Consider the following 52,691-nt stretch of genomic DNA (forward strand, 5'->3'; position numbering starts at 1 on the left):
TTCTCGGTTGGTGACGGTCTTGGTCTTTTCAAAGAAGATGTCCCGGCCAAGATTGTTGACCTTTCCCGCCTGTGTCGCGTGAAGCAAGCCCGCCTCTTGGCACACCTGACGAACCACCCCGGTTTTGAGGCCGAATTTGATGCTGATGTCGCGGAATGATGTAAACTCCCCGGAACCCAGCAAGCGGCGCAGGATTTGCTCCTGTGCGGTGTTCTGGCCGTCCAATGCTTCGATCTGGTCGGCCTGTTCTTCAACCTTGTTCTTCAAGGCTTCTATACGGCGCGTAGAAATTAGCATTGCGCGATGCAGAACTTCGTCTTCGGTCTCCGAGTTTGCAAGAGCCGCTTCAAGCTCCTGCCATCGGTCAACGATCCGCGCCGTGGCCTCGGGCGATAGCTGCGCCACCACGATCATGCTGGTGCGCTTGTCGCAGAGATAGACCTGAATGGTGTGCTTACGGCCATGTCCGGTCTCAATTTGATGTTCCTCAGTTTGAGGAAGATCAAAAACCCCCTTATCTGCAAGGGTTTTGATGGTGCGTTTCACGTTGTCGTGGCGCAGCTCCAACAGATCGGCAATCTCTTTGCTCGACATGGTGAGCGGTTCGCTGCCCACAAGAGCGATTGGGTTTGGGGTGTGGTCCGTGTGTGGTGTCATGCTCTTTCCTCTCTCAAGCGACCATCACTGACCCGGCGTACCGGGGCAGGAATTGTCATTCGGGGGTGGCGGCCGCCAGCTTTGCAGCCAGCCAAACAAGACCGATCCCGATCAGCTCCAAAATCCAGTCAAAGAGCGTCGGGGTCACGGCTTCTAGTGCCGCAACGGTGATGGCTGCACTAAGCAGCCCAGCCAACACCCGTTTCTTTATTCCGCCCATTAGATGAAGTTTTCGACGTTCTGGCCGACCGCATCACCGATCTTTTTCAGAACCTTCATTTCGTCGTCGCAAATGTCACCATCCGCCTCGGCAATATCCAGCGCGGTCAGGATGATGATTTCGCCATCGTCGGCGTCACCGGAAATGTCTTCGATTTCCTTCATAAGCTGGCGCTGACCAACACGACCACCACCGGCTGTGGTGAGCGCTGTGTTGATGTTCTTGTCGATGTCGCTTGGCGAGAATGCCCCGGCCAGAGCGGTGTTTGCTTTGACCGCTTTGACGGTTGCATCGACTTCCGCATCAGAAATATCGTTGTCAGCATTGGCGACCAGCGCCGCGGCTGCGCAGACAGCCTCAAGCAGATCGGTGCGACCCTGCAAGCGGTTGGATTTCTCTTCTAGTGCCTTCTTGGCTTTCTTGAAAAACATGGTTTCTCTCCATTCCATGTGGGTTTCTGGGTCTCTGCCCAATGCTGCCCCGGTTTTGCGCCGGGACAGTGAAAGGCAGAGCGCTTAGATCAGCTTCACGGGCGCGAACGGAATTTCGTCGTCAATATCGCGCGAACCGCCTTGGCCACCCGAACCATAGCTGCCGCCACCGCCGTTGCCGCCATAACCGCCGCCGCCGCCACGACCACCGTCAGAAGAACCGCCGCCGCCGCCACCGTAGCCGCGATCACCAGAGCCGCCGCCAGAGTTGCCGTTGCCACCGCCTTGACCGCCGCCAGAATTTCCGTAGCCGCCTCCGCCGTTATCTCCATAGCCAGAGCGGCCGTTTCCTCCGCCATTGCCGCCGTATCCGCCACCTTGTTCGCCGCCACGGCCCTGATTGTTTTCAGTTTTGACATGCTGGTATGGCCCCATGATCGTGCTGCCGCCCGCGAAGACGACAAGCTCTGTTGAATACTTGTCATTGCCGTTCTGATCCTGCCATTTGCGGGTCTCGGTCTTGCCTTGAAGGATGATGGTATGACCCTTGCGAAAGCGGTCGCAGATGTACTTGAGGGCCGCTTCTGAGCCGTTGATCACGACACTGTGCCACTCGGTTTTCTCTTTGCGCTCGCCTGACTGGCGGTCTTTCCAAGTCTCTTTGGTGGCGACGCGCAGATTGACCACGCCGCCACCATTGTTGAATGTCCGATGCTCGGGGTCGCGCCCCAAGATGCCTACGACGAATTGCAGGTTCATGCGTCCTCTCCCATCACCCGACGCACTTTGGCTTCAAGCTCATTGATTTCGGTCTGGAACTGGACGACCTGCGCCTCAATTTCAGCGATCATCGCCGGATCACGCGGGATGCGCCGGATGAATGCGCGCAAGTCAGGGTCTTTGATGCGAGGGTCGAAAACCTCATAGTCGCACCATGCGCGGCCAGTGCAGGCCATTTGCCACTGCATCTGCACAAGGTAATCTTCCTTGATTGAGCCGTCCGCGTCGAACATTTCGATGTATTCGATCATGGTCGAAGTCTCGGGGCACTTAATCTCGACCAAGCCATCCAGACCGGCAAAGCCGTCCGGTGATGCCCCCGCCTTGTCGATGTAGGGGTGATCGACAAACGGCGCATCTTCGACCGCGTTTCCTGTCCGCATTTCGTAGATCGCGCGGGCTTGCGGCTCCACGTCATTGCCCCACTTCATGTACTTGTTCTGGAAGAAATCTTTTGGCTCGCCAGTCAGGCGTTCCCCCAGAAGGTCGCGCATGTACTTGTCATAGTCGGCGGTCTTTTTGCCCGCCTTTGTCCGCTTGGTGATCTTGATCACAGCCGAAGCCGTGACCTTCCCGACGCGCGCCGCATACCATTCGTCACTGTGTTGCTGTTCGTTCTTCATGCTTCACCGCCTTTCTGGGCAACTTTCTTCTCAAGAAACGCAATGGCTTCGTCTGCCTGTTGCGGTGACAATTGAGGGATGGTTTCGACCTGATACGACCCAAGGAAGGCTTGCAGGCGTGTGCCTGTGTCGATCAGCATTTCAGTAATGTAATTGACCATATTGTCGGGCATTACCTGCGCCTCTTGGCCATAGTTCCCGTCGTCGTCCGATCCGGTTGACAGGTTGAACGCCATGCGAACCAAGGCGCGCTGCAAGTAGGTCAAGGTGGACATGACCGCCTGAGCGCCGTTCTTGTTCGAGTTACCCTTGGCCCCTGTGCCGTCGAGCGGCATTTTAAGCTGCGACACTTCTTTGTGACCGTGGCCAGACACATAGATGGACAACCCCTGCCATCCTTCGCCTGCATCCCAAGGCTGGAAGCTGACGTTCAGCCCGTGCTTTGAGATTGCAGGGACAAGCTGCGCCAAAATCTGGTCGATGTCGGCATACTTGGATTTGGTGTGGGCGTTGTCCTGATTTTTCAAGATCACACCGACCTCTGCGCGCGCCGCTGATTTCGCCGCGTCAAACGCTGTTTCGGCCTCTTTGGCCTGAACCTCTTTGTGCAGGGTCATGAAGCGCTCAAAGCGATCCATATCAACGGGCACCGATGGATCAGACAGGCGGGCGATCTGCGACCAGATCATATCGGATTGCTTTACCGGTGCGGGCAGGCCTGCGTCTGCGGCATGGGCTGCGGGTAGACCACCTTGCGACATGATTTCAGGCGCATTTGTGGTGACGGTTTCGGTCATAGACATTTTTTGATTTCTCCATGTTTGCCATAATCTTCACATTAGGCACGTCGTAAGTAAATTCAAAATAGAGTTAAGTCAACCCGTTCTGGCGATAAGGTTCACTTTGAATTGAGCGGCCTCTCGGACGCTTGGGTGCCGCCGCATTTCTGGTGGTATCTCAATCCAGAAGCGCTCCAAGCCCTTGCGAGTAACGATCTTATCGACGTTTTCGCATATTTCTTGAACAGCCGATGCTGGCGGCAGTTTGCCCTTCAAGCGCTCCTTCTCCGCGTTAATGGCCTGAGACTTTTTGTAACTATTTCCTAAGTTTTTCAGCCAAAAGTCGCGTAAATCCTCAACCGTTCTGCACTTGTGCATCAGGCGAATGATCGTTTTTTCTGCATGTGTCATGAAGCTCACCCCTTCAATAAAATGGGCGGCTCCGGGGGTGAACCGGAAGCCGCCTCTGAGAATGTGCTTCAACTCCGAGAAAGCGTCATTCCTTCTGTTGACAATCTTTATAAAACCAAAATAGGTTTAACAAGCCCAAAAAACAGGGCGCGGGTGAAAAACGAAATTTTAACTCCGAAAGACAAATGTCAAATACATCACATCCAGTAGATCACGTCCCAGCCTATGCGCGGGAAAAGAAGGCTCGGCCCTTCAAAACCGAAATTGATCTGATTGCCCGTCTGGCCGGAAAGGCAATTGATGCGGCCTCGATCAACTCAGGGAAGCGCTCAAGCGCGATTGGCCGTGTCGCCGCCAGCTTGACCCGCGCATACCTGACCCGCATGGCAGATGGCTTTGACGAGGCGTTCATATCCACCGGTCGCTTGGCAAGGTCGCTGCGCATTGGTCGGGCGACGGTTTGCCGCCAGATTTCCGCCCTCTGTCAGATTGGCGTTCACATCTACTCTGACAGCGCCCTTGGTGGCCGCGTGTCCAGTGTAAACGGATGGGTCGGGAAAGCCTGTGGCCGTGCGGTCGATCTGGACGCAGTTCGGGATCTTATTGAGCGCTACTTGCCGCACTCCGATCTGATGAAATTTATCAAGGCGTTTGAGGTGGTTAAGGGCGCATTTTTGGCCGACGATAAGTGTCTCACGAGTGAGCTTGGTGAGACACCAACTGTGTCAACAACGAAAACCAAACAAAAACCTTCACCAAGAGTTCGGATTTGGATGCCTACCAGACCAGTGAAAACGACTTCTGTTTCTCAAGTATCCACCATCCGTCAGAAAATCAGCCAAACGCCAAAGGTTTTCTCACGCTGGGTGGCAAATCCACACGTCAAATCAGGGAATGAGGTCGCGGCATGATCCACAACCTTCCAAACGAGCGTTGGAGCGCGGACGAAAAGCGCCACTTCGCCTTTTTGCACTCGCTCGGGCGCTGCGCGTTGACCAGACGCACCGATGGAATTGAGCTTGCCCACATCCGTATGTTCACTGGCATGGCTCTTAAACCGAATTGGCGTCACGTCCTGCCGTTGCATCACACCGTACACGCCGCGCAGGAGAGGGCAGGGGCCGATTGGTGGGGTGACGTGGGCTTTGAGCTTGATACGCCACAAGACCCGCGCCATTGGGCCGTTCTGCTGGCCTCATTCACCGTGAACCGTGATCGAGAAGGGGCAGAGGACGTGCTGATGCGGATGTTCCGACGCTCAAACAAATCAATGCTTCGTGAAATTATGATGGGGGCCAGGTGAATGACTGACCAAACTGAAAGCGATATTCCACACCTTCAATCTGAGGCGCTATTTTATGGCACTCGGTATTCGACATCCGGCGGAACAAAGCTGACCATGCAAATGCCGGATCGTGAGCTTGCAGACGCGCTCGACGCGCTGGGGGCGGGCAAGCGGTTCATGATGGTGCTGGTGCCGATCAACGACGAAGAGGAACCCGACGAGGACGCGATGCAGGCGCTCGAAGAGGGTAAGGCCCGGATCAAGCGCGCGGTCCTTCTGTGCGACGATAAGGCGTTCTGGGATTGGGCAGAGGAAATTCGCGGCGGTCGGCTTGTTCAGTCGAAAGATGAAGCCAAGGCCGCGCTGTGTGAGCTGCTGGCGATCAAGTCACGGGCAGAGATTAAGGGCGCAAAAGTCGGCGCCAATTTTCTGAGGCTCGAAGAGGATTTCAAGGTTTGGTGCGGTCGGCTTAAACGGCCAGAATAGAGAAAGGGGGCCGCTTGGCCCCCTAATCAATTTCTATCTCCGCGCAATCTTGGCAAAGGACGCGCACATTCCCGTTGCCAAGATCAACTCCATGCCACCCTGCGGCGTCTGTATGACCGGCGCAGTGGCATCTATCGCAAGTCGTCACAAACTCCGCACAATCGAAACAATCATCCGGGTTTCCTGAGCAACGCATGGTGAAAATTGCCTCGCATTGCGGTCCTTCTTCCTGCATCCCCCAAATCTCCCTCTCTAACATGGATCAAAACCCGATCTGACAGTTTTGATCCTTTTGATCCCCTTGACTTCATCCGCTGTTCACGCTGTGAAATTCGTCAAAAATTTTGGCGGCTTCATCAAGTTCTCGGCCCGCTTTGGTCAAGCATTCCTCTGCGGTTTCCCCCTCATAAAAGAACGGATAGCCGTCCTGCTTTGCGCGCCAGCCTTTCCCGTCTGGCGCGCGCTGAATTGTGAATACTGATCTGAGGCGGCTCATGCGTTGCGCCTTTCCCGGTAGATGCGGACCGACTTCTCAACGTCTTCCGGCTCCGGCTGAACATCGAACATGGCAAACTGCCAGATGTCGGAGGCCAGACGAACAATGTCCCAATCTTCCATTTCGGGCTGATTGGAAAACACGGTTTCCATAGCCGCCACCACTTCGTCGTAGCATTCCGGCGGCTCAATCCGTGCGCCTGCTATCAGTTCAAGCTGTTCTTTACTCACGGGTGGGTCTCCTGCGTTTTTCCGCAAGTCGCGCAATCGCCCATCGCCATAAGGCTTGGGGTGTAATGGACGCAGTGACCCTTTTCTGCGGCGTCCATCTTCGCCAGAACCTTATCGCCAAGGGTGACGTGCCGCGATCCGTGAACCACTTCCCTGACGATCCGGCGGGCAACGTTCATCGTGTGGGTGGTAGCGGCCAAAGCGGCCTCGTTTCTTTCCGCTTCTGGTCGGCAATCCCGCACTTCATCCACCGATAGGTTGATAAACCGCCCATCGTGAAACTCAGTGTGCGGCCTGATCCATACTTGCCCGTCAAAGAGGGACATATAGACCGTGCATGGCCGTCCTACCCACTCAAGGTCGTCATTCTGCGCCAGTACCATCCACGTACCGCCGTGGGTCATGTAGGCGGTCACGGTTGTTAGGTCGGCTTCCATGAGCGCGCCTTCATGAACCGGCGCGGCATTCTTTGGCACCCAATCGGTCATGATCGTGGCGTCGTCTGTGATGATCGTGTAAAGCCCGCCAGACTTGACGTGTTGCCAGATTTCGCTTTGATTATTCATCGGGTTTTCCTTCCAGTTCTGATATGCGCGCCCGGTGAATGTCCAAGCTATCCTCAAGCTCCTTGATCCGGGCCAATGCGTCGGCCAGCTCGCGCGGTTCTTTGTGGATTGCGCCGGGTGGGTCGCAGTTCTCCCATCCGGCGTAACCGTTCATCTTCTGCCATCGTCCGAGCTTTTTCCCGGTGTATCCCTTCCGGTATGGCGTCCATCGAACCGGATAGAATGAAAAGGCGTATCCCTCGGTGACTTCGGGCTTTGAAAACCAATTGTTGGGGTCGCTCATGCCGCCCACTCCGGCAAAATTGGTAAGCTGACCTTGCCGATGCGCTTGACCATCACGCCGCACAATTCGCGTTCTTCCGGTATGCGCTTCTCGGCTTCGTCCTTCGCCAAAAGCCACTTGTTCCCATGCCGAAAGCCCACGGGTTTGATGATGCCGGCCTTTCTCAGATTGGCAATGACTGCGGCCATTCTCGACTTCACGTCCGTTCTGCCAAGCGCCTCAAGCACCTCTTGCGTTGACTTCGGTGTCACCGGGGAAAGCTGGCTCGCAAACTCTTCCGGGGTGACGAGCGGCGCGCGTTTTGTCTCGGTCATAGCGGCAATCCTCCGTTGCTGAACAGTGAATAGGCCGCTGCAATCATGGGGATTGGCGGAACAACGAGACCCACAACAAAGTAGGTCACGCTTGTATTGAACAGGATCACAAGGCCATGCAGTTCAAGGTAAAGGAACGTGCCGAAAATCATCATCCCGGCGGCGGTCTTGAGCCACCATTTCGATTGTTCGCTCATGTTATAATCGCCTTCAAGTTTGCCACGTCTTCGGCTGCCAAGATCGTGTCGCCGTCTTGATCCGGTTCCATTTCGCAAATCTCGCGCACGGCGCGGGTCAATGCCTGATCCGATGTGATTAGGATCATGCCGGGGGAAACATCCAGCGCCCGTGAAAGCGCTGGAAGGTGAGGTGCAACCTCATGCCAAGGGGCTTGCTCAAGCTGGCTAATCCGGCCCCGTGACATATCCATTCGGGCCGCGACTTGATCTTGATTGATCCGCTTGGCTTTTCGAATGCCTCTGAGAAAATTGACGATCACTGAAACAACTCCACGGTAACGTGTGGCACTTCACCGTTCATGATTGCGTCAACGATCTTGGCGCGGGGTTTCCCGTCAATCGCCTTGAAGATTTCACCGCTGACAAATGCCTTGCGTTCGGCCAGCATCTTTTCGCGCTGCGCCTTCTGCTCGGCCTCTTCGCGCTCCTGCCGCTCGGCTTCCAGCTTGGCCTTTTCCTGCGCGGCCTTCATGGCTTCCGCGCGTTCGGCTTCGGCCTTTTGTTGTGCCGCGATGCGCTCACGTTCCCGATCTGCTGCGACCTTGGCCTCTTCCTCTGCCTTGACCTTTGCCGTGCGTTCGGCCTCTGCCTTTTGTTCCGCTGCGATGCGCTCACGCTCTGCCTGCGCGGCTTTCCGTTCGGCCTCTTCGCGTTCGCGCTGCGCCGCTTCCAGTTCGGCCTTGGCCTTGGCCAGTTCTGCCGCCTGTGCCTCGGTCGCCTTCGCGGTTTCCAGAGCTTGACCAAGCTGCTCAAGGGTCGATGCCTTCTTGGCGGTCGCCACGTCCTGTTGAGGGCCAAAATCTTCACCAATCTGGATGGCTTCAATCTCTGCAATCTTGGCGGTCAGGCTGTCTACATCGCGGTAGATCATGGCTGTTACCGGGTCCAAGGCAATGAGCGCATCTGAAACGCGGTCGGCGCGCTTGGCGTCTTCGGCCTCCCAATCGGTCAAGGGCTTGCGCACGGTGTCGCGGGTGGTGTCCAGCGTGTCGCGGACGGTCTTGCGGCATTTGTCCACTTTCGCGGTCTGCTTGCGCCATTCTTCGGTCAGGGCCTTGCCGCGCTTGTCCAAGCGTGTTTTGACCTTGGGAATGCTGGCTGCAATGCTGCGCAGTTCTTCACGATCTACGCGCTTGCCCATGTCCAAACCTTCGGCCTCTTTCTCTTTGGCCTCTTTCAGTTCTTTGAGCAAATCGGCCATGTCTTCGCCGCTGTCCATCGCCATATCCAGACGTTCATCAAGTGGCGGCTGGTTGTCTCCGATTGCTGGCGGTGGCGGGTGGCCTTCCTGCATTGCGACAACGTTGGACGGGGTTTGGCTCTTGCTGACTTCTAGGGTTTCCATGTGGGGTCTCCGTTAGCGGTGTGCGTTGTTGATGGTTGCGGGGCGGTCGATCCGGGCTTTCATTTCCGCCACTTTTTCGTAAACGCCCTCTGACGTGATGCCGATTGGCTGGTCACTGCCAGTCAGGCCGCGCTCAAGGCGAATTTCCAAAACCGCCATGTCTTCTTTGAGGCTCATATGACCGCCACCACCGGGCTTTGGCGGTGCCGGATGAATACCGGCAATGTCTCGACCACGGTCGGAACCTCTTGATACAGGTCTAAAATCTTATCGCAGGTGTCTTCGTCCAAAACCTCAGTGATGCAGGTTTCGCATGTGTTGGAATAATCCAGATCGTTGCCGGTGCCGTGCGGCTCAAATTCTGCGCGCACAAGGTCCAGCGTGATCATTTCCGCCGCTTGCTCTGCGGTTTCGGCCTCAACCGTGACAGAGCCATAGGCGCGGACGTATTGGGCGATGTTCACTTGAAACTTGGGCATATGGTCAGTCCTTTTTCTCGAAGTATTCGTAGGCGGTGATTGCGGCCCATGCGGCCAGCCAAATCAGGGAAAGGGTCGGGGTCATTCTGGCTCGACCTCTCGCAAATCAACGTCCAGTTTCCCGGCGCAATTCGCTCGGGCTGATATGACCCGGTTCGCGTGGCTTACCGCCTCGCGCATGTTCGGCGCGTCAAAGCGGATGCGCGCGGTTCCCTGTGATCCGTCGGGCGTGGCGTAGGTGGCTAAAGCTGAATAGGTCGGCATTCAAAGCTCCAATGCTTGTTGTTTTGGGGTGCTGCCCATGACCCATGTCCCGCCCTCAAGGGTGAAGCGGGGCCATTTGGTTTTGCAGTGGCTTGGTTTGTGGTCGGCGGGGTTGAACCCGTTGTCGGCCATGTATTTCAGGGCGTCGTGTATCTGGCCCCACTTGGCCGATTTGATGCGCTCTTGTTCTTCCGGCCCCCATTGGCTCCAAAGGTCGGGGCCATCGAATTGCAGCATGAAAGTCAGGTTGTTCATTCCCTGCGTGACCGCGCTTGACCACCACGGCTTGAGCTTGCCGCCACATCCGTTCCCATCCTTTGTCGGGGCGTCGATGTAGCGCTCAATCGCGGCCTCAATAGCCTCGCGTTCAAATGGCACGTTCGCGCCTGACCATGAGCGGAACCCTGTTTCGGTCCAGCCAAGTCCACCTTCCGGCGCTTGGGTGTAGGTCTGGAACCCGCCAGAAAACCCGCGCAAAACCGTGGCCTTGCAGCCGCGCACCTCAACGTCAATCGGGCCGGGTTCGTCGTCGTAAACCGTCACCTCGTAATCATCGCGGCCATAGGCTTTGATCTTGATCGTGGTGCGGGTTGGTTCGGTCCAAGCGGTTTTTTTTGCCACCGCCTCGATCGGGTCTTTCGCCTCTTCGATGTAATCAAAGATGGATTTTTGACCGATGCTTTCCAGATAGGCTATGCGCTTGGGCGTGGTGGTGTCGCCCTTGCGTAGCACAGGCAGGTCTGAGAATAGGCCGCTCATTGCATCACCACCAAATCGGGGCAATTGGCCTCTGCCAGTGCCTTTGCAATCGCCGGGGAAACCGAATTTCCGCACATGCGCGTCTGTTCAGTCTTGGTCAGCTTGCGGCCATCGTGACCACGGTCGATCTGATAGCTATCTGGGAAGCCTTGAGCGCGGAATTGTTCGCGCGGCGTTAAGAGCCTCATGCAAATGTCGGTGATTGCGTAGGTTTCGCCATCAATATCAACTGTCACCAGCCCAAAGCGCGCCTTGGCGGTCAGGGTGTGCAGTGGGTCGCTCATTGGTGCCGCGACGGATGTTCCATAATACTTGACCATGAACGCCGCGACCAATGCCGCGTGGTTGCCTTGCGCCGTGACGGTTGCGGCCGGATCGTGCAGAGACCGCGCACCACGGCCACCAGAGCCGCGCATGTTCATCATGTGAGCCGCAACAATCTGTTGCTGCGTTCCGCGTGTCGTGATGGTGGACAGTGGCGCGGATAGATCACGGCCAACAACGCCGCCATTGTGCTGCGCCATAAACCCGCTGATTGCTTCCAGCTTGGTTGCGACGATCTGGTTTTGATCCTTCGGGCTGGCGCATAGCGTGTGCATGGGCGCTGATGCGCTCCGGCTCCGTCCACCTTGTTGCGCGTGGCTCACGAAATAGGGCTCTTTGGCGTCCAGCACATAGCGCTTGATGCCCTTGGCAATGCGCGCCATCGTGTTGTCGGCCAGTGGTCGCTGGGCGTGAACGCCCATTGTCTCTTTGATGTGTGCCGTTGTGTCGAAAATTGACGGCATGGGGATAGACCAGTCGATGCAGCTACCGGCTGAAACCCAAGGTTTGAGTTTGCCAGTCTGGACGGCCTCTGACTTCGGGTCGCCGTGCGTCGGCTTTGGCCACACACAGGGCTTGCCATCACGCCGCGCGACCATGAACAAGCGCTTGCGGATCGTCGGTGCGCCATAGTCACACGCGGACAAGACACGAAACTCTTGGACATACCCGGCTTTGCGGAATGCCGCGCACCATGCGTCAAAGTCTTCCCACGTCCGAAACTCTTCGACGTTTTCGAGCAAGATCACATCGGGGGCAAGATCCCGGCCAAGGCGTTCAATCCAATGGACGCAAACCCAAGCCAAATCGCGGATATTTTTCGACACGGGCTTTGAGCCACGGGCGCGGGAAAAGTGGGTGCAATCGGGCGATGCCCACAACAGGCCGACCTTCTGGCCACGCTTGACCAAATCGCGCGGGTCAACCGCATAGACTGACGTGATTAGATGCTCGGTGCCGGGGTGGTTTGCCTCGTGCATGGAAAGCGCGGTTTCGCAGTGGTTGATTGCGAAGTCAGGTTCACGGCCAAGCGCTTGCGCAATACCAGTGGACGCGCCACCGCCACCAGCAAAGCTGTCAACGATCAACGGGGCGTGAATGGGCTGGGCGTCTTCGAATTGGTCAATGTCAAACAGGCTCATGGGCGTCACCAATCGTAAACTGGCAGGCCATCAATCTGGTCTGCGTCACGGTCAAAAAGGATGAATGCGGCGTCAGGGCAGCCCATGGCAGCATGGTCTATGCAGGCACGGATGCTGCCTAATCCGACGACGCTGCTACCAAAGCTGATGTTTCTGCTTATTAGGATTGACGGACCCATATCCCAAATGAGGTATGTTGGCTCAATAACGCCGCAAGACCGTTCTATAAGGCTATCCGACGCCCGATCCTCAAGCCATATTGCAGCGTCGCGCGTCAAATGAGCGGTGGACATAACGGCTATTTTTTGGGTTTCAATTGTCATGGGCTTACATCCAGTCTGTGCGATTGTTGGTCATTTGCGCGACGGTCGCGCAGGACAAATTTTTGAGGTTTTTTAGGGCCAGGTAGGCGCTATCGGCTTCGGCGCGGCTTTCGAACACGTCGAAATGGTCGGTTGCGGCTGGCGTATGGCCTTCGGGCTGCACCAGCTGATAGGCGACAAGGTGCCAGTCAGGCTTGGGCGCATTCATCCCCACACCTCTGCGAAGTCGCCTGACCAGTTCCACACGGTCACATCAATGAAGAGGTCAACGCCATTGCCCGCGCCTGCGTGACCGCGCTTGAACGTCCAAAAGCGGGCGGGTTCTTTGCCCTTGCGGGTCAGTTCGGCCATTTTGATTGAGCCACCGCAACCGCCCGAATACGATCCGCAACCGTCATGGTGGCCGATGTAATAGCTGCCGCGCATGTTCTTGGTGGTCTGCATATCGTCGCCGTTATAGGACGGGGTGCAGAAGCGGCGGCGGGTGCCGTTCTTGTCTTCGATAATGTCGCCAATGACGGGCTTTGCGATAGTGTCGCGGCGCTCTTGTGCCTGCTTCATCATCCGGGCGGTTTGTTCGTCCAAATGTGAATTGTCGGCTGGTGTCTTGATGGCTCCAACGTCAGTCAAATAGCGCTTGGCCATGATCCAACAGCCCTCTTGGGCGGGGTGCGAATATGGGCCGGTGTATTCGTGTTCAGGATAGAAGGAATGGGACAGTTTATAGCGCCAAGCGTCTGTATCTGGCTGGGCGTTTTCCTCTTTCCAGTAGTCTACCCAAGCGCCGGGGGCGGTAACGTGATCCTCTTCCGCTGATAGACGAACAGTGTCACGCCCATTGATTGTGAGAAGTTCGGCTTTGAGGTCGGTGTATTTCTTGGACAGTTCGGTAACTGCGTCGATGGTTTCGAGCTTCATGGCTTACGATCCCTTCACAGTATAGGAAAACAGGTCTGACGGTTGGCATTGAAGCGTGACCGCAATGGCCGCTTGCATCCGCATGTTCATGCCGCGCTTGTCGTTACAGGCACGGTTTACAACCGAGGGATGGACGCCAATGCGCCGCGCTAATTCGCTTTGTGACAGGTTGCGTTCGGCCAGAACGTCGGACAGTTTCGACGTGATGATGATGCGCTCAATAAGTGCGGTCTTCATGCCGCCACCTCTGCGCGCTTGGCTTTGCTGGCTGCGGTTTCGCGCAACGTGATGCACATGCCCTCACCAAAACCACGGCCTGTAAATTCGCGGCCCGCGATGGTGAAATAGTATTGGTGCATGTGGGTGCCGATGTGGCTGTGAACGCGCCACTTTGAGGACACGGTGCCGGGGCGTTGAGAGAGGGGCAGGCCAGTCCAGACTGATGCACGGCCAGTGCTATCCACATAGCAGGTGAATACTTCGGGCGTATCGTTCAACAGTTCGAATTGCTCCACACGCCCGCGCATATCGTTGTCACATGCTGCATAGGCTGGGTGCTTGGCTTCCTCTGCGGTCAGGTGATTGCGCACACGTTTGTCGCCGCCTTCGCTCATAACCTGTTCCGCGTAATTCTGCGCCATGATGCACAGTGCGCGCTCTTTGGCGTAGGTCGCTTGGTCGATTGTCTGAATAGCCATTTCGCTTGTCTCCATGTGGGTTTGATGGTGCGCCGGTCTTCACTCCGGCGCGGTTTTAGGCCGCTGCTTTTGGGGTCGCTGCGGTATCAATCAGGTGCATGATTTTGGTGAAGTCTGGGGCCATCGTGGTCAGTGCCATGACCGTGATTGCGTCCATGTTGTCGCGGATGATCTGGGCGTAGACTTCGCCGGTTTTGTTGTTCTGGCGCTTGAGGTCGCACACATGAATGAGGCCATTGTACGAGGACATAGGGAACGTGTTTTCCCATGCGCCACCTTTTACGACGCGGCAAATTGAGAGCTTGAGGCCACGGCGGCGCGCGTCTTTCATGTAATAAAGATGCACTTTCAGGAATGCTTGACCGCCGTTGCGGCTTTCCAGCGCGTCAATCAGTTCGGCGGGGATTTGAGCGGGTGCAAGCGGTTCGTAGTGGGTCAGATAGTCCATTGTGTTCTCCATGTGGGTTGTCGGGGTGTTCCCGTCGCTTGCCCCTCCTTTGACAGCGTGAGGGGCAAGAAAGAGGCTCACCATTCTACGTTGACAGGTTGGGCGACCTTGCGGACACGGCGCTCCGCGCGGCGACGTTTCGCGGCTGTGTGGGTGTCGTAGAACGATGGAAAATCTTGTTTGTGTTTCATGGCTTGGCCCTTTCTTCGTGGATTGCTGCGGCGATGTTTGCGCAGGCGTGTCTTCCTGCTGCGGTTTCCTTTTCGATGATTGCGCCGAGTTGGGATTGGGTTGCCTGTTGGCAGTAGGCGCGGAAGTCTGAAAAGTCTGAGTTGGTGTAGCTGCTATCGCTCATGGCTTGTTCGCCCCTCAGATTGTGAACAGGGCGATTGTTGCGCCGAGTAGGATGATGAATAGCGCGGCCCCTGACAGGCAGTTCATGGCGGTTTGAGTTGGGGTGACTTCGCGCAAGTGGTCGGTGATGATTTTGATCATGATCAGTTCCAGTAGATTGCGCGGCGTTCAGAGATAGCGGTGAAGCTGTGGCCGGTGCCGTTGCCTTGCGTGGTTGCGTTCCAAGTGCAGGCAATTCCGTCTTCGCTGGGGCATGGGCGCGCGATGTACGCGCCGTAGATGCTCAAGCTCAGGATTGCGGTGATGCTGGCCAATGAGATTGCGTTGAGCATGATCAATACTCCGCATTCCAGCGGCCCACGGTGCGGACGGTTCCGACCATGTGGCCGTTCAGGTCGAATAGCGCGCGCGGGTCTTTGTTGGTGCCAAGTGCAGCGACGAGGCTTGCCCGGTCTGGGTTCTCATTCGTGTAGCGTGACAGGTTGGACAGAATGCGGCCCAACTCTGCACCGGGCGCATCAAAAAATGCGGCGTTGTCGAGTTCAATTTCGATACGGATTTTCATCGTAGTCTCTTCCATGTGGGGTTTCCGGTCTTCACTCCGGGTCAGCGGTGCTGATGAAGCTAGGTTACATCCAAAACGGAATTAAGATCAAGCAAAAAGCGACACTTATTTCTAACGCTCCAAAATGCCGTTTTACTCAATGGATACAGGCATTTAACGGTGTATCGCCTTGGTTATCGTTAAACTTTTTTTGCGATTAATACTATCGAAACAGATTTAAAGGGGGTTGAACAGGGGTTATCAATCGTGCTTTTTAACCCCAAATCAGGTGTAGAAAGATCGCAAATGAGCGTTAGTAGATCGGGAAATATCTTTGACTTTTTGCGGTGGGCTTACATCAATGAGGCTGCATCCGCGTCAAAGTTATCCGACGCCACGTTTAGCGGCATGGGATCGAGCGCGAGTAGTTTGGTGCGCGTCCTGACACTTGGGACAATCGTAGACACACCGGGCGTTGGAGCCATGTCTGCAAGCCGTGACACGCATTCCGATGCTGAATTGCTGGCCGACATTGTGCGCAGTTCGTTGAGCCGTGAACAGGCACCGCCAGTGCGGCAGTTTGCACGGGGCGAATGGTGTCCAAGCTGGAATGGAATTGAAAACCCTGACGTTCTGGTTGGCCAGCTTTCCGCTAATCGACACTTAGGGGAAGCATACAGTTGGCCGCGCATCCACCAGTACAAGGGGCAGGGTAAAACCGGGTCAGAAGGCACCGTAAGTCACATAGCGTCCATATCGGTGCAGAACCCGTATCACACGCAGCTTGCGGCCCTTAAAACCGAGATTGCTTTCCAGCTTGGCATCATGAAATTGCTGGTGATCCTGAGCGCGAGAATTGACCAGATTACAGGGTACACGCTGGACCTGACGCCACCTAAATTCCGCAACCGCATCAGTGATCTTTTTGACGACAAAGACAGGCTAACGGCGCTTGTGGCGAGTGTGCGCAAGTGAGTTTTGTCCATAGAAATAAGGGTTTTGCTTTCACTGATCTGGCTTGGCCGGAATTTCACCAGTTTGCACACCTACCAGTACACACAGACAACCACACACAGAGCCACACAGGCCGCGTCTTTTGCTTTGGCGCGCGTCATGCACAGAGCGCCACCAGACATGCACACGCCTCTGTTGTGGCCTTCTCTTGCTGCGACGCTACCCATGCAGCTACACGCCAGCAACTCGACCATGTTCACACCACCGCCATTGCTCACAATCCAAAACACCTAGCATTTTTTGGGGATTTGCGGGAGGGTGGCCTTCCTTCCTTCCGTCCTCTTACTTCTCTGAAATCATTGGCTTTTCTTGTGATCACAAATCCTTTTTGGGGTGGTGGTCTGTCTCGTTTAGCTGTGTGTGTGGTTGCGCGTTTGAATGGGCTGAGCGCGACGAGAGAGCGCAAAAGCACGGGTGATCTGGCGGGTTTTGAGTGCAAAAGAGCTGGTTTGCCGGTTGTTAGCAAAACAGTTGATTTGATGCACGGGGCGGGTTTTTGGGGTGAGTTTGGCCCAAAAGAGCAGGCACAAGATGTAGTAGGCGATTGGGTAAATACCGGGGCTGAGACCGGGTTTTCACCTACTCATATACTATATGTAGTGGTTTGCTTGCGTTGCGATACCGCAAAAGAACGGGCGTTCTGCAAAAGCGGGTTTAATCGGGAAGGTGTTCTTGCAATCCCACGGGGCATAGGAGAACAAAATTCTTCCGCTCCCACGGGGCCAGCAGGGAAACAATTCTTTCACTCAGGTATATGCACATGCCAACAGGCACAGAATACGCCCAGCAATGGGACGCAGTGCGACAGTGGTCCAAGCAGCACAGCGACGGGCAAGAACCTTCCTTTCATCCTCTGGTTGGCCCTCACATCACGCAGGCACAGCGCAGCGCACGGGCAGCAGGCAGGCCAGTGCTACCCACACGCACACACATGCACAAGTAAATCCAAATCCAAAGGCACCCACCCACATACCCCACCCACCATAGGGGGGCGCACAGGGGGGCAGGCCATAGGGCAGGGCAGGCAGGGCAAAGGGGGGGAGGGGGGTCATTCCTGTGCCTACCCACCCCCCCCACCTGTCCCGATTTTTTTTCGGAACCTTATTTTTATACCCCCCGCTCTCCCCGACAGACCAATTTTTGAAAAACAAAGTCCTCTCTGCAGAGGCATGAAGAAGAAGGAAGAAAGTATGACCCAGAAGATTTGGCCGTATGGTTTGCCAGACTTGGACGCGGTGTCGCCGGTTGGGGGCAAGGCGCTCAGTTTTTCGTTTGACCGTGACGGTGAACAGGCGACGGCGATTATGCGGCACGTTGGTAGCCGGACGGAGATACAGGATATTTCCGGTGATGGTTATTGGTATGGCTGCCCGTGTGACGGGTGCGTTGATGCTGATGCGAAGTCTGACGGAGTGTCGGATCAGGAAGAGGGGCCCCAGCCGCCAGACGCTCTTATTGAGGCGCTTGTTGACACTGGCTTTGATCTTTCTGGTGCGCGCGAGGTTGCTCGTGGGATGCGGATTTCTGCGATGCTTGGGCGAACGTTTATGGGTCATAAGCTGGGCCAAGGCGGCGAGCCTGAGCAGCCGATCCAGACGTATTGGGTTCCAGAGATTTCGGAGATTGACTTGGGCGGTGTGATCACCCTGCCGGTTCGTATTGTGGAGCGTGACGGCAAGGGCGGTGACACTGGTCGTTGGTCTGAGGCCGAGGTTTCGGGCACCACGGCGGATCAGCTTTTGGAAGCCGCAGCGAGTGCAGCGGAAGCTATGGCAGCGATGTCATGAGTGATTTCGGGACGGTTGATCAGAGCGAATACGACATGAGCGAGCCGATCATGGGAATGCGGTCGTTTCAGCTTTGGAACGCCGTCCTGAACTCTGCCCTTGCGGACGCTGTTTATCAGGTTTGCCGGGGCAACACGATGGATCGTGACGTGAATTACGTTGTCGAGCCAAGCCGTGATTTGAACGAAGTTTGCGACCTGGCGGGATTGGATATGTGGGCGTTCATTGAGGGCGCGAAGAAGCACATTTTCAAGGAAACCGGGGTTTCGATTTACAGGGGTCGGCCCTCATGAGCCAGAAAGCTGAAAAAATTTCGACGGGCGATCTGATAGCCGCCCTGCATGGTCGCGGTTTCATCGTGATGAAGAAGCCCGAGGTTTATTCGGTCGCGTCGCGGGTTCGTATCAATCGCCCCGGCGGTGAAGTGGGGCTGACCAAAGAGCAGCGCTTGCAAGAGACCGCGGACCTTTTGGCCTTGGATATTGGCCATCAAACGCTTGAGGCCATCGGCATCTTGCAGAACGGCGAATTTATGAAGGCGTCAGGCCACGTGATTTTCTCGACCGGGGGGAAGCAATGACGCAAGCCGAGGTTGACCGGGCCCACAAGATCGCAGCGCGCCGAGTGCTGGAAGACCCCTCATTCCTGCCCGTGTTCGAACGGATGGAAGCCCTGAAAGCCAAATTCGCAGCCCAAGACAACGCAATCGCGCGCGCCCGCGCAGCATTGGAGAACGCATGACAGACGCCCAAAAAATTTCTTTGCTCCGCGAACAGGCCGCGAAGCTGGGGTTCGAGCTGGTCGAGAAGGACCGGATCAAGACGCTGCAAGGATCGGTGAGCATCGACGGCGACTTTCTCAAAGTCTGCCGAGCGCCTGAGCAATACGTCAAAGAGCGCCACCAAACCGCCAAAATGGGGATCGGTCGCATTCTCGCCAGTGAAGAAGGGGTGATGGGAGAAAGCATCATTCCGGGCGCGCACGGGACGGATACCGCCGTTTTCACCCTCGCAATCATTTTGCCAAAGAAGGACGAAGACATTGGAAGCTGAAACCAAAGAAGATCGCGCCATGAAAGCGCATATGGACAAACAAGCCGCAGCAATCGTCGCAGTCGCCGGGGGCAATCCGGCCTCGATCGCTCTGGAATTGGCGCAGGTCAACGCTCTGGCGTCAGTGACCGCATTCGCACTCTTGGAACGGATCGAAGAGTTTGCGAACGGAATTTTCGAATTAGACGACGATCAGGACATCCCAACAGACGTGGGCCTCGATCTGGTCAGCGAAATCAACACGGTTCTCTCAAGTTACTCAAAGTCCATGCAGAAATCGCCGCTGATTAACGCCGCAGAAGACGCCACCTCAGACAAAATAATCCAGCCCAAAAAGCTGTTTCGCCCATGAGACAGAACGGGAAATCAGTTTTGGCCGCTATGGCCGCATTCATCGGAATGGGCGGGCAGATCCGCGAAAGCGTTCATCACGAGCCGCACCGCCCGAAGCCATCACCATCTGGCAAGGCCAAACGGCCCAAAGCCAAAGCACAACGCCAAGCGCGTAAGACCGCCCGCAAGAACCGCAAGTAGGAGAGAAACCTTGAAAGACCAACTACGCGACCAAATCAACGCAGCGCTCATGGAAGCCGCTCTGAAACCGGCCACCTTCGAAATGGTCACAGAGGCCATCAAGCAGGGCGAGCGGGACGCGCAGCGCGCCGACACCAACCGCGATCTGCTCAAAGAGAGCAACGAGCAACTGAAAGAGGCCCGCAGCGACCTTTCAGCAGCCAATCACCGGAACGCAGAGCTGACCAAGCGCGTTGAAGAACTCGAAAGCGCCGTGACTTCAAAGCTGGTTGCCGAGGCCAAAGCCGACACGCTCAAAGAGTGCTTCGGTCTGGTGTTCCGCAATACCGCCGTGCGTCAGCGCGTGACAGGCAACGAGAACGTGCCGGTCGGCGGAACCCACGACATGATGGGCTACGCACAGTCCATGCCCGTTGACCGAACCACCGAAACGGAGGATGTGTGATGAAACAGTACATCGGGACCAAAACCCTAATGGCCAAGCCCATGACGCGGGGCGAATACAACGACTATCGCGGCTGGGACATACCAGACGGCGAAGACCAGAACGACGCGGGCTACCTCGTGGAATACCCCTACGATGAAGAGACAGTGCCGAACCACGAAGCGCACCTCGGACACATTTCATGGTTGCCCACCGGCGTCTTTGAAGGGTTATACCGTAAGCGCTCGGGCATGTCGTTCAGCAGAGCCCTTGAGGCGATCAAGCGCGGCAATAAGCTGGCCCGCGAAGGCTGGAACGGAAAGGGCATGTTCGTGTTTCTGGTTCCGGGTAGCACCTTCACGCATCTGCGCCCCCCGCTGTCCACCATGTTCCCAGAAGGCACCGAAATCACCTACCGGCCACACATCGACCTGTGCGCCGCAGATGGTTCCCTTGGCGTCTGGCAACCCAGCATGGGCGATGTCATGGCCGAAGATTGGCATATCGTGGAGGATGTACTGTGATCTACGCACAACCATTACCGCAGGCGCTCGGATCATCGGGCATCACCATTTCGTTCAAGAAGTCCGCGACCGGCGAAAGCTATTACCGGGTCGGGATTACGGAGCGCGCCATCAAGCAATTCTTCGGCGGCGAAATCAACGAGCTGCAAGAGGGCGTCGTGTTCGGTCTGAACCCGGCCGGCGACATGCGCAAGGTCGCGGATATTCGCATTGACGACCTGAAAGAGCCGAACACCTTGACGGTCAAGTCGGGGATGAAAGGCTCTCTCTACTTTAAGGCCGCTTGCTGGCGTCAGCCTGAGCCGCCGGAAAGTCAGAAAGCAACTGAGTTGAAGGTGATTAAGCAGAACGACGGCCTTGTGCGCGTTGAGCTTCCACCGTGGGCGCGTCTGCAAATGGTCGCGCCGAACAAAGCCTAAGCAGGTAGGTCAGCGGGCGGTGCCAGGCCTTGTTCAGCCAAACACCCGCAGGCGGTGACGCGGGCTTCCTTCCCTCCGTCTAGGCCGTCAGCCCGTCCCATATCGGGGCGGGCATTTTCAAAGGAAAAACGTCAGCCTTCTCTTTTGCGATCAATGCGCTCAATTTCGGCCACAAGATAGGCAGCTGCTTCGATCAGGTTTTCCCGAGGAGTTCCGGGCGCAAAATCAGGAAAGCCGGGCGGCCACCGCACACCTGGAGCATAGGCCTTATTAGCCTTTGTTGCGTAGCAGTTTGAGGCTTCAATCAATTCACCATCCTCAAGCCCGTCTTCCCATTCTTCCCAATCTTTTGGGGATTTTTGGTGCCTTCTGGCAAGCTCGATTTCTCTGATCGCCTCCCATTGCTCCACGATAATTTTAAAGTACCCATCCTGATCATGGAAGGTATTGGTCGCGGCTCCGAGAACGTCATATATTTCTTCGACTGTTATGCCTTTACTTTTCGCCCTTTGAATTATCGAATTTATATCGTCAGCTAAATCTGATCTCTTCACACTTTGCCTCCTAATGGCTCGCAGTTTGAGTGTGGATTGGTTTCTAGCCGATTGTCGAGAGGCTTCCCGTATAGGCAAAAATTAACTTGGGTAATGGCCGTAAGCTCTATGCCCCCGTCAATGGCTGATACCAGCCAGAATGCGCGCGGTGTGTTCGAGGTTGGCACCGCCGCCATAGCGCTCACCTTCGAGCTTATGCCCCATGAGGTCGCGCGCGATCCGCTCCGGCACCTCTGCCCCCGTCAGGCGATCTTGGAAGCTGTGACGCAGGCTGTAGACCGTCAGGAATTTCCCCGGTCTGTGTGGATCGGCCGGGACCAGTTCATTGTTTTTCAGAAACTTGTTGATGTTCGCCGTGGCCGTAGTGGGCCTGTCTGCGTATCGGGCAAACCCGCTCGGGAATTGCCGCATCGCCTCAAGCGCCACGCCGCATAGCGGAATGTCTCTCTCGCTGTCCTGCGTCTTTAGATCCCGGCCATCTGGCCTAATCTGGATGTGAGGTATGTTGCTATCAAGGCGGATGTTTTGCGGCTGAATGCCGATCACCTCAGAGGGGCGGCACCCCGTATTGATCAGCGTGTGAACGATTGCGCGGCATTCAGGGTTGAGGCGGTCAAGCGCGCCGGGTTTCAGCATGAGCAAAATGTATTCTTCTGGAATGGGGCTTCGCACGTTCTTCTTGTCCTCTTTGATGTTGAGTGATCCGAAAGGGTTTGGTGCCGTGATTTGCGCCCGCTTGGCGTAGACGTTCCACATGGCAGAAAGGCAAGTCGTGATCCGGTTTGCGCTGTTGGCCGCCAGCTCGCCGGATTTGACCCGCTCTAACAGCGAGGCGCGCAGCGCAAGGCCATCGGCGCGGCTGATAGCCTCGATCGGAACGTCACCCGCCAGATCAATGAAAATATTCTGCGCCCGGATGAATGGGTTTTTCCAGACGCGCAGCTGATGTTCTGATTTCTTGAGAACCTTGTCCTCATTGGCCTCTCGGTAAAGGTCGAACATCATTGACGTGATGTCGCGCGGCTTCTCTACGACGCCCAGAGCAGCCTTGGCAGATGTTACGGGCTGGCCCTCTGTTGCGATCAGACGCGCCACCAGATCGCCGTCAGATAGATCGGAAAGCGGTTTATAGGTGAAGCCCAGCGTTCGGCAGTGTTCAACGATCCGTTCGTATTGCTGCAGGCTGTTTTGCTCTTGGCCGAGGTCTTGGGCCATCCAGAGGGAGAGCATTCTTTTCCGCGCCTCGATCGCCCTTTGCGTGGCCGCTTGCCTGTCACGGGTTTTCAGGCTGAACCTGACGAAAGGGAGTTTTTCGAATTTCTTGTATTCGTTCGGGACGCGCATATTGAAATACCACGTCGCCCCTCGCTTGATCAGATTGTCGCTATCAGTCACCGAAATTCACCCGTTTCGATATTCACCCGGCGCGACTATTGCACGGCAACTCGGTGGGTGAAACCGAAAAGTGTATGCCAAAGTGTATGCCAAAATGTATGCCAAAAAAACCTGCAAACCCCTTATTTTATTGATTTTATTGGATTTTTTTGGGGGATTTGGAGCGGGTAACGAGAATCGAACTCGTAACTAAAGCTTGGGAAGCTGCCGTGATACCTTTTCACCATACCCGCTCGCTCAGACATGTGTGCTAGGCGATTTGGGAAATGTGGTCAATCCCTTGCGCGCCGAAAAATGCAAGCGGATTGGTCGGGGATCCTCCCGCCCTAAGGCGGGTCCGATCACATGGTTGGCGATCAGGTTACCCCCGGCGCCTACGCCGTTTGCGCCCACCGGGTTCATCGCCACCACCGGTGTTAAAGCTCACCTGAGGCAGGGTGACTTGGGTCGAAAGCTCGGGAAAGGGATCGGTGGCATGTGGGATGGCGTTGGCGGCCACGAAATGTTCTTGAAACTTAGGTTCAATCGCGGTTTCGACCTTGGTGATCTCGCGCACCAACCCTTCGACCTCGCGGCGCGCAGCAAGGTTACAGAGGGCAATCCGCGCCCCTGTTCCCGCGGCGTTGCCAGCTGATTGCACTTTGTCCAATGGCACATCCGGGATCATGCCAAGCACCATGGCGTGCAGAGGCGAGATATGTGCGCCAAATGCTCCGGCCAATACGACGCGATCCACCTTGTCGGTTTCACGCACATCCATCAACAAACGCGCCCCGGCATAGAGTGCCGATTTTGCCAATTGGATCGCGCGGATGTCACCTTGGGTGACGGTGATACGTGGCCCACCTTCGGCGGTTCCATCATGGATCAGATAGGCGTGTGTGCGCCCCTCTGGTTCACTGCGAGTGGTTCCGGTTTGCTCGGCCGATCCAATCAAGCCGGACGGGTCCATCAAACCGGCAATGCGCATTTCCGCCACGGCTTCGATGATACCCGACCCGCAAATGCCGGTGATACCCGTTTGTGCCGTAAAGTCCCAAAATCCGTCTTCATCTGACCACAGCTCGCAGCCAATCACCCGAAAACGCGGTTCTTTTGACACCGGGTCAATGCGGATCGCCTCAATAGCCCCTGGTGCCGCGCGTTGGCCAGAGCTGATCTGCGCCCCTTCAAAGGCGGGACCAGTTGGGGAGGAACAGGCCAAAACCCGGCTGGTGTCACCCAGCAAAATTTCGGCATTGGTGCCTACATCGACGACCAAGACCAGATCCTCGGACTTACCGGGTTCTTCGCTAAGCGCCACGGCGGCGGCATCCGCGCCTACGTGGCCGGCGATACAAGGCAGGATATAGATGCGCGCGGCTTGGGGCAGGGCGGCAAGACCCAATTCCGCTGCCGAAAGGCTGATGGCTTCGGATGTGGCCAGTGCAAAGGGCGCTTGCCCTAATTCCACCGGATCAATGCCCAACAATAGGTGGTGCATGACCGGGTTGCAGACAAATACGGTTTCCAAAATCAAGCTGGTGTCGATCTCGGCCTCTTTGGCGATGTCTTGGCTCAGCGCGTCAATCGCGTCGCGCACCGCTTGGGTCATTTCCTTGTCGCCGCCGGGGTTCATCATCGCATAAGACACCCGGCTCATCAGGTCTTCGCCAAACCGGATTTGCGGGTTCATGATGCCGGAGGAGGCCACAACCTCGCCTGTTTCCAGATTGGTCAGATGCGCGGCAATGGTGGTTGACCCAAGATCAATGGCCAAGCCAAACAACCCGGTTTCATGCAACCCGGGCCAAGCCGCAATGACGCGCGGAACCGCCCCTTTTAGGGCCGTATTCAACGCGACGGTGATCCGCCATTTCCCTTTGCGTAGAACAGTTTGCAAGGTGCTCAATACCGCAAAGTCAATTTCGATGCCGTCAATGTCCCATTGGGATTTAAGCGCGCGTTCAAGCCGCTCCAAATCGCCGGTGGGTTCGTGCATATCGGGCTCTTCTACCTCGACGAAATAGAGCCGCGTTGCCGGGTCCATTTCAATCACACGGGCACTGGCGGCTTTGCGCACAACCTGTTTGTGAACCTGACTTTCCGGCGGTACATCGATGACGATGTCACCCAGAACCGTGGCCTGACAGCCCAACCGCCGCCCCGGTTTCAACCCGCGTTTGTCGTCGTAGCGTTGTTCAACCGCGTTCCATTCCGAAAGGGCCCCGTCCTCAACACTCACCCCATGTTTGGGAAAGTCACCATAGCTTGGCGTGATCTGACATTTCGAACAAATACCGCGCCCGCCACAGACCGAATCCAAATCAACGCCGAGTTGACGGGCCGCTGTCAAAACCGGCGTTCCAGCAGGGAAACGGCCACGTTTACCAGAGGGGGTGAAAATCACCAGAGGGGTGTCAGTGTCGGTGGTCATTTCATATTTCCTTGATCGCGCGTGCCGCAAAATAGCGTGCGCGACGGAAAGGGAAAGCAGATGCACGACCTCAGCGTGTCTAAAGGCGTCATTGGCACCAACTAATTGGGTTTAGGCGTTCAAAGTGATGCAAAACACGACATTTGGGTAGGCCTCGCCTTTGATGCAAAAGGTGGTTTCGCCGACCTGCTCAAACCCATTGGCAAGGTAAAACCGGATTGCCGGGTGATTTTCGGCATTGGTCGCCAGCCACAAGTCTGGGGTTTGCAATCGCTTGGCCTTGTCCAATGCGGCCTGCAAAAGGGCGTGACCTATGCCGCGACCATGATGGCGGGGTTGCACATAGAGTGAGCTGATTTCCACCGTCCCACACCCGAGCACTGGGGCGGGTCGGTTTTGCGATACCCGCACAAACCCATCAATACCGACTTTGTTTTGCGATACGACAAGGGTTTCGTTTGGGTCTTGAAGAGCATCGATAAAATATTGCGGTGTATAGGTTTTCAAAACAAAATCGGCAAAGAAAGATGATACCCCTTCGCGCAGATATGTGTGTACCCAAACCTCAATCGCTAGCGCCGCCAAGGCCGATGCATCAGTGGCCCGCGCCGACCGCAATGTCATGTGTCGTCCAACCATCGGAGAATGTCACCCCGGTTGCCATCTAAGTCCGGGGCGGGCCCGCGGGTCGGCGGGTCAGGATTGTCAGTCATCTTGATCGGATTGCCAGCGGCGGTAAAGGCCGCCCGACCGCTTTTGTCGAGCACATCCACAACCATGTTTCGCGCAAGAAGCTGTGGATCTTTAAGCACTTCTGCCACGTTTTGAATGGGACCGGTGGGAATGCCTGCCGCCGTGAGCTTGGCGATCCAACCGGCGCGGGTGTCCCCTAATGTGATGGCCTCAATCAACCGTTTCAAAAGGCGGGCATTCTCACACCGTGCTGGGTTGGTCGAAAAACGCGGATCGTCCGACAAGGGGAGTTGCAGCGCGACGCAAAGCTTTTCGAACAGCCGGTCGTTGCCCGCCGCGATTACAAATAAGCCGTCACTGGCATGAAAGGTCTCAAACGGGGTGATGGACGGATGGCGTGCGCCCGATGGACCTGGGGCTTTGCCATTGACCGAGGTCATCGCCACCGCATGTTCCAAAAGGGCCAACTGACTGTCCAACATCGCGACATCGATTTTGCGCCCCTTGCCAAGCCGATCGCGATCCAACAAGGCTGCCAAGACCCCCTGAGCCAAAAACATACCGGCGACGATATCCCCAATCGAGGCCCCAACCCGAACCGGGTCACGATCCTTTTCGCCAGTGATCGACATCACGCCACCGCGTGCTTGCACCACCATGTCATAGGCGGGGCGTTTGGCGTCTGGTCCTGTGTGGCCAAACCCGCTTACCGCTCCGTAAACCAACCGCGGATAGGCCGCATGCAGATCGTCCCAACCATAACCCAAACGCTCCATCACACCGGGGCGAAAGTTTTCAACCAAGACATCCGCCCGCGCCACCAATTGCTCAAAAATCACTCGGTCATCGGCATCCTTCAAATCCAAAGCGATGGATTTTTTGCCGTGATTGATCGTGGCAAAATAGGCTGATTTCCCATCCTTAAAGGGCGGAAAGGCGCGGGTGTCATCCCCTGTACGGGGTTGTTCGACCTTGATCACCTCTGCGCCCAGATCGGCCAGTGTCATGGTGCAATAGGGTCCGGCCAACACATGGGTCAAATCCAGAATAACGAAACCTGCCAAAGGTGCGCTCATCACCAGTCTCCTTGCACATTCCCCCTTTTTGAATGCGCTTCACAATCGGGCCAATCAACCACCATTTGTAAAACAGGCAAAACATTGCCGCCCCTATTTCATTTCGCCTAGAAAACGTCGGGGGTGATTTGATTTGTCTGATCGAGAGGGGGCAGGCCCCCGCGACCCAGCCGCCGCAGGCGAAGGTCGCGACATGAAACACCACCTTCCATTGCTTTCCCTCTTTCCACCGGGGCCATCCCATGCAATAGGGACGTGCCAACCGATATCTGCCCAAGGAGTACCCCCATGGAGATTCGCGAGGCCCTGACCTTCGACGATGTTTTGCTTGTTCCCAACGCCTCCAGCGTGCTGCCCAGCACTGCGGATACGCGCACGCAAGTGACCCAATCCATTGCCATGAACATCCCGTTGCTTAGCTCTGCGATGGACACCGTGACCGAGGCCCGCATGGCCATCACCATGGCGCAGGCCGGTGGCATCGGGGTTATTCACAAGAACCTGAACGCCGAAGAACAATCGCGCGAAGTGCGCCGGGTCAAACGCTTTGAATCTGGCATTGTGTATAACCCGGTGACCTTGACCGTTGATCAAACACTGGCCGAGGCCAAGGCCTTGGTTGAACGCTATAACTTTACCGGTTTCCCGGTTGTTGACGCCGATGGTCGCGTCATGGGCATTCTGACCAACCGCGACATGCGCTTTGCCCAAAGCGATGACGTGCCAGTGCACGCCATGATGACCTCGGACAACCTTGCCATGCTGCAAGAGCCTGCTGATCTTGAAGAGGCCAAAAGCCTGATGCGGGCGCGCCGTATCGAAAAACTATTGGTCCACGATGCAACCGGAAAATTGACCGGATTGTTGACATTGAAAGACACCGAAATGGCGGTGCTCAACCCAACGGCCTGTAAAGATGATCTAGGCCGGTTGCGGGTGGCGGCGGCGTCGTCGGTTGGCGATAGCGGGTTTGCCCGTTCCGAAATGCTAATCGATGCCGGGGTTGATATTGTGGTGATCGACACCGCGCATGGTCATTCCGAAGGGGTTTTGGAGGCGGTCAAACGCGTCAAAGCCAAATATGACGTTCAGGTCATCGCCGGGAACGTCGCCACTGGCGACGCCACCAAGGCGCTGATTGATGCCGGGGCGGATGCGGTCAAGGTCGGCATTGGGCCTGGCTCGATCTGTACGACACGGATGGTTGCCGGTGTTGGTGTGCCTCAGCTAACGGCCATTGATGATTGCGCCTCAGCGGCAGGTGATGTGCCCGTCATCGCCGATGGCGGCATCAAGTTCTCGGGTGATTTCGCCAAGGCGATTGCCGCCGGGGCCTCGTGCGCCATGGTCGGAAGCATGATCGCAGGCACCGATGAATCCCCTGGCGAAGTAATTCTGTATCAGGGCCGCTCGTTCAAGGCCTATCGCGGTATGGGCAGCCTCGGCGCCATGGCGCGCGGCTCTGCCGATCGCTATTTCCAAAAGGACGCGGCCAGTGACAAATTGGTCCCCGAAGGGATCGAAGGTCAGGTGCCTTACAAAGGTCCCGCTGGCACGGTGATCCATCAGCTGGTTGGCGGTTTGCGCGCGGCCATGGGCTATACCGGATGCCCAACCGTGGCCTCGATGCGCAATGATTGCACATTTGTGAAAATCACCGGGGCAGGGCTCAAGGAAAGCCACGTCCATGACGTGCAAATCACCCGTGAAAGCCCGAATTACCGGGTGGGTTAACCCCCCCAACAATCAAGACACGCGGCGCGCCTAACGGGTGCGCCGTTTTGCTTTAATACAACTCGTCTGTGTTTGACGTCTCGATCAAAGCGTCAAGATCAGCGAGACTGTCGGCCAAAGCCCCGTGGACCTGTAACATCTCGGCAAGGCTCGGGACGTCTGATGTGTCTGGCCAGTCATCGGGCTGCCAAGCCTTCGAACGAATAAACGCCTTTGGGCAGTGGCTTAACACCCGTTCTACCCGGATCAAAACAACCAACCCGGAAGGCCGTCCATTCACAGCTAGGTCTTCCGACAATTGCGCATCTTGCACCACGGCGGCTTTGCCGCTGATCCTTAGTGTATCGCCATGTCCGGGGATCAGAAACAAAAGCCCTACCTCGCCCGTCGCCAGTATATTCTCGATCGCATCCATTCGGTTGTTGCCGGGACGGTCGGGCAGGGCGAGGGTATTGCGGTCCACCACTTTGACAAAGCCGCTTGGATCACCGCGTGGCGTCTGATCCAGCCCGCCATCTGCGCGTTTGGTGCTCAGGATCATCAACGGCGAGGCGGCAATAAAGCGGCCTGCCAATGGGTCAATATGGTCGATAACTTTGTTGTTGGTTACGAGTGACGGCATCTCCACAATCTGACGCAGTTGCGTGCTCGACTGAATGTGTAAGTCAACGTTTTGTTCAAAAACTGCCATGTCAAACTCCTAAAAGTGTAATTCTAACACGATTTAGGAATTATTCCGAGAGGCCGCCGGCCTGCCATCTTTTTTGAAAGAGACGCCAATGGAATAGTGGAAATTTCACCAACTCTTCGCCCAAAAATAGGGCGAAAACCCAAGTTACAGACAGGTCCCAGTACAGGATGAACAGCGCAGTCAATGGAATGCGGAACAACCATTGTGATGACAAGAAAATGTTCATCACATAGACCGTATCGCCGCCAGCGCGCAGGGTGTTGCCGCAGATGGCATTGGACCCTTTGGGAAAGGGAAGCAGTAACAGCACCGGTAGAAAGCTCCACAACGCGGCGCGTGTTTCTTCTTGGAGTTCGGCATAGATCCAACCCGAGGCCAGGCACACGCCCAAATAGGTAAGAGAGACAATTCCACTTGCGGCAAAAGACACACGCCACGCGCGACTTAGGAAAATATCCAAATCCCCAGGCGAGGTATGGCGGCCCAAAAGCTGTGCCACAATGATGCCAGTTGCCTGAGCCCAGGCGATGGAAAAGACCCCAGCCATATGAATCCAAGGCATGATCACCGTCATCGCGGCAAAGGCGTTGACGCTCATTTTGGCAAAGAGAAAAGAACAGACCGAGTTTGTGACTGTGACGCTCGAAAACGTCGCTGCAATCGGGAGAGCAAAGCGCATGTGGCGGCGGGTGGCTTCGACAAAACTGTCGTTGCGCCAACCAACCACATCTAGATAAGCCCCGGTTTTTGACCAAAACCGTTGCGCCAGAAAGGCAACGCGCGCCAAAGATCCCGCCGCAGTGCCAAGCGCGGCCCCGGTCACCCCCAAAGCGGGCATTCCATATAATCCATGGATCAACACGATGCTAACGCACACATTAATCGGGATCGAAATAAGCTGGCTGTAAAAGGCCATTTTGGTTTCGCCGGTCCCATTAAAATGGCTGGTAAAAGCGTGGCCAAAGGCTTCAAACACCACCATCCATAAGAACACCATCAAGTATGATTGCGCCTGTTGTGCGATCCATGGGGTATGGGCAAACGTGTTTAGAATAAAGTCGCCAAAGACCAATACCAGGGCAATCCCAGCCAACGCGAGAAAAAGGTTGATCAACAACCCGACGTAAAACCCTGTTTTCAGAGGAACCTTTTCTCCCGATCCAAAGGCTTGAGCGATGCGGATTTGGCTGGCGGTGGAAAAGGCAAATTGAAAGCCGAGCAAAAGCCCGCCGATTGCCCCGGCAAGCCCCATGGCCGCGAGGGCTTTTTCACCCAAAGGCGCGACAAGAAAGGCGTCAATGGCAATCACCCCGTGAACCATCACCGCCTTTAGTCCCAAGGGCCAAGCGAGCGTAAAAATCTGGGCACGGGACGGGGGCGGCGCAGAGGCCGTTTGCTCGGACATGGGGGCTCACTTTGATGATTTAACAAAAAATGACAAATTTACCCGAGAAAGTCCATGTGGAATATCGATTTTTCCCGTCGACCTAGGGTTACGATACGTTCTTGCTCCGTTCTGATCCGCATGGTCTAAGAGGGCAAAAGGAGAGGCAGTTGCGCAGATTCTACGAGTTCTTTGCAGGAGGCGGCATGGCGCGCGCTGGTCTTGGGACCGGCTGGACGTGTTTGTTGGCCAATGACTTTGATGCAAAGAAAGGGGCGTCTTATGCGCGAAACTGGGGTGCGGAGCATCTCATTGTCGATGATATACGCAACCTTGGGCCGGATGATATGCCGGGTCAGCCCGACCTGATCTGGGGCAGTTTCCCTTGTCAGGACCTGTCATTGGCGGGGATGGGCGGTGGCCTAAAGGGCGCGCGATCGGGCACATTTTGGCCCTTTGTGCATCATATCCAGACTTTGAGGGATGAAAACCGCGCTCCAGCGGTGATTGCGCTGGAAAATGTCTTGGGAACGCTGACCTCTCACAAGGGCAAGGATTTTACCGCCATCTGCCGGGCGTTGCGCGACTTGGGCTATCGTTTTGGGGCCTTGGTTATGGATGCGGCGCTTTTTGTGCCGCAATCACGTCCGCGGCTCATCATCGTGGCGATGCGCAATGATTTGCCCTTGCCAAAGGGGGTTACGGCCACGGCTCCACAGGAGCCATGGCACAATAAGGCCCTTTGCAACGCTTATGACGCTTTGCCGAAAGCTGTTCAAAAACACTGGCAATGGTGGGACATGCCGCAGCCACCGCAACGGGTTTTGCGGTTTGCTGATTTGGTTGAGGATCAGCCCAAGTCAACCAAATGGCACAACAAATCCGAGACCCGCACGCTTTTGTCGATGATGTCGGAGGTCAATCTTGCCAAGGTTGAAACCGCTAAGGCATCGGGTGTGCGTATGGTGGGGACCATCTACAAACGCACCCGCGTTGAACATGGGATCAAGGTACAACGCGCCGAAATTCGTTTTGATGAAATTGCTGGATGTTTGCGAACCCCGGCAGGCGGGTCATCGCGTCAACTTATTATGGTCGTCGAAAACGACAGCATCCGCTCGCGTCTCATCTCGACTCGTGAAACCGCGCGGTTGATGGGCCTTCCGGAAACCTTTCAGCTGCCTGAGCGGTACAATGAGGCCTATCATCTTACCGGTGACGGCGTTGCTGTGCCGGTCGTTCGCCACCTGACCAAGCATCTTTTTGAACAGATAATCCCGGCGACGCAGGGCCAGACCGCATGAGCGAAATTCCCTGCGAGAAAAACGCCGAGCTGCGGCTCAAAATCGTTGAATTTGCCGAGGTCCTAAAGCGTGAGGCGCATTTGCTTGGTGATCATGGGTTGGACGAGCAGGATTTTTACCAATCCGGCCTGTTTCGCGGGGCCATTGAGCGTATTCGTGGTCAGTATTCCGCCTCGATGAAGGAAAAGCGTGGCTTCGTGGCCCAGGTTTTGGACCACATGCGGTTTGGCGGTTTCATCAAGGATTGGGCCAGCGCCGGAGAGGCGAACCGACATGATTACGCGGTGACGCTCAACAATGATCGCACCGCGATTATTGAGCTCAAGGGTTGTTTGGACGGTAACAATACCAATATTTTCGAACGCCCGCCCCATGCGGATGAGTTTGTGATTTGGTCAGTCTGTTCCAATCCGGGGGCCGATCCGCGCCACAATGTCTGGTCCGGTATTCACACCCGGTTGAGCGCCGAGATGATTGATCGCAATCAACGGATCGACGGGTTGGTGGTCTGGGATTGGATCTGTGGCACGGCGGCGCGACCCTGTCCGAAATTGTCCCTTTCCCCCGATCGCCTCACAGAGGTCGGGCATTACCGTTTGCCGCCGCCATGTATCTATTTGTTTCCGGCGACGGTTCCCAGTCCGCGCAATAATTCGCGCCCCCGTCTGAACCAACTTGAGGATGTGGGTATACTTGAGGCGATGAATGCCTGTTTCGGCGGTCAGGCCGACGAGGTGCATCAGGTTGAGATCGAAGTCGCGCATCAAGGGGCCGATACCGTGCGCAAAACGACCATTCGGCGCGGCTTGGATGTATTGAAGCAATCAGATTTGACACCGATCCGCCGCGCCTAACCGGGCGCTTATGCAAGGGTTGTTTAACGGCTTTAACGGATTGTCGACACCGGTTAACCAGGACAATAGGATCATTCCCGCGCCACTTGCGGATCGCGATCTGAAACGGCACAGCGGTCATTGACCGAAAAAGGGACGGGATTGGCACCCCGCAACCGATCCGCAATTGGCGGCCGCCATATTAGCCCAGAAGTAAATCGGTTTTTGCTGCCCGGCCCACGGTCGTTGGTGGCCAAAATCGCTTTGCGCTTGCTCCTGTGGCGTTGGCTCGCATATGGCGGGGGAACGCAATTCATGAGGTCCCCATGACACCCGCCGCCCGCCTGCAAGCCGCCGCTGACATTCTTGATCGTATTGGTGAAGGCGTCGCCGCCGAAAAAGCGCTGACCAATTGGGCGCGCAACTCGCGTTTTGCCGGAAGCAAGGACCGCCGAGCGGTGCGCGATCATGTCTTTGACTGTCTGCGCAAATGGCGCAGTACAGCGGCTTTGGGCGGCGCAGAGACAGGACGGGCCCGCATTCTTGGGTTGTTGCGCGAAACCGGGGCGGATGTAGAGGCGATGTTTGCCGGACAAGGCCATGGACCGGCCCCTCTGTCGGAGGCAGAGCAACAATCCGAGCGCCAACCGGAGGGGTTTGAAGCCTGGGATTTGCCTGATTGGTTGGGGGACGTTTTTCAAGACGGTTTGGGACCCGAGGCCGAGGCAACTGCTCATGCGCTCCGCAATCGCGCTCCGGTGTTTTTGCGCGTTAACACGTTGAAAGCGGATCGAGAAACGGCTCAACGCCTGTTAGCGGAAGAGGGTATTGAAACGGCTCCCCATGATCTATCTCCGACTTGCTTGCTGGTCACCGACGGCGCGCGCAAGGTGGCCCAATCGCAAGCTTACCTCACGGGGCAGGTTGAGCTTCAGGACGCCGCCTCTCAGGCGGTGGTCGATATGCTGCCCTTGGAACCCGGCTTGCGGGTTTTGGACTATTGCGCGGGCGGAGGCGGCAAGAGCCTGGCGATGGCGGCCCAAATGGCCGGAAAAATCGACGCTCATGATGCCGATCCGCGACGAATGAAGGATTTGCCAGCACGCGCTACGCGGGCCGGGGCGCTGGTCACCCCAATCACCAAGCCAAACGGGCCTTATGATTTGGTCCTTTGTGATGTTCCTTGTTCTGGGTCCGGTGCATGGCGTCGGTCGCCAGAGGGGAAATGGCGGTTTTCACCGTCTGATTTGCAAGATTTGGTGTCTGTGCAGAGCGAAATTTTGGATACAACTCAGACGCTTGTCGGGCCCGTTGGCAAGCTGGCTTATGCGACGTGTTCGGTGATCCCGGCGGAAAACTCTGATCAAGTCGCTGCATTCCTAACACGCCATGGTGAATGGTCTCTCCTCACGTCGCGGCAATTCTTGCCAAGTGACGGCGGAGATGGGTTTTTCTGCGCGGTTTTCGAAAAGAGTTGAGTTTATTTCTCATGCTACCTATGGTTGTTTTGTGGTGAGGGTTAACCGGTAATTAACGACGAGGGGATGTTATCCCTGTGAACGAATCGGCGGATAGGGGCTGAAATTTGGCTATTGCAGCTCAGAATGACGGGCATCGTCCCTTTATGGTTACTCCGCGCGGCGGCAGCTTGTTGCTGGCAACACTTGCGGTGTTTTGCGTTCTCTGTGTTTTATTCATGTCACTTCCACCGGCCTTTAACGCCGCCCTACTGGCTGGGGCGGGCGCACTTGGGGCCATGTCAATTGGGTGGTTTTGTTATGATTTGCTGCGACGGGCCCGCAAAACACGGCAAGTGAACATGCTGATCGAACTGGTTGAAGAGGAACCGGTTTTTTGTTTTGTCTGTGATCTCGAGGGCAATCTCAAACACGCTAATTTCTCGGCGCGCGAACGGTTTACAACCGATATTGGGGCGCCTTTGGCGGATGTTCTGCGCGATGTATTTGCCAGCTCCGAAGGTGTTGTGTACCGGCTTTACCACAAGGTGCAGGCCAATGGGGCTGCCACCGAAGACATCACGAGCCATTCTGAAGGCTTTCGCATTCACGTGCGCAGTGTGCCTCCGGGGCTCGTATTGTGGCGCCTTGAGCCTGATGCAGCCCATGGCAGCCAGCAGGCGCGCGGGGACGCCGCGGTTATGACACTAGGCCGCAACGGGGCCGTTTTGTTCATGAATGCGCCTGCTCGGGAGCTGATGGGGCACCGGGCTAAGCGCTTGGATGATGTTTTTGAGGATTTGCCGCTACGTCCAGGCGGCGTCCATGAAATGAAAACCGAGACAGGTACCAAACGGGTGTTGGTCCAATGTCTTGAGGCCGGTGCGGGGCGGATGGAATTGACCCTTTCGCCTATCGTAGAAGAAGAAGAGCGTTCCGATAATGCAGGGAGCTTTGACAGCTTGCCGGTGCCTCTCATCAAGGTTGCGCCGGATGGCAAAGTTCTACGCGCCAATCCCGAAGCCCGCCGTATGCTGGACCTCGGACAAGGTGAACCCGGCAACTTGACGGAATACATGGAAGGGTTGGGGCGTGCGCTGACCGACTGGTTGCAGGAAGCCGCCTCAGGAAAGGGGCTCCATCGCTCGGAATTCCTCCGCCTTACGCGGGCTGACCAAGAAGTCTTTGTACAGGTCACATTGAACCGTGTTGTTGAAGATGGTGAACCGGTTTTGGTCGCGGTTCTTAACGATGCAACCGAGCTCAAAACACTCGAAGCACAATTCGTGCAAAGTCAGAAAATGCAGGCGATTGGCCAATTGGCGGGCGGTGTTGCCCATGATTTCAATAACTTACTGACTGCGATTTCCGGCCATTGTGACCTGCTGTTGTTACGTCATGATCAGGGTGACCCTGACTATGGCGACTTGGTTCAGATCAATCAAAACGCCAATCGTGCTGCGGCACTGGTTGGCCAGCTTTTGGCTTTTTCTCGTAAGCAAACCATGCAACCTGAAATTTTGGATTTGCGGGACACGCTGTCTGATCTGGCGCATTTGCTCAACCGTTTGGTGGGAGAGAAAGTTCAGCTGAACCTGCATCATGATCCGGTTTTGCCAGCGGTACGTGGGGATCGTCGTCAGCTTGAGCAGGTGATGATGAACCTTGTTGTTAACGCCCGTGATGCGATGGTTGACGGAGGCGAAATCGCCATTGAAACTGAGCGCCGCGTTTTGCGTGAACCGCTGCAACGTGATCGCGCAGTTGTGCCACCCGGCACCTATGTGTCGGTGCGCGTCAATGATGCAGGGTCGGGTATCCCGCAGGACAAACTCCAGAAAGTGTTTGAACCGTTTTTCACAACCAAACGCACCGGTGAAGGTACCGGGCTTGGGCTGTCGACGGTTTACGGTATCGTCAAACAGACCGGTGGCTATATTTTTGTTGATAGTGTGGTGGGGCAGGGCACGTGTTTTACCCTGTTGTTCCCAGCTCACGAAGCCGGAATTGAGGTTGCGCCTCAACCCAAGAAGGAAGAGGCCAAAAAGCTTCCGCAAAAAGGATCCGGTGTTGTTCTTTTGGTCGAAGACGAAGCCCCGGTACGGGCCTTTGCTGCCCGTGCTTTGCGACTGCGCGGTTATACGGTCATTGAGGCCGAGACCGCAGAAGAGGCGCTGAAACTCCTGGAAGATGAATCGCTGGCCGTGGATGTCTTTGTGACCGATGTTGTGATGCCGGGCATGGATGGGCCGACATGGGTCCGAATTGCTCTGAATGATCGTCCGGAAACTCGGGTGGTGTTTGTGTCGGGATACGCTGAAGATGCGTTTGGAGAAGGCAGCCAGGAAATTCCAAACTCGGTTTTCCTGCCCAAACCCTTTTCATTGTCCGAGTTGACGGAAACCGTTCACGACCAGTTTCATTAATTAGGTTGCACGCTCCCAAACAGAGAAATCCTCGGCGCATTTACGGCGAACCTTCGCCTCGGTTTCCTCGCACAGGCCCAAGTCACGCTGCGGTGAGACATTGGTGCGCGGCAATTCCAAGGCAACTCCAAGCCGATCTTCGAGAAAACCGATCAGCCCAGCTTGGTTTTCATATTTGAACAAATGGGTAACAGATACGCCATTGGGGCGGGGTTCGATGAACTTGGATTGACTGCCGACATTGGCAAATGGTGGGCGGTCGCCCTTGGCATATGCGTCACAGAATTCGTCGAAACTAATCCCTTTGGTCGAGGTCGGGCGTCCATCTAGAAAGGGGCGTTGGCGGTAGCGATACCAAGAGCCGAGCCAGCTAATCGGTTCGCGGATCACGGCCAGCAACTCCATGTTCTCGGCACCGACTTTTTCAAACATTGGACGAAAGAATCGATTGTAGCGGTAAACGGGGGCGTGTTTGAGTTCGGGCGGATCGTTGACAACCATCGATGCGATCGGAGTTAGCGCCGCCTCATAAGCCGAAGTCCCCGTCTTGGGGACCGCTAAGAACACCAATTTTTGCTTCCAGAACACCAACATCGCCAATCGCCCCTGTTTTCCTAACTTTCCTTTAACCATCCTGCGCCAACCTGTGAAAGGAAAGATTTTACTTGCAGTGTTCTCGTTTTGATCTCATTAAGGTTAAGAACAATATGAGAACAAAACAGCCAATTGCCGCGCCACGCGGCCTATGGGATAAGGGTTGGAACAAATGGCAACGGCAGATCTCCTGACAATGGATAAGAAAAACGCGGATAAACAAAAGGCGCTTGATAGCGCCTTGGCCCAAATCGAACGTCAGTTCGGTAAGGGATCGATTATGAAACTCGGCGATGGCAACGCAATCCAAGAGATCGAGGCGACATCAACAGGGTCGCTGGGGTTGGATATTGCGCTTGGCATTGGTGGTTTGCCCAAAGGGCGGATCGTTGAAATTTACGGGCCGGAAAGCTCGGGTAAAACAACGCTGACCCTGCACTGCATCGCAGAAGAGCAGAAAAAAGGTGGTGTTTGCGCCTTTGTCGATGCTGAGCACGCGCTTGACCCTCAGTATGCTAAGAAACTGGGCGTTGACCTTGATGAGCTGCTGATTTCGCAGCCCGATACAGGCGAGCAATCTCTTGAGATCGTAGACACATTGGTGCGTTCCGGTGCGGTGAGCATGGTTGTCGTCGACTCGGTAGCGGCCCTGACGCCGAAATCGGAACTCGAAGGTGACATGGGTGATAGCAACGTGGGTGTGCAAGCCCGGTTGATGAGCCAAGCCATGCGTAAATTGACCGGCTCGATCAGCCGGTCCAATTGTATGGTGATTTTCATCAACCAGATTCGGATGAAGATTGGCGTTATGTTTGGCTCGCCTGAAACGACCACTGGCGGCAATGCGCTGAAATTCTACAGCTCGGTTCGCTTGGACATTCGGCGCATTGGTGCGATCAAAGATCGTGACGAAGTTGTTGGCAACCAAACCCGCGTTAAAGTGGTGAAAAACAAGGTAGCACCGCCCTTCAAGCAGGTTGAATTCGACATCATGTATGGCGAAGGAATTTCGAAAATGGGCGAGCTCCTTGACCTAGGTGTCAAAGCGGGTGTCGTAGAAAAATCCGGGGCTTGGTATTCCTATGGGGATGAGCGGATCGGGCAGGGGCGTGAAAATGCCAAAAACTATCTGCGCGAAAACTCTCGTATTTCCTACGAGATCGAAGACAAAATACGGGCTGCTCATGGGCTAGAGTTTGATATGCCCAAGGATGACCCGGATCTGGTTGAAGACTGATCCGCATTAAACAACACGAAAAGCGCCCGAACTTTGGGCGCTTTTTTCTTGCACAACACACTTATCTGACTTAAGTCAGGTAATATGACTTTGACTGATATTTCCCGATTTCGCCGCCTGTCCCGGGCCGTTACGACGCAAACCGGCGCATTGGATCACTCCTTTTTGGGGCTTGGGCGTCCCTTGGGGACGGCGCGTGTTCTTAACGCGATCGGACATGGGAAAAATGATGTCGGCGCGCTGCGCGATTATCTCGGACTTGATTCCGGTTTGATGAGCCGGTTGTTGCGCGGCTTGGAAGGCGAAGGGCTTATTGAAACGGGCCCGTCTCAGACCGATGCGCGCCGAAAAGTGGCACAGTTGACCAAGGCCGGGCAGGCGGCCTTTGAACAATATGAAACCCTTTCCGATCAATCCGCAAAGGGTGTGTTGAGCAGGTATTCAAACACCGAACACCTTTTGCAAGCGATGGATTTGGTGGCGACGGTTTTAGGGCGGGATCAAATTGAAATCTTAATTGCCGATCCTGATGACCTGAGAATTCAAACCTGTGTTCAGGCTTATTGCGATGAATTGTCGGAAATTCTGGGCGTGACGTTTGACAGGCAGACTTCTGGCGACCCCGAAGCCGAAAGCCTTCGCACGCCCAAGGGGGTCTTTTTGCTGGCGATGTCCGATGGGTTGCCCATCGGCTGCTGCGCTCTCAAAGGGCAAAGCGATGGCATGGGCGAGGTCAAGCGTATGTGGGTGTCTCCTTCGGCGCGCGGTTTGGGCCTTGCAAAGCAGTTGATGTTCCAAATCGAAGATCATGCCCGGAGTTTGGGAATGACGCGTCTGCGACTTGATACAAACGGCAAATTGACCGCTGCGCTTTCGCTATATCGCAATGACGGTTGGCAAGACATTCCACGCTACAATGACAACCCATATGCCGAGTTTTTCTTTGAAAAACGCCTTGGCTCAGCCTCCTCAATCGGTTGAACCGCCTTGCCCCATGGACAGTGCCGGGGCAGGCGGGTACATCTTCGGGAAAATACCTATCTGTGGGACGCATTATCATGGCGACGCTGAACGACATCCGGTCGACCTTTTTGAACTATTTCGCAAAACAGGGGCATGAGATCGTTGATTCCAGCCCGCTGGTTCCGCGCAATGACCCGACGTTGATGTTCGTCAACTCGGGTATGGTTCAGTTTAAGAACCTGTTTACAGGGGTTGAAACCCGTGACTACCAACGCGCCACCACCGCCCAGAAATGTGTGCGGGCGGGGGGCAAGCACAATGACCTAGATAACGTCGGCTATACCGCGCGCCACCACACGTTTTTCGAGATGCTCGGCAACTTTTCCTTTGGGGATTATTTCAAGGAAGAGGCCATTCCATTCGCTTGGGAGCTGATCACCAAAGAATATGGCATCCCCAAGGACAAGCTCTATACCACCGTTTATCACACCGATGACGAAGCTTTTGAGATTTGGAAAAAGATGGGTGTGCCAGAGGATCGGATCATTCGGATCGCGACCTCTGACAACTTCTGGCAAATGGGGCCAACCGGCCCGTGTGGTCCTTGCACCGAGATTTTCTATGATCACGGCGATCATATTTGGGGCGGCCCTCCCGGCTCACCCGAAGAAGATGGCGACCGGTTTATCGAAATCTGGAACGTTGTTTTCATGCAGAACGAGCAGTTCGAAGACGGCTCGATGAAGGCGCTCGACATGCAGTCGATCGACACCGGCATGGGGTTGGAACGGATCGGCGCGCTGTTGCAAGGCAGCCATGATAACTATGACACCGATCTGTTCAAAACCCTGATCGAAGCCTCGGCCAATGCCACGTCGGTTGATCCCTATGGTGACAAAAACGTCCATCATCGCGTGATTGCTGACCATTTGCGTTCGACCTCGTTCCTGATTGCCGATGGTGTGATGCCGTCCAACGATGGCCGTGGCTATGTATTACGCCGCATTATGCGCCGCGCCATGCGTCACGCGCATCTGCTTGGGGCCAAAGATCCGGTGATGCACCAGTTGGTTCCGGCGTTGGTTGGCCAGATGGGGCAAGCCTATCCCGAATTGGGCCAGGCGCAGGCGATGATCGAAGAGACATTGTTGCTTGAAGAAACCCGTTTCAAACAGACCTTGGACCGCGGCCTGAAACTTCTCGATGACGAACTCGACGGGCTTGACGAAGGCGCGCAATTGCCCGGTGCGGCGGCGTTTAAGCTTTATGACACCTATGGTTTCCCGCTCGATTTGACCCAAGACGCCCTGCGTGAAAAGGGCCGCGAGGTGGATACCGATGGGTTTGACGCCGCCATGGAAGAGCAAAAAGCCAAGGCGCGCGCGGCGTGGTCCGGTTCGGGCGATGCGGCGGACAACGCGGTTTGGTTTGACGTGCTCGATGGGGCCGAGGCCACTGATTTCTTGGGCTATGACACAGAAAAAGCCGAGGGTCAGGTTTTGGCCTTGGTGTCCGATGGCAAAAAGGTCGACACTTTGGGCGAAGGTGCCGAAGGTTGGGTTGTGACCAACCAAACGCCCTTTTACGCCGAAAGTGGTGGTCAGGTTGGCGATGAGGGCGTGATCCGCCGTCTTGAAAACCGCGATGATGCGGCAACGGTTTCCGACACCCGCAAGTTCGCTGACGGCAAAATCTTTGCCCACAAGGTGGTGGTGTCCAAAGGGACATTGGCCACAGGAGAGGCAGTTGAGCTTGAGGTTGATCACACCCGCCGCAGCACCATTCGCGCCAATCACTCGGCGACGCACCTGTTGCACGAAGCTTTGCGCAACGCGCTTGGTGATCACGTGGCACAGCGCGGCTCGCTTAATGCGCCGGATCGATTGCGGTTCGACTTTAGCCACGGCAAAGCGCTGAGCGCTGAGGAGTTGTCAAAGGTTGAGGCCGAGGTGAACGCCTATATCCGTCAAAACGGCGCGGTTAGCACCCGGATCATGACGCCCGATGATGCCCGTGCCATTGGCGCACAGGCCTTGTTTGGCGAAAAATACGGTGACGAAGTTCGTGTTGTGTCGATGGGTCAATTGGCCGGATCGGGCAAGGGCAGCGACGGGGCGACCTATTCGTTGGAATTGTGTGGTGGCACCCATGTGCGCCAGACCGGCGACATTGGGGCCTTTGTTTCGCTGGGCGATAGCGCTTCTTCGGCCGGTGTGCGTCGGATCGAAGCCCTGACCGGACAAGCGGCTATGGACTATCTAGCGGATCAATCCGCAGCCTTGAATACCGTCGCGGGTGAACTCAAAGCACCAGTGGCCGAGGTTCCGGCGCGGGTCAAAGCCCTCATGGACGAACGCAAAGCCTTGGCGAACGAAGTCGCCCAGCTTCGGCGGGAACTTGCCATGGCCGGTGGGGCCGGGCAGGGCGGCGGTGCCGAGCCTCGTGATGTCAATGGGGTCGCATTTGTTGCGCAGGTTTTGACCGGTGTGAGCGGCAAAGACCTGCCAGCGCTGATCGACGAACACAAATCCCGTATCGGCTCTGGTGCTGTGTTGCTGATCGCGGATGCGGGCGGCAAGGCGGCTGTCGCGGCTGGTGTGACCGAGGACATGACAGGCAAAGTGTCGGCGGTTGACCTGGTCAAGGCTGCCGTGGTTGAGCTTGGTGGTAAGGGCGGCGGTGGTCGTCCGGACATGGCGCAGGGTGGGGCCAAAGATGTGGCCAATGCCGACGCAGCAATCAAAGCGGCAGAAGCCGCCATCGGAGGATAAGACATGCCCGCACTTTGGATCGCTCATGTGACCGTCACAGATACCGAAGCCTATGGCAAATATGCCGAACTTGCCGGGCCGGCAATTGCCGCGCATGGCGGATCGTTTATTGCCCGCGGCGGCCGCTATGTTCAGCTTGAGGGCAAAGAACGCCCCCGCAATGTTGTGGCGCGGTTCCCAAGCGTCGAAGCCGCCGAGGAATGCTATCATTCAGATGCCTATCAAGAGGCACTAAGCCACGCGCGTGGCGCGTCTGAGCGAGAGCTTTTGGTGGTCGAAATCACCGAGTGATTGAGGCGCGCCTTAGTCGCGTTTTACACCTGAAAAATCCAAACGGGCGGCTAGGGAACAAGCCGCCCGTTGGAGTGAAAATCGGCCAGATATTGCTGGTAGCCCAAGGTACCCACCAGCATATGGCCACCTTCCGCCGACGATGAGTTTGATTTGGCAATCTCCCGCCATGGCAGAAATCGACGCTTTTCAGCGCCAGTGATTCGGGAAAATGCAGGTTTATTGTTTCCATTTTGGCGACGAATTTTTCGTTGTCAGGAAATGTTTCCGAATTGGAAAAATTTGTGGCGGTCGAAGCTGTGGATAAAAGCGTTTGATTATGGCTTGGCAGGCACAGATTCACGCTAAAGTCGTGGTTTTTGGTACGAAACCCGGTTTTTAAGCAGGCAAGTATGGAATTCCTGTCGCGCCTTCCTTGGCATCTTGGCTAGACTTTCAGCACCTTTAATTTTTTCTTGGGAGAAAGACTATGAAAAAGGTTCTTGCAGTCGCAATTTTGGCGGCATCGACTCTGGCTGCACCTGCATTCGCATGGGAAGGCAACGTTGTAGCGTGCTACAACAAGATCTGGGTTCCGGCGACTTATAGCACGTCGAAAACGCTGATCATGGCGGCTCACACTGAGTGGGAATACCGCAACGGTCAGATGGTCAAGATCCATTACCCTGCTGTTTACAAAGAGAGCAAGCACATGAAATCCGCGGGTCACTATGTGGCGCGCAAGGCTCCTTGTAACTAAGGCTGACCTTTAGAGAATAGGGTCTTTTGATCCAAGAGAGAGGCGCAGGGACTGCCACCCTGCGCCTCTTTGCTTTTGGAGAAACCTTGCAAACCACGCTCCTGCGGTCTACCCGGCTTATGTATTTTGCAAAAATGGGGAATTGAAATGCGCAAGCTTGGGGTTGTTTTTGTCGCCTGTGGAGCGTTGAGCGCCTGTGGTGGTCTGGGTCAGAAACAAGAGGCCGCGCCATCTGAGCTGTCTTCAGCGCGATCATTGAGCGATATTTCAGTCACGCGAGAGGGTGATTTTGTTCAAGGCACCGCCGGTGCGGGCTGGAGCCAGCTTGAGCTGAATGGAAACCCGAATGGGGCTTTGTGCAGCGGTGCGGGCGAACATGTTGCCAATCTTGTCGTGCAACCACCGGATGAGACCGGGCAGGTGCGCTTCTCTGCCTTTTGCGTCTCCTAAAGAAAAAGCCCCGGAATATCCGGGGCTTTTATCTGTTTAGTCTTTTTTCGCCATCCGCTTGCGTTCATGCGGATCAAGGTAGCGCTTGCGAAGCCGCACTGCGTTTGGCGTCACTTCAACAAGTTCGTCGTCGTTGATATAGGCAATCGCCTCTTCAAGGCTCAGCGTGATCGGTGTGGTCAAACGCACCGCTTCATCGGTACCCGAGGCACGAACGTTGGTCAGTTTCTTACCTTTGAGCGGGTTGACCTCAAGATCGTTCTCACGGCTGTGTTCGCCGATGATCATGCCCTGATAAACCTTGGCCTGCGCCCCGATCATCATCTTACCGCGATCTTCGAGGTTCCAAAGCGCATAGGCAACGGCGTCGCCGTTTTCCATCGAAATAAGAACACCTGCACGACGGCCTGGGATGCTGCCTTTGTGTTCGGTCCAGCCGTGGAAGACCCGGTTCAAAACACCAGTCCCGCGCGTATCAGTGAGGAATTCACCGTGGTACCCGATAAGGCCACGCGATGGCACATGGGCCACGATGCGGGTCTTACCACCGTTTTGACGCATCTCAACCAGCTCACCCTTGCGTGTGCCGGTCAGCTTTTCGATCACCGCGCCGGAATATTCGTCATCCACGTCAATGGTGGCTTCTTCGACCGGCTCCATGCGCACGCCGTTTTCTTCGCGCATAATCACCTGTGGGCGCGAGATAGAAAGCTCAAAACCCTCGCGGCGCATGTTTTCGATCAAAACACCCATCTGGAGTTCACCACGGCCCGAAACTTCAAAGGCTTCGCCACCGGGGGTGTCGGCGATTTTGATCGCAACGTTGCTTTCGGCCTCTTTGTAGAGACGGTCACGGATCACCCGCGACTGAACCTTTTTACCATCGCGACCAGCCAGCGGGCTGTCGTTGATGCCAAAGGTTACGGTGATGGTGGGCGGGTCAATCGGCTGGGCGTCGAGCGGCTCGTCTACAGCCAGCGCACAGATGGTGTCGGCAACGGTGGCCTTGGACATGCCCGCCAGAGTAACGATGTCACCAGCTGCGGCTTCTTCGATGTCTTGGTTTTGCAAGCCACGGAAGGCCTGAATTTTGGTGACGCGGAAGTTTTCGATCTTTTGACCGATGCGCGAAATCGCTTGAACCGAGGCACCAACCTTGATGCGACCGCTTTCAACACGACCAGTCAACGTGCGGCCCACAAAGGCGTCAGCGCCCAGTGTGGTCGCCAGCATGCGGAAATCTTCGTCTTGATGGGCAATCTGCTTGGGGGCAGGGACGTGATTGACGATTAGGTCAAACAGCGCGCTCAAATCTTTGCGCGGGCCGTCAAGTTCGTGATCGGCCCAGCCTGCGCGGCCCGAGGCATACATATGTGGGAAGTCGAGCTGATCGTCATCGGCGTCTAGGCCCGTGAAGAGATCAAAGACTTCGTCCAGAGCGCGATCAGGTTCGCCATCGGGTTTGTCGACCTTGTTGACCACAACGATAGGACGCAGGCCAAGCGCCAGCGCCTTGGAGGTCACGAATTTGGTCTGGGGCATCGGGCCTTCGGCCGCGTCGACCAGAAGAACAACACCGTCAACCATCGACAGGATACGTTCGACTTCCCCGCCGAAATCGGCGTGGCCGGGGGTATCAACGATGTTGATCCGCGTGTCTTTCCATTCCACCGATGTCGGTTTGGCGAAAATGGTGATGCCACGTTCGCGTTCGAGATCGTTGCTATCCATGGCCCGTTCAGCCACGGCTTGGTTGGCACGAAACGCGCCCGATTGTTTCAGTAGCTCGTCAACCAGTGTCGTTTTGCCGTGGTCAACGTGCGCGATGATCGCAATGTTGCGCATGTCCATGAGAGGGCCGCCTTGTTCGCAAGAATATTCGAGAGTTGCGCAGCCCGTAACGGGCCTAGACCCAAAAGGCCAGAGGCTTTGATGAGTTGTCGCGAAATAGCGCCTTTTTCGGCGGGATGATGCGGGATCAGTGAGTGGCAGAATTGGAAAACAGGTTAATAACGGCGATCCCGACAATGATAAAGCCCATGCCGATCACCGCCGGCAGATCGAGCTTTTGCCCAAAAACCACAAATCCTATCGCTGCGATCAAGACAATGCCAAGTCCGGACCACATCGCATAGGCAATCCCAACCGGGAAGGTCTTGAGCGCGATCGACAAGAGATAGAAGGCCGCGCCGTAGCCAATTACCGTAATCAAAGCGGGCAGGGGTTTGGTAAATTGTTGACTGGCTTGCAATGCGGTGGTGCCGATGGTTTCGGCCAGAATGGCAAGCGCAAGGATCAGGTAAGGCATCGGGCATCCAACAAGAAGGCGAGGGGAAGGTGGGGTTGAACCCCACCCTACCGATCTTAGAGATGGATGGTAAAGCGCATACGCAAGGCGGCATCTAATGCCGGGTCAAATCGCGCTTGCGATGGCGTGGCGAGAATGGCCTCTTTGCGCGCCACCGCGTTAACGAGCAAATCGGGTTTCTCGCGCTCTTCCCATTCTTTGGGTGAGGTGCGGTCGCCCAGATTGGGATAGACATGATCCTTTTGCATCCGGCCCAATGTCGCGTCGGTGCCAAGATAGTGACCCGGACCGGTTAGGCAAACATCGCGCATCTGATCAAGCGCAAGGGTTTCTTCGTCAACCTCGATCCCGCGCACACAGCGCATGGCCTGACCAATCAGGTCATCACCAAGGATCAGGCTTTCGTGACAGAAACCAAGCAACGAGGCATGCATCCCAGCGGCTTCGTAGACCATGTTAAGGCCAGAGAGACCCGCCATGACGTTGGAACACATCTGCTCCCATCCTGCCTGCATGTCGGGCAGTTTGCTATCCGAGGCCCCAGCCGCCGCGCCGCCGGGCAGGCCGTAGTACTGGTGCATCTGCGCGCAACCCGCCGAAAGCAATGCCTGCTCACCCGAACCGACCGACATCGCCCCAGTGCGCAGATCAAGCCCAAAGGGCCAGGTGCCAAAGATCGCCGGGTGACCGGGTTTGATGGCGTTGACATAGATCAGCCCGGCCAGACATTCGGCCACGGTTTGGGCAATCGCCCCGGCGATTGTCGAAGGCGCGGTGGCCCCGGCCATACAAGCGGCCAAGAGCAAAACGGGCACACCGCCGCGGATGCATTGCTCCATCGCTTCGCAGCTTTCGGTGGCGAACTTGAGCGGCGGCACCACGAAACAGTTGGTATTGGACACAAACGGGCGGGCTCGAAACTTCTCTTCCCCTCCGGCAATCATATAAAGCATCTCAAGCCCGTCTTGCACGTGAGAGGGATCAGAGAAAGAGGTGCCGATATGCTTGGTTGTGCCCGAACAGCAGGCGTAAATGGTGTTAAGATCCATATGCAGGTTGTTGGTGATGTCTCGGGCGACCATGGGGCGCTGAACAAAGTGGATATTGTCCAAGGTATCGGCTATGCGCGCCGCATCATGCAGGTCTTGTAGGGTGCTGTCGCGATAGTTTGAGCCGTCCAAATCCACCATATGGACGGCGGCCCCGGCAGTGCCATAATGGACCCTGGTCCCGCCTAAATCGAGATCGTGTTGACCGTCCCGGCTAAACAAAGTCAGGTCTTTACAGGCTTTTGCCAGCGTATCTTCGACCAATGATCGAGGAAAACGAACCCGGCCATCATCGCCATAAGTCGCACCAACAGCAACCATCGCGTCGATGCCAGATTGCGGCGCATCCGCAAGGCCGATCTCTTCGAGAGCTTGCAAGGCCGTCTCATGGATTTGCACCATTTGCCGATCGCTCAGAGGGCGGTATTGGCCACCGCTCATGCCGGGGCGAATAGGGCGTTGATCTTGGGTGAGGGCGGCGGCGCGGGCGGCGACACGGGCCGCACGTCCTCCGGACCGTCCGCTGGCGCGGCGGGGCATAGACGTCATAGGAGAATCCTGAATATGGAGTTTGGAGGGATAGGCGCGTTGCCTAAACTGGACGCCCGCGTGCGGCGCGGCCGCGCCGAGCCCCTATCACCAATTCAATGCGCAAAACGCGAGGGAGTTTCATATCCATAGGCCCATGATTGGGTCCGAATCCGCACAAGTCGCGACCAAAAACGACATGGTCGATGTTTTAAAACGACGCTTCGATGATTGCCCAACAGTGCGGGGCTTGCGTTGAGAGCCAAGGCTTCTACCAATGAGACAGGAAAATTTGACCAACGAAGGATGCACTTTATGGATATCACCCGTCACAACGCAGGCCCGCGCATGTCACAGATTGTCGAGCATGGCGATCTCATCTATTTGGCCGGGCAGGTGGGGCGCGGCCCAGACATGACTAGCCAGACAAAAGATATGTTGGCCTCGGTTGATCGGCTTTTGGCGTCAGTCGGGAGTTCCAAGTCACGGGTATTGTCGGCGCAGGTCTGGGTTGCGGACATGGCCTTGTTTGGTGAAATGAACGCGGTTTGGGATGCGTGGATCGATCCAAAGAACCCGCCGGCGCGCGCCTGTGTTGAGGCAAAATTAGCGACCCCGGACTTCTTGGTGGAGGTTATGGTCACGGCGGCCAAAGGCTAAAATCACGGCCCATTCCCCTACGTAAACCCTTTGGGGGCAAGGGGATGGGCCGTTCTAGAGACTTTTCGGAACTAGGTACAAAGTCGGGCTTGGCATATCTGTTTGGTGTTTCGGTCCTGAGCGTCGACGCAGGGCAATATCGGCGTATATTTTTGTAAAAATTTGTACTTTTTACCCGTCAAAATGCGGAACCGCCCGCTGAAAAACGGCGGTTCGCACAAAAATTCATCACTGTTATCATGTTTACTAATGGCCCCCAAAACGAAATTTCATTTGATTTTACAATATCCTAAACTTTAAGCGCTTTGGCTCCTATACCGATGAGATCGATTTCAGGCGACAATCTGTCGCCAAGCTGGATTTACAGAGCGGGATCAAGTGGCTACCGTCGCCTCCTATGCTGAATGCAACACCGAATCTCTGGGCTAGGCCAACCCCCGTGACGAACCACTCGGACGTCAAGGGATCGGTGCGTCGCACAGCATTGCACAATGGCAGGCCAACTGCCCAATCTGCGCCCCCAATAGGCCAAACAAATGGGCGCACTGTTTTTTCCAACTGGAGAGTACCAAATGAAATCGACACTGCTGACAATTGCAGCCGCCGCGACACTCACCGCAGGCGCCGCAGCCGCTAGCACGCTTGACGACGTAAAAGCCGCAGGCAAACTCAAATGTGGCGTAAGCCAAGGCCTTCCCGGCTTCTCGAACCCTGATGACTCGGGAAAGTGGACCGGCCTTGACGTTGACATGTGCCGCGCTGTTGCCGCCGCTGTTCTGGGCGATGCAGAAGCCGTAGAATATGTATCTCTGTCCGCAAAAGACCGCTTCACCGCGCTGTCTTCGGGTGAGATCGACATTCTGTCGCGCAACACCACATGGACCATTACCCGTGACACCGATCTGGGCATCTCCTTTGCCGGCGTAAACTACTACGATGGTCAGGGCATGATGGTTCCAGCCAATCTCGGTGTGTCTTCGGCAACTGAGCTGGATGGCGCAACTATCTGTACCAACACCGGGACAACAACCGAGCTGAACATCACCGACTACTTCAAGCAGCACGGCATGACTTTCGAGCTCGTTGCTCTGGAAAACTCCAACGAAGTTGTTGCCGCTTATGGCGCAGGTCGTTGTGACGTCTTCACCACCGACCGTTCCGGTCTGGCGGCTGAGCGCCTGAAGCTGGCCGATCCTGACGCACACGTCGTTCTGCCTGAAACCATCTCCAAAGAGCCGCTTGGCCCATCGACACGTGCCGGTGATGAGCAGTGGAACAAAATTGTTCGCTGGACACTGAACGCGCTGATCGAAGCCGAAGAGTATGGCATCACCGCTGCGAACGCAGACGAAATGATGGGCTCTGACAACCCATCGGTGAAACGTATCCTGGGCGCTGGTGACAACGACTATGGTGCCGCTCTTGGTCTGGACAAAGACTGGGCCGCAAAAGCGATCAAAGCCGTAGGCAACTATGGCGAAAGCTATGAGCGCAACGTTGGTGTGAACACCCCTCTGAAACTGGACCGTGGCGTGAACTCGCTCTGGAACCAGGGCGGCTTCCTGTATGCTGCTCCGATCCGCTGATCGGAACCTGACTACCGCATTTTCATAACAATGTGGGAAAGGGGCGAAGTCGATACTTCGCCCCTTTTTTCACAGCGGGGAGACATACATGACTACGACCAACGAAGTCGATCAAGAGCCCGAACGCACGGGCCTGGCGGCACTTGTCTACGATAGCAAGGCAAGGTCGCTCTTTTTCCAAGGTGTCTTAGCAATCATCATTCTGGCCATGATTTATCTGGCTGTTCAGAACGCTGCTCAGAACCTTGCAGACCAAGGCAAAGAATTCGGTTTTGATTTCTTTGACCGCCCTTCCGATGTTCAGATCCTGACAACCTTTGGCACATGGCTTATTGGCTATGTTCCGGGCGAAAGCACCATCTTTGATGTGCTGAAACTGTCGGTTGCAAACACCCTTATCCTCGCGGTTGTTGGTATTTTCTTTGCCACGATCCTTGGGTTTTTGATGGGGATCATGCGTCTGTCCAACAACTTTGTCATCAAGGGCTTTGCCACGATCTACATCGAGGTGATGCGCAATATCCCATTGTTGTTGCAGATTTTCTTCTGGAATGCCGCGCTGCGTTTGATTGCGCCGGGTCCACGGGATTCCGGGACATTTGTACCGGGGCTTTTGCAGTACAACACCAAAGGGATTTATGGGCCATTTCCGATCACGCATGATGGTTTCTATCTTACGGTGATTGCCGTGATTATCGCCATCGGGGCGACGATCGCTTATGGGAAATACGCCAAGAAATTACAGGAAAGCACCGGCAAACAAAGCCCGGTTTTCCTTGTTTCAATCGGCATCCTAGTCGGCCTTCCGGCAGTGGTCTTTTTGATCACTGGACGTCCGCTGACAATTGAATGGCCAAATTTCGTGTCCGAAGGACCGATGCTGCGCCGGGGTTTTGAGCGTGGGATCGGGTCTTATATCGCCCCTGAGTTCATGGCATTGTTTTTGGCACTGACCACCTACACCGCGGCCTTTATTGGCGAAATCGTGCGGGCGGGTATTCAGGCGGTTCCAAGAGGACAATCAGAAGCCTCTGAGGCCCTGGGCCTTCCGGGTGGTCTGACCATGCGCAAGGTGATCTTGCCACAGGCGTTCCGGGTGATCATCCCGCCGCTGACCTCGCAATACTTGAATCTGACCAAAAACTCGTCTTTGGCGGCCGCGATTGGCTATCCGGAGCTTGTGGCGGTCTTTGCCGGGACCATCCTTAATCAGGTTGGGCGCGCCATCGAAATCGTTGCGGTTGTGATCATCGTCTATCTGACGATCTCGCTGCTGACATCGATGTTTATGAACTGGTTCAACAACCGCGTTAAGCTGGTCGAACGGTAAGGGAGAGAAAAGATGACAGATAAAAACATCGCATATCTCCGCACAACGGAGGCCCCGACCTTGCCGCCCCCCTCGACAGAAGTGGGTTTACGTGGCTGGTTGTGGAAAAACATCTTTGCGTCGATGGCGGATTATTCTTCCACGGGCAAAGCGATCAATTCGATCCTGATGACGATCCTGACCGTTGGGTCGGCCTTGTTCCTGTATTGGCTGATTGCAGGTATCCTCGATTTCTCGATTTTCTCGGCCACGTTTAGTGACCCAGAGGGCCAGAAACGCGAGGCCTGTGTGGTCAATGCCGGGGCTTGTTGGCCCTATGTTCAGGCCAAATGGTACCAGTTCATGTATGGCTTCTATCCCAAGGAAGAAGTCTGGCGTGTGAACGTTTCCATGTTCCTGCTGGCGGTTGGCACCGCTTGGCTGGTGTTCCCAATGCCGCGTCGCGGTTTGGTGGCTGGCTTGATGTTGACCGCGTTCCCGATCATTTCCTTTGTTCTGTTGAACGGGATGCCGGTTGAGGACGACGGGGACCTGAGCCATATCTTCGCCGGGGTTTGGTTTCCATTGATCATCGCCGGTGTGACCGGGGCGGGCTGGTGGCTTGCCAAAGACGGCCGTTTGGGCGAAGTGGCTGCGGCCATGGCTCCGATCTTGCTGATGGTGACGGCGCTGTTTGGCTTGTTTGCCTTTTTGCCGCTGATCACCGCCGGATTGGACATCGCTCTGGGAACCACAGTCGTGGAAACAAACCAATGGGGTGGTCTGACCATCACGCTGGTTGTAGCGATTGCCGGTATCGTGGCATCGCTGCCCTTGGGCATGTTGTTAGCCTTGGGGCGTCAGTCCGATGCGCCGATCATCAAATACACCTCGGTGATCTTCATCGAAGTGGTTCGGGGCATTCCACTGATCTCGGTTCTGTTCTTTGCCAGCGCCATGTTGCCTTACTTCTTGGCTCCGGGTGTGGATTTCAACAAACTGCTGCGCGCCATGATTGGTGTGATGCTGTTCTCGTCGGCTTATATGGCCGAGGTGATCCGGGGCGGTTTGCAAGCCATGCCAAAGGGTCA

Annotated in this window: 70 protein-coding genes and 1 tRNA gene (2 of these 71 only partly in view); 29 read left to right on the top strand and 42 right to left on the bottom strand. The window is 55.8% G+C overall.

Annotation, left to right across the window (positions count from 1 at the left end):
- From Q1A43_RS06885 to Q1A43_RS06915, 7 genes are all read right to left on the bottom strand, one after another.
- On the bottom strand, positions 1 to 657 hold the 5' portion of the coding sequence (locus Q1A43_RS06885; RefSeq protein ID WP_299933694.1) for a Rha family transcriptional regulator. 312 nt of this gene lie to the left of the window's left edge; 657 of the gene's 969 nt are visible here — the first part of the coding sequence; its start codon is at positions 655 to 657; its stop codon lies beyond the left edge, outside the window.
- Positions 658 to 712: 55 nt separating this feature from the next.
- Entirely contained in the window at positions 713 to 877 is a 165-nt protein-coding gene (locus Q1A43_RS06890) for a hypothetical protein (protein WP_299933696.1), read from the bottom strand.
- Positions 877 to 1,308 carry a TerB family tellurite resistance protein gene (locus Q1A43_RS06895; protein WP_299933698.1) on the bottom strand — a complete coding sequence of 144 codons (432 nt, stop codon included), beginning with the start codon at positions 1,306 to 1,308 and terminating at the stop codon, positions 877 to 879. Before Q1A43_RS06895 ends, Q1A43_RS06890 begins: the two co-directional genes overlap by 1 nt.
- Before the next feature lie 84 nt (positions 1,309 to 1,392).
- Positions 1,393 to 2,067: a single-stranded DNA-binding protein gene (ssb, locus tag Q1A43_RS06900; RefSeq protein ID WP_299933700.1), complete on the bottom strand. Its 675-nt coding sequence runs from the start codon at positions 2,065 to 2,067 to the stop codon at positions 1,393 to 1,395.
- Positions 2,064 to 2,711 carry a lambda exonuclease family protein gene (locus tag Q1A43_RS06905; RefSeq protein ID WP_299933702.1) on the bottom strand — a complete coding sequence of 216 codons (648 nt, stop codon included), beginning with the start codon at positions 2,709 to 2,711 and terminating at the stop codon, positions 2,064 to 2,066. Before Q1A43_RS06905 ends, ssb begins: the two co-directional genes overlap by 4 nt.
- Positions 2,708 to 3,514: an ERF family protein gene (locus Q1A43_RS06910; RefSeq protein WP_299933704.1), complete on the bottom strand. Its 807-nt coding sequence runs from the start codon at positions 3,512 to 3,514 to the stop codon at positions 2,708 to 2,710. The genes Q1A43_RS06905 and Q1A43_RS06910 overlap by 4 nt, the downstream gene beginning before the upstream one ends.
- Before the next feature lie 72 nt (positions 3,515 to 3,586).
- Positions 3,587 to 3,901 (bottom strand): hypothetical protein, encoded by a 315-nt coding sequence (locus Q1A43_RS06915; protein WP_299933706.1) that lies wholly within the window; start codon positions 3,899 to 3,901, stop codon positions 3,587 to 3,589.
- Positions 3,902 to 4,086: 185 nt separating this feature from the next.
- Between Q1A43_RS06915 and Q1A43_RS06920 the strand changes: the two genes are divergently transcribed.
- The 3 genes from Q1A43_RS06920 to Q1A43_RS06930 are packed head-to-tail and all read left to right on the top strand — an operon-like array spanning position 4,087 to position 5,672.
- Positions 4,087 to 4,812, top strand: coding sequence for a hypothetical protein (locus tag Q1A43_RS06920; RefSeq protein ID WP_299933708.1), 726 nt, complete (start codon positions 4,087 to 4,089; stop codon positions 4,810 to 4,812).
- A complete protein-coding gene (locus Q1A43_RS06925) occupies positions 4,809 to 5,204 on the top strand; it encodes a hypothetical protein (protein ID WP_299933710.1) in 396 nt (131 codons plus the stop codon). The genes Q1A43_RS06920 and Q1A43_RS06925 overlap by 4 nt, the downstream gene beginning before the upstream one ends.
- The gene (locus Q1A43_RS06930) at positions 5,205 to 5,672 is read left to right on the top strand and encodes a hypothetical protein (protein WP_299933712.1); all 468 of its coding nucleotides are present in this window, start codon (positions 5,205 to 5,207) and stop codon (positions 5,670 to 5,672) included. It begins immediately after the preceding gene.
- Between the two features lie 307 nt (positions 5,673 to 5,979).
- Here Q1A43_RS06930 and Q1A43_RS06935 read toward each other — a convergent pair whose 3' ends face one another.
- The 23 genes from Q1A43_RS06935 to Q1A43_RS07045 all read right to left on the bottom strand — a co-directional run bounded on the left by Q1A43_RS06935 (position 5,980) and on the right by Q1A43_RS07045 (position 15,434).
- Positions 5,980 to 6,168: a hypothetical protein gene (locus tag Q1A43_RS06935; RefSeq protein ID WP_299933714.1), complete on the bottom strand. Its 189-nt coding sequence runs from the start codon at positions 6,166 to 6,168 to the stop codon at positions 5,980 to 5,982.
- Positions 6,165 to 6,398 carry a hypothetical protein gene (locus tag Q1A43_RS06940; protein ID WP_299933716.1) on the bottom strand — a complete coding sequence of 78 codons (234 nt, stop codon included), beginning with the start codon at positions 6,396 to 6,398 and terminating at the stop codon, positions 6,165 to 6,167. Before Q1A43_RS06940 ends, Q1A43_RS06935 begins: the two co-directional genes overlap by 4 nt.
- Positions 6,395 to 6,964 carry a hypothetical protein gene (locus Q1A43_RS06945; protein ID WP_299933718.1) on the bottom strand — a complete coding sequence of 190 codons (570 nt, stop codon included), beginning with the start codon at positions 6,962 to 6,964 and terminating at the stop codon, positions 6,395 to 6,397. The genes Q1A43_RS06940 and Q1A43_RS06945 overlap by 4 nt, the downstream gene beginning before the upstream one ends.
- Positions 6,957 to 7,247 (bottom strand): hypothetical protein, encoded by a 291-nt coding sequence (locus tag Q1A43_RS06950; protein ID WP_299933720.1) that lies wholly within the window; start codon positions 7,245 to 7,247, stop codon positions 6,957 to 6,959. Before Q1A43_RS06950 ends, Q1A43_RS06945 begins: the two co-directional genes overlap by 8 nt.
- A complete protein-coding gene (locus tag Q1A43_RS06955; protein ID WP_299933722.1) occupies positions 7,244 to 7,561 on the bottom strand; it encodes a hypothetical protein in 318 nt (105 codons plus the stop codon). The genes Q1A43_RS06950 and Q1A43_RS06955 overlap by 4 nt, the downstream gene beginning before the upstream one ends.
- A complete protein-coding gene (locus Q1A43_RS06960) occupies positions 7,558 to 7,758 on the bottom strand; it encodes a hypothetical protein (RefSeq protein ID WP_299933723.1) in 201 nt (66 codons plus the stop codon). Before Q1A43_RS06960 ends, Q1A43_RS06955 begins: the two co-directional genes overlap by 4 nt.
- Positions 7,755 to 8,060 carry a helix-turn-helix transcriptional regulator gene (locus Q1A43_RS06965; protein WP_299933725.1) on the bottom strand — a complete coding sequence of 102 codons (306 nt, stop codon included), beginning with the start codon at positions 8,058 to 8,060 and terminating at the stop codon, positions 7,755 to 7,757. Before Q1A43_RS06965 ends, Q1A43_RS06960 begins: the two co-directional genes overlap by 4 nt.
- Positions 8,057 to 9,145: a hypothetical protein gene (locus tag Q1A43_RS06970; RefSeq protein WP_299933727.1), complete on the bottom strand. Its 1,089-nt coding sequence runs from the start codon at positions 9,143 to 9,145 to the stop codon at positions 8,057 to 8,059. Before Q1A43_RS06970 ends, Q1A43_RS06965 begins: the two co-directional genes overlap by 4 nt.
- Before the next feature lie 12 nt (positions 9,146 to 9,157).
- Entirely contained in the window at positions 9,158 to 9,322 is a 165-nt protein-coding gene (locus Q1A43_RS06975; RefSeq protein WP_299933730.1) for a hypothetical protein, read from the bottom strand.
- Entirely contained in the window at positions 9,319 to 9,624 is a 306-nt protein-coding gene (locus Q1A43_RS06980; protein WP_299933732.1) for a hypothetical protein, read from the bottom strand. The genes Q1A43_RS06975 and Q1A43_RS06980 overlap by 4 nt, the downstream gene beginning before the upstream one ends.
- An 81-nt stretch (positions 9,625 to 9,705) precedes the next feature.
- Positions 9,706 to 9,888, bottom strand: coding sequence for a hypothetical protein (locus Q1A43_RS06985; protein WP_299933734.1), 183 nt, complete (start codon positions 9,886 to 9,888; stop codon positions 9,706 to 9,708).
- Positions 9,889 to 10,647 carry a hypothetical protein gene (locus Q1A43_RS06990; RefSeq protein WP_299933736.1) on the bottom strand — a complete coding sequence of 253 codons (759 nt, stop codon included), beginning with the start codon at positions 10,645 to 10,647 and terminating at the stop codon, positions 9,889 to 9,891.
- Positions 10,644 to 12,113, bottom strand: coding sequence for a DNA cytosine methyltransferase (locus Q1A43_RS06995; protein WP_299933738.1), 1,470 nt, complete (start codon positions 12,111 to 12,113; stop codon positions 10,644 to 10,646). Before Q1A43_RS06995 ends, Q1A43_RS06990 begins: the two co-directional genes overlap by 4 nt.
- A 5-nt stretch (positions 12,114 to 12,118) precedes the next feature.
- Entirely contained in the window at positions 12,119 to 12,436 is a 318-nt protein-coding gene (locus Q1A43_RS07000) for a hypothetical protein (RefSeq protein ID WP_299933740.1), read from the bottom strand.
- Positions 12,437 to 12,440: 4 nt separating this feature from the next.
- On the bottom strand, positions 12,441 to 12,644 hold the full coding sequence (locus Q1A43_RS07005; RefSeq protein WP_299933741.1) for a hypothetical protein: 204 nt from the start codon (positions 12,642 to 12,644) through the stop codon (positions 12,441 to 12,443).
- A complete protein-coding gene (locus Q1A43_RS07010; protein ID WP_299933743.1) occupies positions 12,641 to 13,354 on the bottom strand; it encodes a hypothetical protein in 714 nt (237 codons plus the stop codon). The genes Q1A43_RS07005 and Q1A43_RS07010 overlap by 4 nt, the downstream gene beginning before the upstream one ends.
- 3 nt (positions 13,355 to 13,357) lie before the next feature.
- Entirely contained in the window at positions 13,358 to 13,591 is a 234-nt protein-coding gene (locus tag Q1A43_RS07015) for a helix-turn-helix transcriptional regulator (protein ID WP_299933745.1), read from the bottom strand.
- The gene (locus Q1A43_RS07020) at positions 13,588 to 14,052 is read right to left on the bottom strand and encodes a hypothetical protein (RefSeq protein WP_299933747.1); all 465 of its coding nucleotides are present in this window, start codon (positions 14,050 to 14,052) and stop codon (positions 13,588 to 13,590) included. The genes Q1A43_RS07015 and Q1A43_RS07020 overlap by 4 nt, the downstream gene beginning before the upstream one ends.
- A gap of 55 nt (positions 14,053 to 14,107) precedes the next feature.
- A complete protein-coding gene (locus tag Q1A43_RS07025) occupies positions 14,108 to 14,500 on the bottom strand; it encodes a hypothetical protein (protein ID WP_299933748.1) in 393 nt (130 codons plus the stop codon).
- Positions 14,501 to 14,687: 187 nt separating this feature from the next.
- Positions 14,688 to 14,855 carry a hypothetical protein gene (locus Q1A43_RS07030; RefSeq protein ID WP_299933750.1) on the bottom strand — a complete coding sequence of 56 codons (168 nt, stop codon included), beginning with the start codon at positions 14,853 to 14,855 and terminating at the stop codon, positions 14,688 to 14,690.
- Between the two features lie 14 nt (positions 14,856 to 14,869).
- Positions 14,870 to 14,995 (bottom strand): hypothetical protein, encoded by a 126-nt coding sequence (locus Q1A43_RS07035; protein ID WP_299933752.1) that lies wholly within the window; start codon positions 14,993 to 14,995, stop codon positions 14,870 to 14,872.
- 2 nt (positions 14,996 to 14,997) lie between these two features.
- On the bottom strand, positions 14,998 to 15,186 hold the full coding sequence (locus Q1A43_RS07040; protein WP_299933754.1) for a hypothetical protein: 189 nt from the start codon (positions 15,184 to 15,186) through the stop codon (positions 14,998 to 15,000).
- Positions 15,187 to 15,188: 2 nt separating this feature from the next.
- Positions 15,189 to 15,434 (bottom strand): hypothetical protein, encoded by a 246-nt coding sequence (locus Q1A43_RS07045; protein WP_299933756.1) that lies wholly within the window; start codon positions 15,432 to 15,434, stop codon positions 15,189 to 15,191.
- Between the two features lie 447 nt (positions 15,435 to 15,881).
- Between Q1A43_RS07045 and Q1A43_RS07050 the strand changes: the two genes are divergently transcribed.
- The 11 genes from Q1A43_RS07050 to Q1A43_RS07100 all read left to right on the top strand — a co-directional run bounded on the left by Q1A43_RS07050 (position 15,882) and on the right by Q1A43_RS07100 (position 21,152).
- Positions 15,882 to 16,373, top strand: coding sequence for a hypothetical protein (locus Q1A43_RS07050; RefSeq protein WP_299933758.1), 492 nt, complete (start codon positions 15,882 to 15,884; stop codon positions 16,371 to 16,373).
- Positions 16,374 to 17,602: 1,229 nt separating this feature from the next.
- Positions 17,603 to 18,199 (top strand): hypothetical protein, encoded by a 597-nt coding sequence (locus Q1A43_RS07055; RefSeq protein WP_299933760.1) that lies wholly within the window; start codon positions 17,603 to 17,605, stop codon positions 18,197 to 18,199.
- Positions 18,196 to 18,492 (top strand): hypothetical protein, encoded by a 297-nt coding sequence (locus Q1A43_RS07060; RefSeq protein WP_299933762.1) that lies wholly within the window; start codon positions 18,196 to 18,198, stop codon positions 18,490 to 18,492. The genes Q1A43_RS07055 and Q1A43_RS07060 overlap by 4 nt, the downstream gene beginning before the upstream one ends.
- Positions 18,489 to 18,779 carry a hypothetical protein gene (locus Q1A43_RS07065; protein ID WP_299933764.1) on the top strand — a complete coding sequence of 97 codons (291 nt, stop codon included), beginning with the start codon at positions 18,489 to 18,491 and terminating at the stop codon, positions 18,777 to 18,779. Before Q1A43_RS07060 ends, Q1A43_RS07065 begins: the two co-directional genes overlap by 4 nt.
- The gene (locus Q1A43_RS07070) at positions 18,776 to 18,940 is read left to right on the top strand and encodes a hypothetical protein (RefSeq protein ID WP_299933766.1); all 165 of its coding nucleotides are present in this window, start codon (positions 18,776 to 18,778) and stop codon (positions 18,938 to 18,940) included. Before Q1A43_RS07065 ends, Q1A43_RS07070 begins: the two co-directional genes overlap by 4 nt.
- Positions 18,937 to 19,251, top strand: coding sequence for a hypothetical protein (locus tag Q1A43_RS07075; RefSeq protein ID WP_299933768.1), 315 nt, complete (start codon positions 18,937 to 18,939; stop codon positions 19,249 to 19,251). The genes Q1A43_RS07070 and Q1A43_RS07075 overlap by 4 nt, the downstream gene beginning before the upstream one ends.
- Complete coding sequence (locus tag Q1A43_RS07080) at positions 19,241 to 19,603, top strand: hypothetical protein (protein ID WP_299933769.1); 363 nt, start codon at positions 19,241 to 19,243, stop codon at positions 19,601 to 19,603. Before Q1A43_RS07075 ends, Q1A43_RS07080 begins: the two co-directional genes overlap by 11 nt.
- A 29-nt stretch (positions 19,604 to 19,632) precedes the next feature.
- Positions 19,633 to 19,785 carry a hypothetical protein gene (locus Q1A43_RS07085; RefSeq protein WP_299933770.1) on the top strand — a complete coding sequence of 51 codons (153 nt, stop codon included), beginning with the start codon at positions 19,633 to 19,635 and terminating at the stop codon, positions 19,783 to 19,785.
- 10 nt (positions 19,786 to 19,795) lie between these two features.
- Entirely contained in the window at positions 19,796 to 20,230 is a 435-nt protein-coding gene (locus tag Q1A43_RS07090) for a hypothetical protein (RefSeq protein ID WP_299933771.1), read from the top strand.
- Entirely contained in the window at positions 20,230 to 20,733 is a 504-nt protein-coding gene (locus Q1A43_RS07095; protein ID WP_299933772.1) for a DUF2829 domain-containing protein, read from the top strand. Before Q1A43_RS07090 ends, Q1A43_RS07095 begins: the two co-directional genes overlap by 1 nt.
- Positions 20,730 to 21,152 carry a hypothetical protein gene (locus Q1A43_RS07100; RefSeq protein ID WP_299933773.1) on the top strand — a complete coding sequence of 141 codons (423 nt, stop codon included), beginning with the start codon at positions 20,730 to 20,732 and terminating at the stop codon, positions 21,150 to 21,152. The genes Q1A43_RS07095 and Q1A43_RS07100 overlap by 4 nt, the downstream gene beginning before the upstream one ends.
- A 131-nt stretch (positions 21,153 to 21,283) precedes the next feature.
- Here the strand turns inward: Q1A43_RS07100 and Q1A43_RS07105 are convergent, their stop codons facing one another.
- The 6 genes from Q1A43_RS07105 to Q1A43_RS07130 form a co-directional block, all read right to left on the bottom strand.
- Entirely contained in the window at positions 21,284 to 21,706 is a 423-nt protein-coding gene (locus Q1A43_RS07105) for a hypothetical protein (protein WP_299933775.1), read from the bottom strand.
- A gap of 117 nt (positions 21,707 to 21,823) precedes the next feature.
- On the bottom strand, positions 21,824 to 23,101 hold the full coding sequence (locus Q1A43_RS07110) for a DUF6538 domain-containing protein (protein WP_366944248.1): 1,278 nt from the start codon (positions 23,099 to 23,101) through the stop codon (positions 21,824 to 21,826).
- Between the two features lie 159 nt (positions 23,102 to 23,260).
- Positions 23,261 to 23,334, bottom strand: a tRNA-Gly gene (locus tag Q1A43_RS07115).
- A gap of 128 nt (positions 23,335 to 23,462) precedes the next feature.
- A complete protein-coding gene (locus Q1A43_RS07120) occupies positions 23,463 to 25,517 on the bottom strand; it encodes an ASKHA domain-containing protein (RefSeq protein ID WP_299933780.1) in 2,055 nt (684 codons plus the stop codon).
- A 111-nt stretch (positions 25,518 to 25,628) separates the two neighbouring features.
- Positions 25,629 to 26,141 carry an N-acetyltransferase gene (locus Q1A43_RS07125; RefSeq protein ID WP_299933782.1) on the bottom strand — a complete coding sequence of 171 codons (513 nt, stop codon included), beginning with the start codon at positions 26,139 to 26,141 and terminating at the stop codon, positions 25,629 to 25,631.
- On the bottom strand, positions 26,138 to 27,286 hold the full coding sequence (locus tag Q1A43_RS07130) for a CoA transferase (RefSeq protein WP_299933784.1): 1,149 nt from the start codon (positions 27,284 to 27,286) through the stop codon (positions 26,138 to 26,140). Before Q1A43_RS07130 ends, Q1A43_RS07125 begins: the two co-directional genes overlap by 4 nt.
- A gap of 288 nt (positions 27,287 to 27,574) precedes the next feature.
- Here Q1A43_RS07130 and guaB point away from each other — a divergent pair, with 288 nt between their 5' ends.
- Positions 27,575 to 29,020: an IMP dehydrogenase gene (gene guaB / locus Q1A43_RS07135; RefSeq protein ID WP_299921595.1), complete on the top strand. Its 1,446-nt coding sequence runs from the start codon at positions 27,575 to 27,577 to the stop codon at positions 29,018 to 29,020.
- A gap of 52 nt (positions 29,021 to 29,072) precedes the next feature.
- Here the strand turns inward: guaB and Q1A43_RS07140 are convergent, their stop codons facing one another.
- Positions 29,073 to 29,711 (bottom strand): MSMEG_1061 family FMN-dependent PPOX-type flavoprotein, encoded by a 639-nt coding sequence (locus Q1A43_RS07140; RefSeq protein WP_299933786.1) that lies wholly within the window; start codon positions 29,709 to 29,711, stop codon positions 29,073 to 29,075.
- Between the two features lie 40 nt (positions 29,712 to 29,751).
- Entirely contained in the window at positions 29,752 to 31,116 is a 1,365-nt protein-coding gene (locus Q1A43_RS07145) for an MATE family efflux transporter (protein ID WP_299933788.1), read from the bottom strand.
- 149 nt (positions 31,117 to 31,265) lie between these two features.
- On the opposite strand from Q1A43_RS07145, the gene Q1A43_RS07150 reads away from it, so the two are divergent.
- From Q1A43_RS07150 to Q1A43_RS07165, 4 genes are all read left to right on the top strand, one after another.
- Positions 31,266 to 32,399 carry a DNA cytosine methyltransferase gene (locus Q1A43_RS07150; protein WP_299933790.1) on the top strand — a complete coding sequence of 378 codons (1,134 nt, stop codon included), beginning with the start codon at positions 31,266 to 31,268 and terminating at the stop codon, positions 32,397 to 32,399.
- A complete protein-coding gene (locus Q1A43_RS07155) occupies positions 32,396 to 33,253 on the top strand; it encodes a hypothetical protein (RefSeq protein WP_299933792.1) in 858 nt (285 codons plus the stop codon). The genes Q1A43_RS07150 and Q1A43_RS07155 overlap by 4 nt, the downstream gene beginning before the upstream one ends.
- Positions 33,254 to 33,558: 305 nt before the next feature.
- On the top strand, positions 33,559 to 34,710 hold the full coding sequence (locus Q1A43_RS07160; RefSeq protein ID WP_299933794.1) for an RsmB/NOP family class I SAM-dependent RNA methyltransferase: 1,152 nt from the start codon (positions 33,559 to 33,561) through the stop codon (positions 34,708 to 34,710).
- Between the two features lie 218 nt (positions 34,711 to 34,928).
- Positions 34,929 to 37,115 (top strand): ATP-binding protein, encoded by a 2,187-nt coding sequence (locus tag Q1A43_RS07165; protein ID WP_299934232.1) that lies wholly within the window; start codon positions 34,929 to 34,931, stop codon positions 37,113 to 37,115.
- Here the strand turns inward: Q1A43_RS07165 and Q1A43_RS07170 are convergent, their stop codons facing one another.
- Complete coding sequence (locus tag Q1A43_RS07170; protein ID WP_299921702.1) at positions 37,116 to 37,709, bottom strand: gamma-glutamyl kinase; 594 nt, start codon at positions 37,707 to 37,709, stop codon at positions 37,116 to 37,118. It lies immediately after the preceding gene.
- Between the two features lie 172 nt (positions 37,710 to 37,881).
- On the opposite strand from Q1A43_RS07170, the gene recA reads away from it, so the two are divergent.
- The 6 genes from recA to Q1A43_RS07200 all read left to right on the top strand — a co-directional run bounded on the left by recA (position 37,882) and on the right by Q1A43_RS07200 (position 44,160).
- Positions 37,882 to 38,946, top strand: coding sequence for a recombinase RecA (gene recA / locus Q1A43_RS07175; protein ID WP_299933796.1), 1,065 nt, complete (start codon positions 37,882 to 37,884; stop codon positions 38,944 to 38,946).
- Positions 38,947 to 39,030: 84 nt separating this feature from the next.
- Positions 39,031 to 39,927: a helix-turn-helix domain-containing GNAT family N-acetyltransferase gene (locus Q1A43_RS07180; RefSeq protein ID WP_299921609.1), complete on the top strand. Its 897-nt coding sequence runs from the start codon at positions 39,031 to 39,033 to the stop codon at positions 39,925 to 39,927.
- Between the two features lie 77 nt (positions 39,928 to 40,004).
- Positions 40,005 to 42,680, top strand: a complete 2,676-nt coding sequence (gene alaS / locus Q1A43_RS07185; RefSeq protein ID WP_299934233.1) for an alanine--tRNA ligase — start codon at positions 40,005 to 40,007, stop codon at positions 42,678 to 42,680.
- Positions 42,681 to 42,683: 3 nt separating this feature from the next.
- Positions 42,684 to 42,971, top strand: coding sequence for a DUF1330 domain-containing protein (locus tag Q1A43_RS07190; protein WP_299921611.1), 288 nt, complete (start codon positions 42,684 to 42,686; stop codon positions 42,969 to 42,971).
- A gap of 469 nt (positions 42,972 to 43,440) precedes the next feature.
- A complete protein-coding gene (locus Q1A43_RS07195) occupies positions 43,441 to 43,710 on the top strand; it encodes a hypothetical protein (RefSeq protein ID WP_299921613.1) in 270 nt (89 codons plus the stop codon).
- A gap of 147 nt (positions 43,711 to 43,857) precedes the next feature.
- The gene (locus Q1A43_RS07200; protein ID WP_299933798.1) at positions 43,858 to 44,160 is read left to right on the top strand and encodes a hypothetical protein; all 303 of its coding nucleotides are present in this window, start codon (positions 43,858 to 43,860) and stop codon (positions 44,158 to 44,160) included.
- 36 nt (positions 44,161 to 44,196) lie between these two features.
- On the opposite strand, the gene typA is transcribed toward Q1A43_RS07200, so the two are convergent.
- The 3 genes from typA to Q1A43_RS07215 all read right to left on the bottom strand — a co-directional run bounded on the left by typA (position 44,197) and on the right by Q1A43_RS07215 (position 48,066).
- Complete coding sequence (gene typA, locus Q1A43_RS07205; protein ID WP_299921617.1) at positions 44,197 to 46,011, bottom strand: translational GTPase TypA; 1,815 nt, start codon at positions 46,009 to 46,011, stop codon at positions 44,197 to 44,199.
- Positions 46,012 to 46,138: 127 nt separating this feature from the next.
- Positions 46,139 to 46,468, bottom strand: a complete 330-nt coding sequence (locus Q1A43_RS07210; protein ID WP_299921619.1) for an SMR family transporter — start codon at positions 46,466 to 46,468, stop codon at positions 46,139 to 46,141.
- 56 nt (positions 46,469 to 46,524) lie between these two features.
- Positions 46,525 to 48,066, bottom strand: coding sequence for a trimethylamine methyltransferase family protein (locus Q1A43_RS07215; protein WP_299933800.1), 1,542 nt, complete (start codon positions 48,064 to 48,066; stop codon positions 46,525 to 46,527).
- Between the two features lie 294 nt (positions 48,067 to 48,360).
- Between Q1A43_RS07215 and Q1A43_RS07220 the strand changes: the two genes are divergently transcribed.
- From Q1A43_RS07220 to Q1A43_RS07235, 4 genes are all read left to right on the top strand, one after another.
- Positions 48,361 to 48,705 (top strand): RidA family protein, encoded by a 345-nt coding sequence (locus Q1A43_RS07220; protein ID WP_299921623.1) that lies wholly within the window; start codon positions 48,361 to 48,363, stop codon positions 48,703 to 48,705.
- A gap of 572 nt (positions 48,706 to 49,277) precedes the next feature.
- Entirely contained in the window at positions 49,278 to 50,291 is a 1,014-nt protein-coding gene (locus tag Q1A43_RS07225) for an amino acid ABC transporter substrate-binding protein (protein WP_299921625.1), read from the top strand.
- A gap of 88 nt (positions 50,292 to 50,379) precedes the next feature.
- Complete coding sequence (locus Q1A43_RS07230) at positions 50,380 to 51,621, top strand: ABC transporter permease subunit (RefSeq protein WP_299933802.1); 1,242 nt, start codon at positions 50,380 to 50,382, stop codon at positions 51,619 to 51,621.
- A 12-nt stretch (positions 51,622 to 51,633) separates the two neighbouring features.
- Positions 51,634 to 52,691 carry the 5' portion of an amino acid ABC transporter permease gene (locus Q1A43_RS07235; protein WP_299921628.1) on the top strand. 322 nt of this gene lie beyond the right edge of the window, so the window shows 1,058 of its 1,380 coding nt (coding positions 1-1,058); it begins with the start codon at positions 51,634 to 51,636; its stop codon lies beyond the right edge, outside the window.

The sequence above is a fragment of the uncultured Pelagimonas sp. genome, assembly GCF_947498515.1.
Classification (GTDB): Bacteria; Pseudomonadota; Alphaproteobacteria; order Rhodobacterales; family Rhodobacteraceae; genus Pelagimonas.

What these genes read in the sequence shown, in the direction of transcription:
- Q1A43_RS06890 (WP_299933696.1), bottom strand. Translation starts at nt 877, where the DNA reads ATGGGCGGAATAAAGAAACGGGTGTTGGCTGGGCTGCTTAGTGCAGCC.
- Q1A43_RS06895 (WP_299933698.1), bottom strand. Translation starts at nt 1,308, where the DNA reads ATGTTTTTCAAGAAAGCCAAGAAGGCACTAGAAGAGAAATCCAACCGC.
- ssb (WP_299933700.1), bottom strand. Translation starts at nt 2,067, where the DNA reads ATGAACCTGCAATTCGTCGTAGGCATCTTGGGGCGCGACCCCGAGCAT.
- Q1A43_RS06905 (WP_299933702.1), bottom strand. Translation starts at nt 2,711, where the DNA reads ATGAAGAACGAACAGCAACACAGTGACGAATGGTATGCGGCGCGCGTC.
- Q1A43_RS06910 (WP_299933704.1), bottom strand. Translation starts at nt 3,514, where the DNA reads ATGTCTATGACCGAAACCGTCACCACAAATGCGCCTGAAATCATGTCG.
- Q1A43_RS06915 (WP_299933706.1), bottom strand. Translation starts at nt 3,901, where the DNA reads ATGACACATGCAGAAAAAACGATCATTCGCCTGATGCACAAGTGCAGA.
- Q1A43_RS06920 (WP_299933708.1), top strand. Translation starts at nt 4,087, where the DNA reads ATGTCAAATACATCACATCCAGTAGATCACGTCCCAGCCTATGCGCGG.
- Q1A43_RS06925 (WP_299933710.1), top strand. Translation starts at nt 4,809, where the DNA reads ATGATCCACAACCTTCCAAACGAGCGTTGGAGCGCGGACGAAAAGCGC.
- Q1A43_RS06930 (WP_299933712.1), top strand. Translation starts at nt 5,205, where the DNA reads ATGACTGACCAAACTGAAAGCGATATTCCACACCTTCAATCTGAGGCG.
- Q1A43_RS06935 (WP_299933714.1), bottom strand. Translation starts at nt 6,168, where the DNA reads ATGAGCCGCCTCAGATCAGTATTCACAATTCAGCGCGCGCCAGACGGG.
- Q1A43_RS06945 (WP_299933718.1), bottom strand. Translation starts at nt 6,964, where the DNA reads ATGAATAATCAAAGCGAAATCTGGCAACACGTCAAGTCTGGCGGGCTT.
- Q1A43_RS06950 (WP_299933720.1), bottom strand. Translation starts at nt 7,247, where the DNA reads ATGAGCGACCCCAACAATTGGTTTTCAAAGCCCGAAGTCACCGAGGGA.
- Q1A43_RS06955 (WP_299933722.1), bottom strand. Translation starts at nt 7,561, where the DNA reads ATGACCGAGACAAAACGCGCGCCGCTCGTCACCCCGGAAGAGTTTGCG.
- Q1A43_RS06960 (WP_299933723.1), bottom strand. Translation starts at nt 7,758, where the DNA reads ATGAGCGAACAATCGAAATGGTGGCTCAAGACCGCCGCCGGGATGATG.
- Q1A43_RS06970 (WP_299933727.1), bottom strand. Translation starts at nt 9,145, where the DNA reads ATGGAAACCCTAGAAGTCAGCAAGAGCCAAACCCCGTCCAACGTTGTC.
- Q1A43_RS06975 (WP_299933730.1), bottom strand. Translation starts at nt 9,322, where the DNA reads ATGAGCCTCAAAGAAGACATGGCGGTTTTGGAAATTCGCCTTGAGCGC.
- Q1A43_RS06980 (WP_299933732.1), bottom strand. Translation starts at nt 9,624, where the DNA reads ATGCCCAAGTTTCAAGTGAACATCGCCCAATACGTCCGCGCCTATGGC.
- Q1A43_RS06985 (WP_299933734.1), bottom strand. Translation starts at nt 9,888, where the DNA reads ATGCCGACCTATTCAGCTTTAGCCACCTACGCCACGCCCGACGGATCA.
- Q1A43_RS06990 (WP_299933736.1), bottom strand. Translation starts at nt 10,647, where the DNA reads ATGAGCGGCCTATTCTCAGACCTGCCTGTGCTACGCAAGGGCGACACC.
- Q1A43_RS06995 (WP_299933738.1), bottom strand. Translation starts at nt 12,113, where the DNA reads ATGAGCCTGTTTGACATTGACCAATTCGAAGACGCCCAGCCCATTCAC.
- Q1A43_RS07000 (WP_299933740.1), bottom strand. Translation starts at nt 12,436, where the DNA reads ATGACAATTGAAACCCAAAAAATAGCCGTTATGTCCACCGCTCATTTG.
- Q1A43_RS07005 (WP_299933741.1), bottom strand. Translation starts at nt 12,644, where the DNA reads ATGAATGCGCCCAAGCCTGACTGGCACCTTGTCGCCTATCAGCTGGTG.
- Q1A43_RS07010 (WP_299933743.1), bottom strand. Translation starts at nt 13,354, where the DNA reads ATGAAGCTCGAAACCATCGACGCAGTTACCGAACTGTCCAAGAAATAC.
- Q1A43_RS07015 (WP_299933745.1), bottom strand. Translation starts at nt 13,591, where the DNA reads ATGAAGACCGCACTTATTGAGCGCATCATCATCACGTCGAAACTGTCC.
- Q1A43_RS07020 (WP_299933747.1), bottom strand. Translation starts at nt 14,052, where the DNA reads ATGGCTATTCAGACAATCGACCAAGCGACCTACGCCAAAGAGCGCGCA.
- Q1A43_RS07025 (WP_299933748.1), bottom strand. Translation starts at nt 14,500, where the DNA reads ATGGACTATCTGACCCACTACGAACCGCTTGCACCCGCTCAAATCCCC.
- Q1A43_RS07030 (WP_299933750.1), bottom strand. Translation starts at nt 14,855, where the DNA reads ATGAGCGATAGCAGCTACACCAACTCAGACTTTTCAGACTTCCGCGCC.
- Q1A43_RS07035 (WP_299933752.1), bottom strand. Translation starts at nt 14,995, where the DNA reads ATGATCAAAATCATCACCGACCACTTGCGCGAAGTCACCCCAACTCAA.
- Q1A43_RS07040 (WP_299933754.1), bottom strand. Translation starts at nt 15,186, where the DNA reads ATGCTCAACGCAATCTCATTGGCCAGCATCACCGCAATCCTGAGCTTG.
- Q1A43_RS07045 (WP_299933756.1), bottom strand. Translation starts at nt 15,434, where the DNA reads ATGGAAGAGACTACGATGAAAATCCGTATCGAAATTGAACTCGACAAC.
- Q1A43_RS07050 (WP_299933758.1), top strand. Translation starts at nt 15,882, where the DNA reads ATGTCTGCAAGCCGTGACACGCATTCCGATGCTGAATTGCTGGCCGAC.
- Q1A43_RS07055 (WP_299933760.1), top strand. Translation starts at nt 17,603, where the DNA reads ATGACCCAGAAGATTTGGCCGTATGGTTTGCCAGACTTGGACGCGGTG.
- Q1A43_RS07060 (WP_299933762.1), top strand. Translation starts at nt 18,196, where the DNA reads ATGAGTGATTTCGGGACGGTTGATCAGAGCGAATACGACATGAGCGAG.
- Q1A43_RS07065 (WP_299933764.1), top strand. Translation starts at nt 18,489, where the DNA reads ATGAGCCAGAAAGCTGAAAAAATTTCGACGGGCGATCTGATAGCCGCC.
- Q1A43_RS07070 (WP_299933766.1), top strand. Translation starts at nt 18,776, where the DNA reads ATGACGCAAGCCGAGGTTGACCGGGCCCACAAGATCGCAGCGCGCCGA.
- Q1A43_RS07075 (WP_299933768.1), top strand. Translation starts at nt 18,937, where the DNA reads ATGACAGACGCCCAAAAAATTTCTTTGCTCCGCGAACAGGCCGCGAAG.
- Q1A43_RS07085 (WP_299933770.1), top strand. Translation starts at nt 19,633, where the DNA reads ATGGCCGCATTCATCGGAATGGGCGGGCAGATCCGCGAAAGCGTTCAT.
- Q1A43_RS07095 (WP_299933772.1), top strand. Translation starts at nt 20,230, where the DNA reads ATGAAACAGTACATCGGGACCAAAACCCTAATGGCCAAGCCCATGACG.
- Q1A43_RS07120 (WP_299933780.1), bottom strand. Translation starts at nt 25,517, where the DNA reads ATGACCACCGACACTGACACCCCTCTGGTGATTTTCACCCCCTCTGGT.
- Q1A43_RS07125 (WP_299933782.1), bottom strand. Translation starts at nt 26,141, where the DNA reads ATGACATTGCGGTCGGCGCGGGCCACTGATGCATCGGCCTTGGCGGCG.
- Q1A43_RS07130 (WP_299933784.1), bottom strand. Translation starts at nt 27,286, where the DNA reads ATGAGCGCACCTTTGGCAGGTTTCGTTATTCTGGATTTGACCCATGTG.
- guaB (WP_299921595.1), top strand. Translation starts at nt 27,575, where the DNA reads ATGGAGATTCGCGAGGCCCTGACCTTCGACGATGTTTTGCTTGTTCCC.
- Q1A43_RS07140 (WP_299933786.1), bottom strand. Translation starts at nt 29,711, where the DNA reads ATGGCAGTTTTTGAACAAAACGTTGACTTACACATTCAGTCGAGCACG.
- Q1A43_RS07145 (WP_299933788.1), bottom strand. Translation starts at nt 31,116, where the DNA reads ATGTCCGAGCAAACGGCCTCTGCGCCGCCCCCGTCCCGTGCCCAGATT.
- Q1A43_RS07155 (WP_299933792.1), top strand. Translation starts at nt 32,396, where the DNA reads ATGAGCGAAATTCCCTGCGAGAAAAACGCCGAGCTGCGGCTCAAAATC.
- Q1A43_RS07160 (WP_299933794.1), top strand. Translation starts at nt 33,559, where the DNA reads ATGACACCCGCCGCCCGCCTGCAAGCCGCCGCTGACATTCTTGATCGT.
- Q1A43_RS07165 (WP_299934232.1), top strand. Translation starts at nt 34,929, where the DNA reads ATGTCACTTCCACCGGCCTTTAACGCCGCCCTACTGGCTGGGGCGGGC.
- Q1A43_RS07170 (WP_299921702.1), bottom strand. Translation starts at nt 37,709, where the DNA reads ATGTTGGTGTTCTGGAAGCAAAAATTGGTGTTCTTAGCGGTCCCCAAG.
- recA (WP_299933796.1), top strand. Translation starts at nt 37,882, where the DNA reads ATGGCAACGGCAGATCTCCTGACAATGGATAAGAAAAACGCGGATAAA.
- Q1A43_RS07180 (WP_299921609.1), top strand. Translation starts at nt 39,031, where the DNA reads ATGACTTTGACTGATATTTCCCGATTTCGCCGCCTGTCCCGGGCCGTT.
- alaS (WP_299934233.1), top strand. Translation starts at nt 40,005, where the DNA reads ATGGCGACGCTGAACGACATCCGGTCGACCTTTTTGAACTATTTCGCA.
- Q1A43_RS07190 (WP_299921611.1), top strand. Translation starts at nt 42,684, where the DNA reads ATGCCCGCACTTTGGATCGCTCATGTGACCGTCACAGATACCGAAGCC.
- Q1A43_RS07195 (WP_299921613.1), top strand. Translation starts at nt 43,441, where the DNA reads ATGAAAAAGGTTCTTGCAGTCGCAATTTTGGCGGCATCGACTCTGGCT.
- Q1A43_RS07200 (WP_299933798.1), top strand. Translation starts at nt 43,858, where the DNA reads ATGCGCAAGCTTGGGGTTGTTTTTGTCGCCTGTGGAGCGTTGAGCGCC.
- typA (WP_299921617.1), bottom strand. Translation starts at nt 46,011, where the DNA reads ATGGACATGCGCAACATTGCGATCATCGCGCACGTTGACCACGGCAAA.
- Q1A43_RS07210 (WP_299921619.1), bottom strand. Translation starts at nt 46,468, where the DNA reads ATGCCTTACCTGATCCTTGCGCTTGCCATTCTGGCCGAAACCATCGGC.
- Q1A43_RS07215 (WP_299933800.1), bottom strand. Translation starts at nt 48,066, where the DNA reads ATGACGTCTATGCCCCGCCGCGCCAGCGGACGGTCCGGAGGACGTGCG.
- Q1A43_RS07220 (WP_299921623.1), top strand. Translation starts at nt 48,361, where the DNA reads ATGGATATCACCCGTCACAACGCAGGCCCGCGCATGTCACAGATTGTC.
- Q1A43_RS07225 (WP_299921625.1), top strand. Translation starts at nt 49,278, where the DNA reads ATGAAATCGACACTGCTGACAATTGCAGCCGCCGCGACACTCACCGCA.
- Q1A43_RS07230 (WP_299933802.1), top strand. Translation starts at nt 50,380, where the DNA reads ATGACTACGACCAACGAAGTCGATCAAGAGCCCGAACGCACGGGCCTG.